Source organism: Variovorax sp. JS1663 (assembly GCF_002157355.1).
GTDB lineage: Bacteria > Pseudomonadota > Gammaproteobacteria > Burkholderiales > Burkholderiaceae_C > Variovorax.
Window position 1 is genome coordinate 55,271 of record NZ_LYMK01000027.1, and the last position, 49,716, is coordinate 104,986.

Here is a 49,716-nt window from a genome sequence, read left to right on the forward strand (position 1 = left end):
TTTGCTCCATCATCATTTGCATCATGTCCATGCGCGTTTCCGTCATTTCCTGGCGCTTCTTCATGTCGCTGTCTTTCATGCTCCCTTTCTTGTCGCCCATCATCATTCCGCCGGACTTGCCTTCGCCCTTCATCATCGGGCCGCCCATGCCGCGCATCGTCTTCATGTTTTCCTGCATGGTCTGCATGTGCTCCTGCATCAGCTTCTGGCGTTCTTTCGGATCGATGGTCGCTCCGATTGTTTCCATCTGCTGCTGCATTTTTTCCATGTTCGCCTGCATCTTGGGCATTTGCTTTTCCATGTCCATGCTCATCGCTGGCGCGGCGGGCGCAGGCTTTTCCTGCGCTGATGCGATTGGTGCCGACAAGGCAAAGGCGACGATTGCGGTGATCAATATTGAGGTTTTCATGGCGGTCTCTCAGGGTTGAGTTCAAGTTTTCAAGAATGAGCTTGCCTTGAGGTGGCGAAGATCAGCGAGCACATCTGTATAGGTGAAGACTTTTTCAGCGTCTGTACGGTCCGAAAGTAGCGCCCACCTCTCAGAATGGTTGTCGCCCCGATAGAACCAAGAATCCGGGGACGGCGATGAAGGACCGCAGCGGCTCGATACGGACAAGCATCCAAGGACCGAGGGGTAGGAAGGTGCTGCCGTCGGAGAGTTCGGCGGTGGAGGTGGTGGCCCCCGAAGTGGGCATTGAGGTGAGGACGCTGGAGCGCTGGCGTGGCCGGCTTGAGGCGGTGATTGCCACCGCCGCGATGCCCGAGTCGGGCAAATGCGCCTGGTGCTGCGAGCATGGCGTGTACCCCGCGGAGCTCGACAAGCGGCGCTCCAGTCCCACCATCGCGCTGGCCGAGCCCGAGGAGGCCCGGGCCAGCCTGCAGGCCACTCCGGCGAGACCACAAGCGCATCAAGCCCGCCATCAATCCGAATTTCACGGCCTTGCCCAGAAACAGGAAGAGAAATTCGCAATTGCCGGCATGCCGACCATGGCGACGAGGAACTGCGAGTTGCTCTTCATGCTTGTCCTTTCCACATTGATCTCGATTCAATGGACCTTCTTCCAGCCCAAGCCCTTGATGTCGTTCCAAACGGTTGTTTGATGACAAAGAAAGCACTGATTCACTTTGGCGTTCGGCTGGCGGGCAAGCGGGGCCGACATCATCGAGAAGTGCATCATGTTGTGGCTGGGCGGCGGCTTATGACACTGCGCACACTCTGTCGAGCGCGTCGACGGGTGAACAAACTCCGCGATGGTCCATTGGGTCGTGGCGTGGCACTGTACGCAGTCGGCGCCGAAGAAACCCTGATGACGATCCTTGGTCGCGTGGCAGCTGGCGCAGTTGAGCATCGACTCGTTGGCACCGAGACGCGGATGGTCGATGGGCAACGTAGGAACGCTCGTCTGCTTCACCTCGGCGTAAGGGGCGTCGGGCGCCCGCGTCTGCGCCTCCTGGCGCGGCAGCCGATCCAATAGGCTGGCTACCGCTTCAACGTCAGGGGTGCTCAGTCCCACGCCCAGCCCGGCGGCTTTCATCTCCCGATGACCAGTCCTGGCAAGCAGTGCATGATCCATCGTTGTCGGCATCCGCGCCGTTCCTTGGTGCTCCACATGGCAGCCGATGCAAATTTGCACGTTCGCGTGGAACGCAGTGGGCTGGCGCTGCAACAGCGCCGTGTTGTCGGCGTGGCATGCGATGCAAAGCTTGGGCTCGACACCTTTCACTGGCGTGTGGCAAGCTGCACAGTTATTCGAGAGAAAGGCATGCGACTGTGACAGCGTTCCCGGGGCTACGGCTTGTTGCCATAACGTGCGTGTTTGTGAGTCGCTCTTGCTCCAGTCAACGCCGATGCCAACTGCGATGACGGCAGTAACGAGCGCCGCGATGATGAGTTTTACCTGGCTCATGCTACGAGAACCACCGGAGTCCATACTGCACCCCGGCCCCGATGTGCAGCGCGAGCAGCACATAGAGGATGACGGAGAGAACGATGTGGAGCTTCAGAGATCGGCCAAACCAGCGTTTGAAGAATTCGTGCATGCGGACCGAGTACTCCAGGTCCGCCACCGATTCGGCGATGCGGGCTGCCTCGCCAGCGGGGCCAGCGGGTCGGACGTCGAGCCCGAGTGATGCCATCGCTGCTGTCAAGACTGGCGCCCTTGGGAGAACTCCCATTTCAGCCGGGGAGTTTTCAAGCTTCCACCAGGCATTGTCGAGATCTCCTCTTGCGGTCTGCAGCAACGCCAACTTGTCCTTCATTTCATGGGCGACAAAGGTGAGCAGATAGCGAACCGCAAAGCCGCTGACGACGACGAGCAGCATCGTTGCCGTCAGCGTAGTTCCCAGCCAGCTGTCGAACTTGTGACCCGTGTGAATGATCGCGAGCAATGGGCCGAGAAGGCCCGCATAGACGTGCAGGGTAAGCAACGTCTTCATCGATACGTGCGGTGTGATTCGGGCGTTGAACCAGGAAACACGCTTTGCGATCGGGTAGGCAAGCGGGACGAGCATGAGCACAGCCCCCGCTATCCCGAATACCGCTCCGAGTCCGCTGCCCGGAAAGCGAGGCGAGCGGTGCAGGAAGAAGCCGAGCCAGGCTAGAAGCAGTACGCTGAGCACGCCGCTGACGACGATGCCTTCACGTTCAGGCCATTTCATGGCTACGCCTCCACAGTGACCGGCCCGGTGGGCTTTGCCTGGCAGGCGAGAATCATGCCGTCGGCCTTGTCTTCGGGATCTAGCCCGTCCTCGACCGCCATCTCGACTTCGCCGGAAGTCATCTTCACCTTGCAGATGCCGCAGGTGCCGACGCGGCATGAGAATTCGATCCCGATGTCGAGCTCTTCGGACAGCTCAAGAACGGTCTGATCAACATGAATTCTGGAGGACTTGTTGTTCTTCGAAAAGGTCACCAGCGGGCCGGTAGCGGGGGCAGTGGATTTGGCGGTGGTCCCGGCTGCGGCAGGGGAGGGTGCGGCTGAGCCAAAACTTTCGGTCTTCACCTGGTCGGGTGGCACCTTCAGCTCAGTGAGGATCGCCTTGACCGCGTCCATCATCACGGGCGGCCCGCAAAGATGGATTCTTCGCGCAGCGATGTCAGGGACAGTCTGCGCGAGTAATGCCTTCGTGAGGCGTCCTCGTAGCCCTTGCCAGTCCGTCCCTTCCGGATGCTCCATTACCACTGCGACCTGCAGCTTTTTGTTGACACGCTGAAGCTCAGCGAGATCTCTTGCAAAGATGAAATCAACTGGGGCCCTGCACGCGTAGACAAAAAAGATGTCTCCGGGCCATGACCGCTCAGTAAGGTAGCGCGTGATGCTCATCATCGGAGTGATTCCCACACCGCCCGCGATGAGGACGACGCTGTCCGCTTCGGTTCCGGTAAAGGTGGACTTTCCGACAGGACCTCCTGCTTCGATCAGGTCGCCAACCTTGAGCACATCGTCGACATGACGCGAGACCGCGCCCCGGGGTTCGCGCTTCACGGTCAGGTCGACATGGTTGCGCTGTGTCGGGGAGGATGAGATGGAGTATGAGCGGTTCATCCTCGCCCCACCCACCGAGAACGCGACATTGAGGAACTGACCGGGCGCAAAGTTGAAAGGCATGGGGCCATCACCGGACGCGGGCTGCAGACGCAAGGTTTTCACGCTTGGTGTTTCCGTGATGACGCTGCCTATGCGGAGTTGGCCCCGCCACTTCGCATTGGGAACTGACGCCACGTTAGTCTGTGGAGCGTCGATCGGCGACTCTGTTTCGGTCGCAGGCTTGGCTGCTGAAGCAGGGGCAGAAGAGTGCGACGGGGGGGCCACAGGCGGGGATGCTTTTGCCGTCGGCGGCGTGTCGCCAGCTGGTGGTGTCCCTCCAGCCGGCGTCGTCGTTCCAGCGGGCGGACCCGCTGGTGAAGACGGGTTGGGAGCTCCGCCGAGGGGGGGCGACGTTCCGGGGGGCGGCGCTCCCGGATTTGGCTCGATGCGTCCGAAGAGGGCAGCAGTTCGGCGCATCTTGAAGAAGTACATGGCGACCATCGCCAGCGCGAACGCGATAAGCAATGCCATCACCAAGAGATGCAATGGCAAGACGCCGAGAACTTTTCGTGAGTCTTCACGCGCAATGGGAGACGCGAGGTTCATCTCGCTCTTGAACCATTGCGAAGCGACATTCTGAGGCGGTGTTCCTTCCTGAAGAAGCCTGTGCACGGCGACGCCGCTGCCCACACGCCCGAGGCCGTCGCGCGACTGTTGCAGCGCGCTCTCGGCTGAGTCGTGATCGCCCGCTGCGATCGCAGTCGACAGGCGTTCCTGCGCCGTCTGCAATAGCATCGTGCCTTCGTAGATGCGCTCCTCGGAGAGGCGGCGCACTTCGGCACGGTTTTCGGGCGTCAGCGTGGGCAGACTCATCAGGAACGGGTAAATCTCTTTTCCCGCGCCACCCCCGCAGCAGCCTTCGCTGCCCATCATCCCTTCCATCATTTTCTGCATGCCCGCCATCATTCCCTGCATGGCGTCCGACTGGGCCGACATTGCAGCGGGAGCTTGCGCTGGCGCGGAGGCACCTGCCATGGGGGCGCCGGCACTTGGAGCGGACGGGGATGGACCGGGATTGGACGGCTGCGCTGCGCCGGGATGATGAGACTCGTGCTCGGTCTCTCTTGACTGAGCTGCAGCGGGCGAGTTGCCGATCAGAGAACCCAGCAATGCCAGACAAGCAAGTCGCTTGATCGGGCCCCTCAATCGGCCCGGTAAGCGCCTCGCAAAGAGTCGATGGACAGGAATAGATGACATCGCGTCGAGAAGCTTACAACCGCTGCGAAAGAACTCATGCGCTGAGATTCCCTGTGCCTCGGTAAGAGTTCTAATCACTCCATCTTCATCGGCGCGGGCATCGCGGGCGCCTGTGCCGGCTTGCCGGTAGCGGGCGACGGCCCACTTGGCTTGGTGCCGAGCAGTGCTTTTTGCTGATCAGAGGTAAGCACCTTTCCCGCCTCACCGACCGCCCTGATGAAGGCGACGCGTTGGTCGCCGCGAAGCTTCTCTATGGCGCGAACCTTCGCTTCGATCTTGGCGGAGTCCGGTGTATCGGCCGCCGTCAGCATCCAGAGCTCCTGTTCGGCGTCCTCGACCCGACGATCCGAGCTCGTCCGATCCAGCAGAGTTTTTTCCTTGATCCGGTTCAGAGCGGTCTGCTGCTCTGTCGAGAGGGTGATGTGCTGAGGATGATCGAGAAAGAAACCGGTCGCGCCAACGTGGTACAGGTGGGAGGCACCAGGAAACCCGGGCAGACTTGCAGAGGGTGCCATATTGCCCATGCCGCGCCGCGCCGGCATGGATCCACGCATGCGACCCATCATGTCTGAACTCGACGGAGCGGCCATAGGGTCTTGCATACTGCCGGAAGAGTCGGTGCTGGGCATAGGGCCATCCGAAGGCATGTTGCTCTTCATCATTCCATCGCCCATCCCACCCTTTTTCTCCATCTTGTCCATGTCATCCATCATCGCAAGACGGAAGCCGGAAGATAAAGCTTTAGGTGAACGCAGGCCGCTCCACGCCCCATCATCATTTGGATTCGCCGCTTGGGCCGTAGGTGATCTAGCCCATAGCGGGGACGAAATGGTAAGCGCAATGGTGACCGCCGTTGCGGCGGTGACCAAGCTAGTCTTCGAATACTTGCTCGACATTTTTAGCACCTTTTCGGTTGACGGTGAAGCCCACTCTGCTTGCCTAGCTCTCGAATTCAAGGCGGCTTTCGGCCCTACGAGTGGGGAGGCGTCCCTATTCGACGCAGCAGGCACCGTTTAGGGTTGGTTCTTGTGAAACTGCGCGTGGTTGTGCGACGGCTTTTTCTTGACCTTTTCACCAGAAGCGGATTCGGCGTTGTCATGGCCGCACGGCGCTCCCGTAGCCTTCGAAGCGCTGCTGATCCCGAAACCCTGTGCGTCAACATGGTCGTGACGCTTCATCGGCGCTTTGCCGCAACCGCTTGGAACAGTCGCCGAGTTCGCCGGTGTCGGCATTGTTGCCGCCGGTTGCTGCGCATACGCGGGAATCGCCGCAATCGTCATCGCGATGCCGATTGCAGATGAGACATAAAGTAGTTGCTTCATGGTAGAAGTCCGGGAAGAGTTGGTGGAACAAGGGATGAAACGTGTAGCCGGCCTGGTGGTTCAGCGGCGAAATCAGTCATGGATGCATCTTGGGGCGCACCTAACGCACGGCCTTTGATACAGATCAAGTTCGAAGCATCATTCCGCCCCTTTCCCACCAACATCTATTGGCGGCAGAGCCCTATCATCAACCTAGGTGCGGCACACAGGTCAAGCGGCTGGCGTGGCGCGGCAGCGCTGGGTATTTCGGCGCCTCGTCGGGTGGGGGCAATTGGACTTTGCGGAATGTGGGAACGCTTCGCGGCACGCCCGTTCAGCGCCTCGACGCCTGGGGATCAACGGCACTCCCACCCTTCACCGTCTTGCTCGGTATACAAACCTCGGGCGAGAAGCCCGCTGCATGGGATCTGGTGAGCGCGGCAGCGTCGATCTTGTCACTTGACGAACTTGACCTCGGCCCAGGCGGTGGCACGTACCTGAACCGGGGTTGCGATCACAACGCGGCGTACCATCGGCGCCAGTAGCCGCTCGATAGCCGCCGTGTCGCTGGTTGACTTGAGCACTACGTCCTCTTGCTTGCCCAGCAACTCGGCAAGTTTGAGCACGGCTTCACGCTCCATCGCGAAGCAGCGAAGCAGCCGCATGCCACGCAGCAGCTGAAGAGAACAGATCCGACCGATCGCACGAGGAAGTTCCAATTGGCTGTCGCCGGTTGCCTTCGCGCGGGCCAACGCTTCGCTCATGAGCCTGATCCCGGGCTCCGCTTGAGGGCCACGAGTCGCATGCCCACTGAAGTACATCCCCGGACTCGATCCCTCGATCCGGCTGACTCAAACTTGTAGTGTCCAATCCGCTGAGATCCCCACCGGCCTCAGTCAGTTTGCCGGCTTCGCCATTTGCCGATGGATCTTCGCAATAAGGAGATTCTCGTTGGCTGTGTGCTCGTAGCTTCGGGCTAGGTTCTCACAGTGCTGAGCCAATGTCTCGTGTACTTCTACACCGCTTGCGGGAGTTCTATTCCTACGGTACGTGATCGCATAGCCAAAATGCCGCTTTGCCGTGGCTGCATCGATGGCCGCTTGCCGCTCGTACTCGGCTGCGATGGCTCCATGATCCAGTTCGCTGACTGCCCTCTCCGAACGGGCCGGCATAAGCACCGAATTTTCCGGCGGGCGCGAAGCGCATCCGGCCGCAATCATCAAGGTTCCGACAGATGCGGCGATGGCAAGTCCTCGTAGCAACGCGATTCGCTTGGTCATCATGATCTCCTTTGAGGTTGAACGCGCGGCCGAAGGGGGTGGCGGATCCTTCAATCCCCGCAAAAATGAACGATGCGCAAACTGTCGTACAAGCGCCGGAAAGAACATTGATAAATATCAATCGATAGCGATGTTGCAGCGCCGTAGCTTCCTTCGAGGCTCAGCAGCACCTGAGTGGGTCCCGGTTGTACCTTCGGCTAATGACGAACGCCGCAATCGCGGCCCCCGGATTCGCGGGAGAATGCGGGGTGATACGCGATGCGGCGGCCGAGCCGCAGCATGCATTCCTCGGGCAAGGGGTGATGAAGCCCGAGCAGGCCGAGCTGGAGCGTTTGAGGAAGGAGAACGCCAACTGCGGATGGAGCGTGACCTATTGAAAAGAGCCGCGGCCTACTTTTCCAAGGAGTCGGGGAAAGCATCGAGGAAGCTGGCTGCTGTCATTGATGTGCGAGGCGCTCGGTGTCTGGGCACGCCCCGAAGCCAACGCAGTCTAGACGACGAGGTGCTCGGCAGCCAGGAGTGTCAGAGTCTCCTGGGCGGCGACCGCACGTATGGTGCTCGACGGGTCTGGCACAACGTGCTGGCGTTGGGTCAGCGGTGCGGATTGCACCGCATCGAACGGCTCATGCGAGAACAGGCGCTGCGCGCGCGGCCACGACGCGAGGCTTGCCGCAGGACCGTGGGGCACGCAGCCCCATCCCCGGCAACGTGCTCCACCGTCACTTCCAGGCCGATGCGCCCAACCAGAAGTGGATGGCCGACCTCATCTACATCTGGACGCCCGAGGGCGGGCTCTACGCAGCCGCTGTGCTGGACCTGTACTCGCCTCGCATCGTCGGCTGGTCGATGCAGGAGAGCATGGCCTCGCAGCTGGTGGCCGACGTTACTAATGATGACCGTGTGGCGCCGCGGTAAGCCGGTTGCGCTGCTGCATCACTCCCGACCAGGGCAGCCAGTACACCAGCGAGCACTTCCAGAAGCTGCTCAAGGAGCAAGGCAGCGCCTGCAGAATGAGTCGCCCGGGCGAGGCTGGGGCAACTCGGCGGTGGAGAGCTTCTTCAGCTCGTTGAAGACCGAGCGGACGGCTAGACTAGGAAGGTGTACAGGTCCGGGAGCAGGCACGCGCTGACGTGCTCGACTACATCGAGTGTTTCCACAATCCGACGCGTCGTCATTCCACGCTCGGCTACGTCAGTCCAATCGAGTTCGAGAAAGCTCTAAAAGCTTAGGTCGGTGTCCACGAAATCGGCAGCAGCCCAGGCCTGCCCGCCCGCCTTCTAACTTGGCTCCATGCCCCCGTTGTGTCGGCCGGGGGCGGACAGGTCAATTTCGCTTGCGAAGTCGGACCACCGTAAGATCCGATCCGGATTTTTCTAGATCGAAGGCGACCTTGTCGCCCTCCTTGAATTTGCCCAAAGTCTGGTTGTTCTTGAGTTTGAATTCATGCTTTGCTGGCGGCATCTTGAGCTTGTCGATGGTTTCGTGTTCCAGCGTAATTTTCTTTCCTTGCGCATCGATGCCGGTGATCACGCCAATGCCGGAACTGCGGACGACTCCGTGCTGGCGGCCGGGTTCGTCGTGGCGTTGAGCGAGCGCGTCGGTCGCGAGGACAGTGCTGAGGGAAAATATGGCCGCAGCCAAGACTGTAGACTTCATTTTGGCTCCTAGACTAACGATTGCACCATGGGATGGCGGTTTGAAAAAGCAAGAACTAGGCCATCTTCGTCGGAAAAATGCGCCTTTGCGCCTGATGTCATGAACACCTTTCGCGAAGTGATGGAGTGGGTGGGGCTGGCGTTCGATGCTACTGGTGTTTTGGTGATTGCGGGAGGTGTCCTGATCGCTGCAGGGCGGCTGGCCGCTGGGGCTTCAGGTGCAAAAGCGATGAGTGTCCGGCGCTTCCGGCAGGACTTCGGCGGCGCGATCGTGCTCGGCCTTGAATTTCTGGTAGCGGGCGACATCATCCGCACTGTCGTCGTGGCGCCGACACTGGAAAACGTTGCCGTGCTGGCGATCGTAGTTCTGATTCGCACTGTTCTGAGTATGGCCCTGCAGGTCGAGATCGAAGGGCGCTGGCCTTGGCAGCTTCATGACCGTGATTCCGCCCCTATCCAAGCGTGTTCGCAGTTCTCGACAGGCGCCGATTCAAAATCGGCTGGCGAGGAACTCAAAGATCGCAACTAGTCTAGTTGGATCCGTGCGCGAGATCGTCACGGAAACCGACAGGGTGCGAAGTAAAGCCCTTGACGTGCCCCGCCAGCGTCGTTTCATCTCAAGGAGCCCGCCTATACCCGACTTGGCCGAGGTTAGGGTCACCAAGTTCCCAATCCACAATGGCTACGCGACGTGGCTCAAGTTGTCTGGCGTCCTCAGGCAGCATTGTTGGAGGACGAATTCTGGGGTGATGCGTTAGGCGCTGCCGTCAGTCCGGCGTTGCACACAGAAGACCAGAAGACCGGCCGGGTGCCCAGTGTGGCGAAGTGCCGCTGGCCGGCGCAGGGAATGGCTGATGGTCGGTTCGAATCTCATCCAAGGTCTTGGACGGTTTGCGATTTCGGCCGGCGTCGATGTTCGACTTCGATCCGATAGCATCGTGCGGTGCGACTTCCACTTCACTCGCGACTGTCGTGGGAGCGGATGCCCCGTATGGAACTACTGCAATGGCCTTAAATATCCCCCTCCGCTATCTTGGATGGCCTCGGATCACTCTTGCGGCTGCGTTGTGGCTGCTGCTGACGATGACAAGCGGCTGCGCAACTGGGCGGCTGGATGTTCCTCGTGTGCCGTCGCGTGCAATCGTCAACGTCGAGCGCACGACGCTCGGACGCGCTTTTGCTGAGCAGGCCGCGCCCTATCCCGGGATGTCCGGCTTCCAAGTCCTTGCCTCCGGCCATGCGGCCTTTGTTGCCAGAGCTGCATTGGCTGACGCAACCGAACGCACGCTGGACCTGCAGTACTACAGCGTTGGTGATGACCTGACAACCGACCTGCTGTTGCTGCGCATCATCGCCGCGGCCGAGCGGGGCGTTAGGGTGAGGATTCTGCTCGACGATATCAACGCGCGGACGCGCTCCTTCGCGCGCCGTGCAATTGCCGCACACTCCGCGATCCAGGTGCGGCTGTTTAATCCCTTCTTTTCGGGTGGCACGTCGAGCCTCGTGCGACTGAGCGAGTTTGTGCTTGATGGCGCACGGCTGAATCGCCGGATGCACAATAAGCTCTGGGTGGCGGACAATGTGGCCGCGGTGGTCGGCAGCCGCAACCTCGGAGACGAGTACTTCGACGCCAACGCTGCGTCCAACTTTGCTGATGTGGACTTGCTGGGCGCCGGGCCGATCGTGAAAGAGCTATCGCACGCTTTCGACGCTTACTGGAACAGCGCGGCGGCAATCCCCATGGAGGCGTTTACCGAACGTCCCGACGCCGCCGAAGGCGAGCAGGTGCGGCAGTCATTGCGCATGCGCGCCGCGAATTGCCACGGTCTCGCGCCTTGCGACTGGCTGGCGCAAGACAGCCTGCTTGACGCCTTGCGGTCTGCAACCGTTCAGCTCTCATGGGGGCGTGCCCAGCTGACCTACGACCAGCCCGACCAAGAAAAGAGGGGCGTGGCCTCCGGAATAGAGCACGGATCGATTGACGACCGTGAAGGTGGTTCTCGCACAGCGGCCGAACTGCTGATGATGTCGCCGTATTTTGTGCCGAGCGAGGATGGAATGCGCCACCTGGCGGAGATGCGCGAGCGCGGCGTGCGCGTAGCCGTCCTGACCAACTCGCTGGCCTCCACAGATTCGCCGGCAGCGCACGCAGGTTACGCGCGTCATCGGATGGCACTCCTGCGCAATGGGGTGGAGTTGTTCGAAATGCGTCCACGGCCGGATGTCCAGCACCGCTTGCCGCATCGTTGGGGACGTGCGTCGGCCGCCAGCTTTCACGCGAAAGTCATCGTGCAGGATCGTATGCGCGCCCTAGTTGGCTCGCTGAACCAGGATCCACGCTCACGACTACACAATACGGAGGCTTGGATCACTGTCGACAGTGTCGAACTGGCGGGCGAATTGGCGGCGTTGTTCGACGAAGGAGCCGATCCTCATCATGCCTTCGAGGTCGCGCGACGCGAGGCTGGCGGCGAAGCAGCGCTCGAGTGGAGAGCTGAGGAGGGTGGGGAGATCGTGACGCACGATGTTGAACCCATGACAGACTTTGGGCTGCGGGTTTGGCGAGGCATTCTGGGTGTACTGCTCCCCGAGCACATGCTTTGAAGCGCCTGCGCAGCGCGCTTCAACGCACCCGCCGCCGCAATGACGGTGCGACAGCCTGAGCAGCGCAGGCGAGCTCGCGAGGCTGGTCTGAGCTTCGCTTCGTCCATCCGTGGAATTGAAACTCAACACTCGTTCTCCCGGTTGGCTGGGTCGAGCTCGACGGCGCCGCCGCTGGACCGACCGTGCACTTCTGAACTCGCTGTTTGCCGTGCTGCCGTGCCACTTGCAGACTTCAAGACGAAGTTCGGAGTTGCGAGGCGCAGAGGCGCATAACCACTCGTGTGATCCATGGCAGAACGGCCATGAATGGGGAAAACCGTCCAGTCGTGTCTCGTTGGCTTGATCTTGATCAAACCATTGAAGACCGCACACTCCTATTCTTTGCTCAGCGTTGGTAATCGAACCGGGTGAGGACCGAAGCCCGACGCTAACCTACGTGTAACCACGTTTTTTCCGGAAGCATTCCCCTTGGAGATTGTCATAAAATTGAATCACATCACCCTTGCTGCAGCCCTCCTGACTGTGCTCGCCGCCCCCGGTGCATCTGCGCAAGGCGCCGACGGCGCCAAGCCGAAGTCGCGCGAAGAGGTAAGGACTGAAGCGATCCGCTCGCATAAGGACGGAACCATGCGACATAGCGAAGCGGAACCGAAATCTGAGCCATTCAGATCGGAGAAAAGCCGGAAGGAAGTGAGCGCCGCAGGAGTCCGCTCCCACAAGGACGGCACCATGCTGCATAGCGAGGCTGAGCCGAAATCCGAGGCGTTCAAACCAGGGAAGAGCCGCAAGGACGTAAAGGCTGAGACGATCCGCTCCCACAAAGACGGAACCATGCTGCATGGCGGGGAGGCGGCTGCGCCGGAGGCGAAGTAAACAAAGTGTGGCGCGCGGTCGAGCGCGGCTCTCGACCAGCTTTCGGGAGCGGGCCGGCCAGTATGTACAGGCTCACGTCAACGTGCCCTCGAAGGGATCGCGATCCTGGCGGGAAAATGTCGACCAAGAAGAACAGCGCGAGGAATGTAGGTCGCCGTCAGGCCCCAAAGTGAATCCCTCCGAGCCCGCGCTCGCGTCCAGATGCACCATAAACGGGAGCTGCAGCGGCAGATCGCCCTGTAGCCCAACGCGCCTGTGAAGTCTGGGCTCGCGAGGAGCGCTGCTGCGCAGTCTCATGCCACGGCACCCGGCAGCCGGCAGCCGGCAGCCGGTGTCGTGGCAGGGATCCTTGCACCGGTGAGATCACGGTCGCGCGCGGCGCGGTGTGGCGTCACCCATCATGACCCCACGTTCAGGCCGGCGGCGACCTCGCCACTGCGTGCCGGCCCCCATGATGCGAGCGCGATGGCGGCCCCCAGCACAAGAATCAGCGCTGCCGCCCAGAATGGCGCTGCCGGCTGCCACGCGAAAAGCGACCCGGCACTCACCGAACCCAGCGCCTGCCCGAGGTTGCCGGCCGCTGCCTGCCGGCCAAGCAGTTCCCCGCGCGCGGCTGCATGGCGCTCGAGCAGCTCGTAGGACAGTACCGGTCCGACCATGCCGACCCCAGTGGACACCACGACGATCAGCAGGCCGAGCGCCGCGGCGTCCGGTACCGCAAAGGCGAAGGTCAACGCGAGCGCCGAGGTGCCGAACGCGGCCGCGACCCAGCGTTCGTTGATGCGGCGGCGCACGCCTTGCAGGAGCAACGTGGACTGCGCTGCCAGCATGGCCAGGCTGCAGGTGACGAACATAACGGCCATCGTGCCGCTGGCTAGGCCCAGCGTCTGCCCGCCGAACAGAGTGAAGCCGACTTCAAAGGTACCCACCGCAAACGAGGCCAGCAGTGCCATGCCCATCGAGGCGCGAACGAACCTCCGGCGGTCTGGCGACAACTGAGGTGGCAGGTTTCGCTCAGGCGTAGCGCGCTTGCGGCCCAGGCCCCACGGGATGAGCACCAGCAATGGGAGCCCGCCCAACACGATGGCAAACGCGGGCCAGTTGACCATTTCAAGCATGCGCCCGACCGGCATGCCCATCACTGGCCCGGCGATCCAGGTTCCGAAGGCCGGGCCGGCGAGAAAGCCGATGAACGACGCGCTGCCGAGCAGCACAAAGCGGCGGCTGCGCACCTCCGGCGTGCTGATGTCGTCGACGTACGCCTGTGCTGTCGGGACAATTGAGGCGGCACCTGCACCGGCCAGGAAGCGAGCGGCATACACGACCATCAGGTTCGGTGCCAACGCGGCTGCAGCGCCGCCGATCAGGAATGCTGCGAAGCCCGCGGCCAGTACGGCGGAGCGGCCATGCCGGTCCGAGAGTCGACCCCACAACGGCGCGAAGAGGAACAGCGCGAAGGTGTAGACGCCGCCCAGCATGCCAACGTGCCACGCGAGCGCGGACGGCGTCGCCCCGTCGAGGTACAGCCTCAGAAACAGCTGCAGCAACGGCAAGCCGGCGCCGTAGCCGAGCGCGACGACGAATACCATCGCTCCGAGCAGCAACATCGCCCGGCCCGCCGCCACAGTTGCGTCGGGCGATGCCGGCGCATTGAGGGCTGCTGTCTTGACCATGCCCGCGCCGCCTTCAGACCGCAGCCGGAGCGGTCTGCCTGGTGTCGCCCGTTGTTCCTGGAGTCGCCCGGACCCGGCGGATGCCGGTCAGCCGAGTGCGTTTGAGCATCAGCGCGTTGATGGCCACCAGCGCGGAGCTTCCCGACATCGCGATGGCGGCCACCTCCGGACTGATGGTGAACGGGTAGAACACGCCGGCGGCTAGCGGGAACGCCACCACGTTGTATGCCACCGCCCACCACAGGTTCTGGTGCATCTTGCGCAGCGTCGCGCGCGACAGCTCGATGGCGCCGACCACATCGAACGGGTCGCTCTTCATGAGCACCACGTCGGCGCTCTCCATCGCTACATCAGTGCCCGCACCGATCGCGAAACCAACATCGGCCTGCGTCAGCGCCGGGGCATCATTGATGCCGTCGCCGACCATGCCGACGTTCTTGCCCTGCGCCTGAAGTTCCTTGACCTTGGCGGCTTTGTCGCCGGGCAGCACATCCGCGAGGACGATGTCGATGCCGAGTTCCTTGGCGATTCGATCGGCGGTGGCCTGGTTGTCGCCCGTCAGCATCGCCACCTGCACCCCTTTGCCATGGAGCGCCTTGACGGTCTCTGCCGAAGAAGGACGCACCGCGTCGGCGATGGCGATCAGACCGATCAGCCGGCCACCATGGGCCACATGGACCACCGTGCGTCCCTGACCTTGCAGGTTGCGCGATTGAGCCTCCAAGCCATTGAGGTCGATGGCGTTCGCGTCCATCAACGGGCGATTGCCGAGCAGTGCTCGTTGGCCGCGAACGACGGCTTCAGTTCCCATGCCATCAATGTTGGTGAACGCGCTCACCTCTTCGAGCGGCAGGCCCCCGGCACGTTGGAGGACAGCCAAGGCCAGAGGATGCTCCGAGAGCTTCTCCACCGAGCCCGCGATGGTCAGCAGCGCATCGACGCTCGTGCCAGGTGCCGCAACGAGGTCGACCACCTCGGGCTGACCGAGCGTCAGCGTGCCGGTCTTGTCGAAGATCACCACATCGAGCTTAGTGGCGTCTTCGAGCGCTGCGGCGTTCTTGAACAGAATGCCGTTCATCGCCCCCAGGCCCGTGCCAACCATCACCGCCATCGGCGTGGCCAGTCCGAGGGCGTCGGGACACGCGATCACGAACACAGTGATGGTCAGCGTGAGGGCCAGCAGCACGGGCTGGCCGAGCACAAAGTACCACACGCCGAAGGTCGCGAGGCCGATCAGGAACGCCACTACCACCAACCACTGCGAGGCTTGGTCGGCCAGCAACTGCGCCGGCGCCTTGGAGTTCTGCGCCTCCTGCACGAGTTTGACGATCTGCGCCAAGGCGGTGTCGGCGCCGACCTTGGTGGCGCGGTAGCGGAAGCTGCCGCTTTTGTTGATGGTGGCGCCGATCACGCTGTCGCCGACCGTCTTCTTGACCGGCATCGACTCGCCGGTGAGCATTGATTCGTCCACCTGTGATCCGCCTTCCAGCACCTCGCCGTCAACGGGTATCTTGTCGCCGGGGCGGATGAGCACGATGTCACCCAGCAGCACGTCGGCCGTCGCGACCGTGGTCTCGACACCATGGCGTACGATCGTGGCTTTCGGCGGTGCCAAGTCCATCAAAGCGCGTATCGCCTCGGAAGCACCGGCACGCGCCCGCATTTCGAGCCAGTGTCCGAGCAGGATGAACACCAACAGCACCGACACGGCCTCATAGAACTGCGCCCCTTCGAAGAGGAAGGTGGCTCCGACGCTGAACAGGTATCCGGTGCCGACGCTCAGCACGACCAGCACCGCCATGTTGAGCACGCCGTTGCGAAGCGCGCGCGTCGCGGCGACGAAGAATGGCCATGCCGGATAGATCACCGCACCTGTGGCGAGCATGAACAGCCACAGTTTCAGGTCGAGGCCGAACGGCGGACTCAGCTTGATGAAGTTCATGCCCATCGGGGCATAGAGGAAAATGGGCACCGTAAACGCGAGGCAGATCCAGAATCGGTTCCTCATGTCGCGTGCCATGCCGCGCGCGTCCATGCCGAGGCCATGCCCCATCTCGTGAGCCACGACATCCATCGTACCGTGGTCCATCGTGTGCCCAACTGCGCCCGGCTTCGCGCCCGGGGCCACATGCCCTGCGTGCTCGTGCTGGTGCGGCTTGCCCGCCTCAGCGTGCGGCACGCAGATATGGCGAGGTGTGGCCTCGCCGCCGCAGTGGTAGCCGCATGCTTCGATGGCGATGCGAATGGCCTCTGGCGTCGTCTGGCGCGGGTCGAAAGCCACGCTGGCCGAGCCGGCCGCGTAGTTGACCTGGGCTGCGGTCACGCCGGGCAGGCGCGACAACTGCTTCTCGACCCCATGGGCCGACATCGACGACACCATGCCGCCGACCTCGAAGTTCAATGTGGTGTTCATGCGGGCTTCATTCTCAAAGGGCAAGGCAACCGCGCCTCCAGGGTGGCCGTTGCGACCGGACATTCATCCCATCAGCGTCTTCAGTGCGTCGAGGGCCACCATGGGCTCGGCGAGGGCGTGGTAGATGGGCGGGATGTCGCGTTTCAGGCCGAGCAGTCCGTAAACACCGTGCATCGCCGAACGCACTGAATACTCGACCGTGAAGACCACGTCCTCCGGGATTTCGACGTACTGGCCCAGCAGCGCATAGTTCTTCGCGCCGTGCGGGATCACCGGCGGCCGGTCGGTCACGTCGCGCCGCGAGAACTCGCTGGTGATGTAGGGCATCATCACCGGGATGACGGTCGTGCTGCGGCGCACCTCGTCGAGGATGTCCTCAAATCCCAGTTGGTGCATCAACTCAGTCAGGATTTCCTGGCCGGTCGCCTGCGCCATCGACTTGTCAATGTAGTCCCCCTTGTTGTCGATGAAGAGTCCATAGCCCCAAAGCGTGAACACATCGTCAGGCTGACCAGCGAAGTGCGGCGGACGCGGCACCACGATGGACATCAGCCAGCTGGAATCCTTGAAGGTCATCAGGCCACCGGTGCCGGGCTTGTTGCCGGTGAATTCCTCGATCCGGCGAATGAGAGCCGGCGTGCGCATCGTCAGCGTGAAAGACTCCCACTTGCTCTCGTCGATGTTGCCGCTGAAGGCGTAGGGTCGACCAAGACCCGGCAGCTTCCGTGCCATCGTCTCCCACAGCCTCCAAGCACCATCGGTCTTGTCGCGCACGAGCTGGGGTGCGTGATCGTTGTCTCCCAGGCGCGAGTCGGCGGTCATTGAGCCGATCGTGATGAACGCATAGTCCCGCAGCCCTACCGCGTACGAAAGCTCCTTGCCTTGGCGCGTGCAATGGATCGCCGTGATTCGCTGGCCGTCGCTCTCGGCGAGGTCAACATCGATCACCTTGGTTCCGTACTCGAACTGCACCCCCTGGTCGGTCAGCCACTTCTCGATCGGACGGACCAGCGAGTCGTACTGGTTGAATGCGCTTCGCCGCACGCCCGCCAGGGTGTGGATCCTTGGAAACTCTTGCATAAACCGCAGCATGTAGCGCCTGAGTTCGATGGCGCTGTGCCAGTTCTGGAAGGCGAAGGTGGTGCGCCACATCGCCCAGAAGTTGGTCGCGAAGAAATGCGACGAGAAGCAGTCCTCGATGCGCTTGGTTCCGATGATTCGCTCGGGCATCGCCAGCAAGCGCATGATCTCGAGGCGATCTTGCAGGTTGAAGCCCAGATCGGTGGCATCGAGGATCGTGTGATCCTTGCCGATGAGGCGCGCATGCGAAGCTGAATGCCAAGCCTTGTTGAACGCCCAGATGTCGTCCTTGACGGATCTTGTCGGATTGGCAAGCGTTGGGATCGAGTCGAGCACGTTCCACAGACAGACGTATGCCTCTTCGGTCCACATGCGGCCCCCGCGGGTGACGTACCCTTTGACCGGGTCGCCCGAGCCGTCCAGGGCGCCGCCGGCCACCTCCAACTCTTCCAGGATGCGGATGTTGGCACCGCAGAATCCTCCATCGCGGATCAGCAGGACGGCCGCGGACAGCGAGGCGATGCCTCCGCCGATTAGGTAGGCCTTGGCCGCGTCGGTTGTGTTCATCAATGTTCTCTCCCATGAGTCAGGTTGAACAAGTTGGCCCGGCCAACCGACCGGACGCGGTGGCGCTGGGCGGATAGGGTGGCAAGGAGCGTCTGGCGCCGCGCCACGCAAAGTGGAGGTAGATGACCGCACTCATCGACACGGCGAACAGGCACCACGCCGAGATGAATCCACCTGGCGTAGAAGTCGTACGCCGCGCCGGACGACAGCAACGCCAGCGTGAGATGTGCCCAGTGAACCACCACGCCCTCGCGCTCCAGGCGAGATCGCGCCAGGGTAAGGGGGCCCCCAGTGCGAGCAGGACCGTCGCGAAGCGACCAGCCAGATTGGAGCGGACGGATGACATGGCAACTCCAGGATCATCTATAGGCATCAGGGCAAAAACGCGCGCACGCCGGCGGCAATGGCCGCAGTGAGCGAGATGCGATTGGACGCGTGGCGGATCGTGTCGCAGCTGACGATGTCGCGCGCGCCGGCCGCGCGCAGTTCCTCGAATGCCGTCTGAGCGAATACCGCGTGGACCGCCACGCACACGGGTGCGACGAGCCCGGCCCGGCGCAGGTGGTCGATCGTTTCGATCATGGTGCGGGCAGTCGAGACGACGTCGTCCACCAGCACGGGCGTGTGCGACCGCCAACGCTCGACGTCCGGTACCGATACTTGGACATCGCGGTCGCCGCGGCGCGTCTTGGTCAGCACGACGAAGGGTGCATCGGACTGCTGTGCCACATCGCTGACCCACTGGGCGCTTTCCTCATCGGGGCCGATCAAGAGGGGATTGCGCACCTGCGCCCGTACCCACTGCGCCACGCTGTCCGCGGCATGGACGACACGTGACGGGACGCTGTAGACCTGAGACAGGTCCGGTATCCTGTGCAGGTGCGGATCGACGGTCACGATCCAGTCGACATAGTGCGAGATCCAAGCTCCGACATGCTGGGCACTGATCGTCTCGCCCGGATTGAACCGACGGTCTTGCCGCATGTAGGCCAGGTAAGGCACGACAAGGCCCGCTGACAACGCGCCCGCCTCACGGACCGCCGCCGACAGCAAGAGTAGCGGCACCAGCTTGTCATCGGGCCGGTCCAGCGTGCAGGCGATGAGAGTGTCTCGTCCTTTGATCGCTGACTCGATGCGCGCGTAAGACTCACCGTCAGGAAAGCGCCGTACCGTGGCCGCGCCGCGTTCCAGCGAAAGGTGAGCGGCCAGCTCGTCGGCGAGCTGCTCGTTGGCCGGCATCGCGACCACGACCGGCTTCATGGCGTCACCTCGTCGCCCAGCGTGACGACAGGATGGGAATCGAGGTAGCTGCGGGCGTAGGCCAGCTCGCCAGGCGCCTGCGCATACAGCGTGAACAGCGGCATGCCGCGCTCGACAGGGTCCCCCAACCGCACATGCAGCACGAGGCCGGCGGCCGGCGCACCCGGGGCGCCGGCGAGCTTGGCGATCCGTGCGAGCCGACGGTTGTCGATGCCGCAGACGTAACCGGTGCGTTCGGCCACGATCGGCTCGCGCAGTGGAGCGACGCCGGGCTCGCGCAGCCCGCCTTGCGCTTCGCAGATGGCCTGGAACTTGTCCCAAGCGGCGCCGCTGTCCAGCAGGTGGCAGGCCTCGGACCTGCCCGTGCCGGGAGTGCTGTGGCCGCAGAACTCGAGCACTTCGCCGGCCAGAACCAACGCGCGCATGCGCAGGTCCACCGGCGCCGCCGCCGCGCCGCGCAGCACGGCAAGAACGTCATGCGCTTCGAGCACGGGGCCTACGCCTCGCCCAACCGGCTGGGCGCCGCGCGTACGTAGCACGCGCAGTTGCAGCCCGTGGGCTACAGCAACTTGCTCTAGCAAGGACTGCAGCCGATTGGCGTCCTCCTCGCTGCGCACCTTGGCAGTCCGACCCACCGGGATGTCGATCAGGGCGTGCGTCGCTCCGGCGGCGATCTTCTTCGACAGCACGGAGGCGACGAGCTGGGCGTCGCTGTCAAGGTCGAGCGGGCGCTCGACGCGGATCAGGATGTCGTCGGCTGGGCTCAGGGTCAGCGCCCCGCCCCAGACAAAGCAGCCGCCCTCGCGATCCACGACACGCCGCATCGCGGTCAGACTGAGGTCGACGCGCGTCAGCGTCTCCATCACGTCGGCCGTCCCCGCGGGCGAGGTGATCGCGCGCGACGAGGTCTTGGGCATCGTCAGCCCGGCAGCCGCCGCAATGGCGACCACAATCGGCGTCGTGCGGTTGCCAGGCAGACCGCCCACACAATGTTTGTCGGCGATCGGCGTACGCCCCCAGTCGATACGGTCGCCGGCCTTGACCATGGCGCTTGTCAGGTCGATGGTTTCCTGCAAGTCCATGCGCCCGCCGGCGCAGGCGCTCAGGAACGCAGCGATGTGCATGTCGGAGTAGCGGCCTGCAGCCACGTCACCGACGATGGCGTCGAGCGCCATGGTGTCGAGCCGGTGGCCGTAGATCTTCGAGCGCATCGCGCTCAGCGAATCGAGCGTCGGCGCGTGCGCCACCTTGACGGGATCGTTCGCTGCGGCGCCTAGAGCCTGCCATGCGCGGGTCGACAGGCTGGCTTCGCCCGGCGCCAGCAGTTCGCTGTCGACCACGTTGAGCGTCGCGATGATGCGGTGCTCCCGCAGCGCTACCTCTACACGCGTCTGGGCTTCGAAACCTTCGGCCCTGCAGACATGACAGTCGCGTCGCATGTAAATCACATGCTCCTGCAGCGTGTCGATGCCAAGCAGCCGCAGGCGCAAGCCGGATGCATCCATCATGCAACCTCCACGCTTTGGCCCAGCCAGGGCACCGTTGCGAGCCATCCCAGTTCACGCTCGATGCGTTGCCGCAATGCGTCGGCCGGACCCGGTTCGCCGTGGTTGAGGTAGATGCCGCGCGGCCGCTGGGGCGCGGTTGCCAGCCACTGCACGAGCTGCTCTGCATCGGCGTGCGCCGACATGCCGGGCAGCGACACCACCTCGGCATTGATGGTCACATCTTCGCCGTGGATGCGGATGCGGCGCTCGCCGGCTACGAGGTGAGCGCCTCGCGTGCCGCCCGCCTGATAGCCGGCGAACACGATGGTATTGCGGCGATCCGGGCCTAGGGCTTTCAGGTGATGCAGCACCCGGCCGCCGGTGGCCATGCCACTGGCCGACACGATAACCGCGGGGTAGCGCAGCGCATTCAATGCACGCGATTCTTCGACAGTGCGCGTCATCTCCGCGACCTGGCACATGCCGCTGCATTCCTCCACCGACAGTCGGTGCTCCGCGCGATGCCGATGATAAATCTCGGTCATGTCGATCGCCATCGGGCTGTTCAGGAAGACCGGTAAGTCAGGGATGGCGGCACGGGTCTTTAGACGATAGATCGCGTAGAGCAGGGCCTGAGCTCGCCCCACCGCAAAGGCAGGGACCACCACGATGCCGCCGCGTGCCGCCGTGCGCCTGATCACCTCGCCCAAAGCGGCCTCGACATCCTGCATATCGTGCAGCCGATCACCGTAGGTTGACTCGATCACCACATGGTCGGCGCGTGCTATCGGCAACGGGGCCCGCATGATGCGATCGTCGGGGCGGCCCAGGTCCCCCGAGAACAGAACCGTCGTGTCGCCCGTGGTCAGCTCGACCGAGCTGGCGCCGAGGATGTGACCAGCCTGCCGCAGGCGCAGTTGCATGCCTCCCGTCACATCCCCTGGCTGCTCTAGCGGCAGCGGCTCGAGACGGCGCAACGCGCGCTGCGCGTCCTCCTCTGAGTACAACGGCAGGGCCGGTTGGTGCTTGGAGAGCTTGTGGCGGTTGGCGTACTCGGCATCCTCTTCCTGGATTCGCGCACTGTCGGGCAACAGGACCCGGCACACGTCGATCGTCGACGGTGTCGCGAAGACCGGCCCGCGAAAGCCCCGCTTGACGAGCAGCGGCAGTGCTCCCGCGTGATCGAGGTGTGCGTGCGTCAACACCACGGCATCGAGCTTCGTCGGGTCGAACGGGAACGGCTCCCAGTTCATGGCGCGCAGGTTCTTGTAGCCCTGGAACAGGCCGCAGTCGACAAGCAACTGCTTCCCTTCGTGCGTGACGAGGGTCTTCGAGCCGGTGACCGTGCCGGCGGCACCCAGGAAATCGAGCTTCATGGTCTGGTCCTCGGGGCGGGTTCTTGGCGCGGTCGACGCTCCCGGCCGGTCGCGTGCGTGCTGGCCCACAGCATCGGGCGGCGCAGGGCCGGCCGGGCCATGAACAACAGCAACGCCCAGGGCAGCGAGAAAGCCACGGACCATCCCAGCCACGTGCAGCGGAATGCGGGGTCAGCCGGTGTCACGTCATGGTCCTTGCTGTTCGCGGGAGGGTCGGCGCGTCGGCGCGATCGTCAAGCACGGGGCTGCGTCGCCCCCTGACGCGCCCAATTTGGGAAAGAACCGCGGCGTCTGACTCGCATAGCGCTCCCATTCAGCTCCGAAGGTCTTGGCTGCATCGCGCTCTTCCGTCAAGGACAAACGGACGTACATCGCACACAGGATCGGGAACATCACGAGGGTCAGGACGGTCGGCCACTGCAGCAGGAAACCGAACATGATGAGCACGAACGCAACGTACTGCGGGTGCCGAACCCGGGCATAGGCGCCGGTCTTCGCCAGCGTCCCGGCACGCTGGCTCGCATACAGCACGGACCATGCGGCGGAGAGCAGCCAAAAGCCTCCGCCGATGAAGACGGCGCTGAGCGCGTGGAACGGTCCGAAGTGCGGATTGGCGCGCCAGCCGAACATCACTTCCAGCAGGTGGCCGGCGTCGTGCGAGAGGAAATCCACGCCAGGAAACTTCGTTCCCAGCCATCCCGACAGGAGGTAGATGGTCAGGGGATAGCCGTACATCTCGGCGAACAGCGCCACCAGGAATCCGGAGAAGGCGCCGAACGAGCGCCAGTCGCGACCGGACTGCGGCTTGGCGAAGCTGAACGCGAAGATGATGAAGACGAGGGAATTGATGACCACCAGGGACCACAGTCCGTAGGCCGGTGCGTTGTCTTGCGTCATGGAATATCCTTTGCGGTTGGCTCAGTGCTGGTGCGGCTGATGCGGGGCCGCCGGAGGGGTGGGTGTGGCACCCGGGCTGCCTTGAAGGCTTGTTTTGTCGTCGGGATCGGCGCTGCCGGATCCTGTCGGGCCGTGCCCCTGATGGCCGCCGGGGCCACCGTGCCCGCCATGGAAGAAATGCATCAACGGGCACAGCGCCAGCAGGAGAAACGGCAGGGCTCCCATCAGGTGTGCACGGTGCTCGATAACAAGGAAGAAGCCGGCCACCGCGAGGAAGCCGAAGAAAACCCACGTCAGGGCGGCCCCGCGTTGCGAACGGCGGCTGGTGGTCGGATCGGGACGGAAAGAATGGTTGGCCATGATTCGCCTTGTCGGTGTTCGGTCTGGGCCGGGTGCCGGCCCTCTTGGAGCAATCGGCCAGGCTCGGGCAGTTGCTCGTGTGGTGGCTGTGCGTGGTTCGGTTGCCCCGGTAGCTTGTGCGGAGGGAGGCTTAAGCTGAATGTGCAACCTGGGTGCGGCACACAGGTCAAGCGCTAGCACTCTCGCTGGACACAGGTGTGGGAAGTGCGGGCCATCCAGGGCTACTAGCGCCGTGGGCGCAGGTCAAATCCGCGTGCACGATCAAGACTGCCCCACTCCCGACACGGGAGGGCTCGTCAAATGCGCAGGCGAGGCGCAATGTCCAGCGGGGCGCGCGGCGGTGGCGGATGCGCCAATTGCGGCGGCGCAACGCTCACCATCGCGACGACTGGCTCCCAGTTCCGCCCCGGTGCATGCGACCAAGCGATCGCATCGACCGTCAGCGACCACTTGATGGCCGAGAGGAAAGTTGGCCCGCCGGTCAGGGGCGCCGGCTCTTCGCAGACGTGACCCTTGCTGTCGTTCGACGGCTGCTCGGTTCGCAAGGCGTGCTTGTGTGCCTGATGGGCCTCCTGCGGCGCATGGATGAACGACGCATCCGGCGAGACGGGTGGCGCTCTGTGCCCGCCATAGATCTCGCACAGGGCCGTGCCTGCGATGGCCCGTACAGCGAACAGCAGCAGGAACGCAGTCCATGCGCTCCTTGCCAGTTTGCTTCGCCATGTCGCCATGTTGCAGTCCCAACGTCGAGTTTCGGGGGATTCACCATGAAATCCTTCAGCACAGCTTATTCGACAGCATTGCCGAGCGGTTGATATGGATCAAGGTCTGAGCATGCCGGCGCTGGGCTCGGGCTCGGTTCATCTCGACGGGCGCAGCCAGGTGAGGATGCGGCCCGAGCATCGTCAGCTTTCGTCATCAGGGAGACTGATCTGCAACCCGGACGGTAGCAAAGCAGCCTGTAGCGATTCAAGGGCTTGTGGCCTGTCGATCAGTGCCACCGAGTTCATCGAGCCGGAGAGTGGACGGGATGGGGGCTGCGAGATGCCTTGGTTGTACATAAACTTGACCGTGAGTCGGCAGCGGTCCGCGCGCCGTCTGGCGGCGGCCCTCACGTTCCGTAGAGGCTTTTGAACACCATCTCTGCGATGCGATCGCGCAAGTGACGCCAGGATTCGATGGATTTACCGATGCCGTCGGCCGCGCTGCGTTCCGCCCGATACCAGGGATTGAAGGCGCGTTCTTCATCGCTGAGGCCCAGCGTTTGAGCTGCCCATGCCAGGATGGGAAACAACGCAGCGGCCGGTGCGACGCGCTCGGACCACATCAGGCGGCTGGTGCGCATCGGATGCAAAGCTTCCAGCCAGCGTGCCGTGGCGGGACTGCCAAGCTGCTGCACGAAGGGTGACAGCCACTGGGTGTAAAGGGCGTCCAGCTGGCGCGACGCTTCGGCGACGCGTTCGAACGCAGCCGGACGGGGCTCGAAGGGCAAGTCCTCGATGCGTCGGGGCTCGAAGGTCGCGCGGGTGGCGTCATCGGTCCGAGCGGCGGACTCGAGCTTCATCTCGTAGAGGCCCGGCGGCAATGCCTGGATGACCGAAGCGTGATGCAGGATGGCGCGGTGCTCGCGGCGTGCCACGTCGGCCGACACGAAGATGCCGAGATGGCCGACATGCTCGTGCAGAAGATAGACGATGCGCTGGCCGGCGCTGACCAACCCTTCGGTCGAGCCGAAAACCGTCTTCAGCCACGCGAGGGCTTGGCTGGGCGGCGTGATGTTGTCGCCATAGGAACAGAAGATGACCAGCGGCGTCCGAATCTGCGACAAGTCGGCGCGGCAGTGGCCGTCGACCACCACGACGCCTTGCTCGACACGGTTGCCGATGAACAGGTCACGAATGATGCTCAGGATCTCTTCGCGACCCAGCTTGTAGAAGCCGTTCCACCAGCGTTCGAATTCAAGAAAGCGCGCCTTCTCGCGCTGCGGCTCTGCGAACACCTGGTCGTACTTTTTCCAGACCCCTTCGGGCCGCAGAGCCTCGAAGTTCTGGACCAGCCACGCTCCATCGAAGTGGCCGTGGCCCAGATCCGCCGCCAGATGTGCCGGCCAGACACCGCCAACCAAACCACCCATCAGGCGCATCGGGTTGATGTCGGCCTCACCCGCCCAGTAAGACAGGGGCGACCCGTTCAATACAGCCAGACCCGCCTCGCGGTTGCAGTGCGACAGTGCCAGAGCGACGGCCCAGCCGCCCTGGCAATTCCCATAGATGATCGGAGCGCGCGCGCGATGGCGTTCGGCAACGATATCGATGAAACGCGCCAGTGCCTCGACGACCGATCCCATGGTCTGGCCCTCGACCGGCTCGGGGTCGAAGACGACAAAATAGACCGGGTGCCCTTCCAGCAGGGCCATGCCGACCTCGGAGTCGCGCCGGAAACCCCCGATGCCAGGGCCATGGCCCGCCCGTGGATCGACCACGATCACCGGCGCGGAGTCTCGACGCACATGACGTTCCAGTCGATCCGTTCCACACCGAGTGATTCGAAGTAGGCGGTAGTTGCAGGGTGAAGCAAAGTCCCGCGCGTTTGCCACCGGCTCGGCATCGAAGTGCAGCAGCGGTGGCATGCCGGCGGCTTCATGATCGAGCATGTTGTCGGCGCGCTGGCGCAGCGTGTCCATCGCGGCGATCCCACGCCACCAGGCGTCGGCGGCATAGCATGTCCAGGCAACCAGGGGCCAAGCCGCAGGCGTGAGCGCAGGCGCGGGCGGGTCGTTAACGATCGGACGTGTGTTCATGGTGTTCTCGCATCAGCCCAAGGAAGGTAGCGCCGCGTCGACAGCCCAGTCGAGGACCACCGCCTCGTCCACGGCCAGCAGTTGCGGGTTCTTGTCGGGTTAGTGCAGGCGCCGCAGCGCGTGCCGCATGGGGTCAGCCGCGCTTGCTCCTTGTCGTCCGCGCGCACCGTCCACGGCGCTGTCGCATGGTGGTGAAGCAGCATCACGCCGCACGCCTTGCCCAGGGCGACGACACGGGGCTCGTGCGGACTCAGGTGTTCGACGATGCGTTTTACCGTGCCGTCCTTGCCCGCAGCGTCGCGCCCCTCGAGCGGCAGCAGGATGCGGTCCCCGCAGCCGATGAAGTGGCGCTGCAACTTCACCAGCTCGATCTGCAGCAGGTGCAGCTGCACGTTGTAGTCGGGCGCGTTGCTCGCCTTGACCTTGCTCTTCTTGTTCACGTCGATGTTCCTGCTTGAAGGCTGCTCAGCCGCAGCAGCAGCCACCCTGCTTATTCGGGCCCCTTGCGTGGCCACAGCCGGTGTGACCCGAGGATGGCGCAGCGTCGACTGCCATGGCCGCTGCAGGACCGGACGGATAGCCGGCCGCCTCCAGAGCCGCTGTCAGGCCCCCGAGGGCCGCGGCAGCGTTCCCGGTCGTGGTGACGCGGGCGCGGCTGAGCGACAGGTTCACATCCACGCCGGCGACGCCCGGTACGCGTTGCAGCACGCGCTTCACGGAGTCGACGCATGAGCCGCAGGTCATGCCTTGCACTTCGAGTTCGATCGTTTCCATGTCATGTCCTTTCGAGGTTGGAACTGAAATCGGGTTCGTCATTCGTGCGGCTCACTGCCAGAACCGCCTGCGATACGGCTCCAGGCGTCGCCGCCGTGGGTGCGACCTTGCGCAATTGCCATTCCTTCACCAGCGCATACAAGGCCGGGATCACCGCGAGCGTGAGCACGGTCGACGAAATCATCCCGCCGACCATCGGCGCGGCGATGCGGCTCATGACCTCGGAGCCGGTGCCCGTGCCCCACATGATCGGTAGCAGGCCGGCCATGATGGCCACCACCGTCATCATCTTCGGCCGCACGCGCTCGACAGCGCCTTCCATCACCGCGGCGTACAGGTCGGCGGCGCCCGGTGCGCGGCCTTCGGCAGCACTGCGCGCCCGGGCCTCGTGCCAGGCGTGGTCGAGGTAGATCAGCATCACCACGCCGGTCTCGGCCGCCACGCCGGCAAGCGCGATGAACCCGACCGCGACCGCCACCGACAGGTTGTAGCCCAGCGCCCACATCAACCACACGCCACCGACCAGCGCGAACGGTACCGACAGCATCACAATCAGCGTCTCCGTAAGCCGACGGAAGTTCAGGTACAGCAGCAGGAAGATCGTCAGCAGCGTGACCGGGACCACGATCTTCATCTTCTCCACCGCACGCTCCATGTATTCGAACTGGCCGCTCCAGGTGATGTAGTAGCCAGGCGGAAACTTCACCTGATCGGCCACGGCCTTGCGCGCATCGGCCACGTACGACCCGATGTCGCGCTCGCGGATGTCGACGAAGATGTAGGCCGACAGCAGCGCGTTCTCGGTCCGGATGCCCGGCGTGCCACGGACGACCCGGACGCTGGCGACCTGGCCAAGTGGCACCATTGCGCCGTCCATCGTCGGCACCAGCACTTCGCGCTCGATCTGCTCCGGATTGCCGCGCAGCTCGCGCGGGTAGCGCACCGTGACGCCGAAGCGCTCACGGCCTTCGACGGTGGTCGTCACCATCTCGCCGCCGAGCGCGGTGCCGATCACTTCCTGCAGGTCGCCGATCGACAGGCCATAGCGGGCGAGCTGCTCGCGGTCCGGCTCGATGTTGAGATACGAGCCGCCGGTGATGCGCTCGGCGAAGGCCGATGTGGTGCCCGGGACCTTCTTCACGACCGCTTCGATCTCCTTCGCCAGCTTCTCCATCTCGGCGAGATCCTTGCCGAACACCTTGATGCCGATGGGCGTGCGGATGCCGGTGGACAGCATGTCGATGCGCGCCTTGATCGGCATCGTCCAGGCGTTGGACACGCCCGGGAACTGCAGGGCCTTGTCCATCTCGGCGATCAGCTTGTCGGTGGTCATGCCCGCACGCCATTCCGACGTCGGCTTCAGGTTGATCACCGTCTCGAACATCTCGACCGGCGCGGGGTCGGTGGCGCTGTTGGCGCGGCCCGCCTTGCCGTAGACCGAGCTCACTTCCGGAAAGCTCTTGATGAGCTTGTCCTGCGTCTGCAGCACCTCGGCCGCCTTGGTGATCGACATGCCGGGCAGCGACGCCGGCATGTACAGCAGCGTGCCTTCATTGAGCGTCGGCATGAATTCGCTGCCGATCCTCGAGGCCGGATACAGCGACACCGCCATCGCCGCGAGCGCAGCGGCGATGGTCGCCCTTTTCCAGCGCATCACGCCGGCGATGATCGGGCGATAAACCCAGATCAGGAAGCGGTTCACCGGGTTTCTCGACTCCGGCATGATCCGCCCGCGAATGAACAACATCATCAACACCGGCACCAGCGTCACCGACAGCAAGGCGGCACCGGCCATCGAGAAGGTCTTGGTATAGGCGAGCGGCGAGAAGAGCCGGCCTTCTTGCGATTCGAGCGTGAACACCGGCAGGAACGACACGGTGATGATGAGCAGTGAGAAGAAGAGCGCGGGGCCCACCTCCTTGCAGGCATCGAGCATCGCATCGGCGCGCTCGCGCACCGTGTGATCGGGCTTCAGGCGTTCGATGTGCTTGTGAGCGTTCTCGATCATCACGATCGCCGCGTCGACCATCGCGCCGATCGCGATAGCGATGCCGCCCAGGCTCATCAGGTTGGAGTTCATGCCCAGCAGGCGCATCGCGATGAAGGCGATCAACACGCCGACGGGCAGCATCAGGATCGCCACCAGCGCGGAGCGCACGTGCAGCAGGAAGATGATGCACACCGCCGCGACGATCAGGCTTTCCTCAATCAGCGTGCGTTTCAGGGTGTCGATGGCGCGGTGAATCAGGTCGGAGCGGTCGTAGACCGCCTCGACCGTTACGCCGGGCGGCAGGCCGGCAGAGATTTCGCTGACCTTGGCCTTCACGTTGTGGATCACCTCGAGAGCGTTCTGCCCGTAGCGCGCCATCACGATGCCCGACACCACCTCGCCTTCGCCATTCAGTTCGGTCAGCCCGCGCCGTTCGTCGGGCGCGAGTTCGACTCGCGCGATGTCGCGGATCATCACTGGCGTTCCGCGCTCGCTCTTGACGACCAGCGTCTCGAGATCGCCCTTGCCACGCAGATACCCCTTGCCTCGCACCATGTACTCGGTCTCGGCCATCTCGACGACACGACCACCGACGTCGCGGTTGGAATCGCGGATCACCTGCGCGACCTTGGAAAGCGGGATGCCGTAGCTGCGCAGCTTCAGTGGGTCCACCGTGACCTGGTAGGTCTGCACGAAGCCGCCGATCGACGCCACCTCCGCAACGCCATGCGCCTTGGTCAGCTGGTAGCGCAGGTACCAGTCCTGGATCGTGCGCAGCTCGGCGAGTGTCTTGTCCTTGGCCAGCAGTGCGTACTGGTAGACCCAGCCCACGCCGGTGGCGTCGGGTCCGAGCGACGGTGTGACGCCCTTGGGCAGCCGGCCCGAAGCGAAGTTTAGATATTCGAGCACCCGCGTGCGGGCCCAGTAGATGTCGGTGCCGTCCTCGAAGATCACATAGACAAAGGAAGCACCGAAGAACGAGAAGCCGCGCACCACCCTCGACTTCGGCACGCCGAGCATCGCCGTGGTCAGCGGATAGGTGACCTGGTCCTCGACCACCTGCGGCGCTTGCCCGGGGTACTCGGTGTAGACGATGACCTGCACGTCCGACAGGTCGGGCAAGGCATCGAGCGGCGTCCTCATCACTGCGAAGGCGCCGCCGATGACGATGAACAAGGTGGCGATGAGGACGAGGAACGGGTTCCTCCCGGACCACTGGATGATCTTGGCGAGCATGGCGCGGTTCTGCTCAGCGGCCGCTGTGGGCGTTGGCCGCCGGCTTGATGGCAGTCACGACCCAATCGCCGGGCTGCCGCTCGACGAACTCGAAGGCAACCGCCGCGCCGGGCTTCAGCCCGTGAAGAAGTCCGGCGTTGGCGACCTTGAAGTCCATCGTCATCGCCGGCCATTTCAGTGATGCGATGGCGCCGTGGTTCAGACTCACGGTGCCTGCTTTCGCGTCGATGCCGTCGACGGTACCCTCGCTTTTGTGGCCGACAGGTGCCGGAGCCGGCGTCGCCGGTGCATCGGTCTTGGCGTGGCTGCCGTGCCCGGCATGCGAGCCCAAGCCGCCGATGGCCGCCTTGAGATTGCTTTCGGCGTCGATCAGGAAGTTGGCCGCGACAACCACCTGTTCGCCCTCGCGAGCGCCGTCCCGCACCTCGATGTAGTTGTCGCTGCGCGCGCCGAGCTTCACTTCGCGCGGCTCGAAGCGACCTTCATTGGCCTGCACGAGGACCAGCTGGCGTGTGCCGCTGTCGATCACGGCCGAGTCGGGCACCACAATCACCTTCGACTGGCCGCCGACCGCGAGACCCATCTGCGCGAACATCGCCGGCTTGAGCAGCTGTCCTGGATTCGGCAGCTCAATTCGCACCGGTACCGTTCGCGTTTCCGGCTTTAGCGTCGGATAGACGTAGGTGATCTTTCCGCTGAACACCTTCCCGGGATAGGCGTCGACCTTCACGGTCGCCTCGGCGCCCGTCTTCACGAGGCCGATGTCATGCTCGAACACGTCGGCCACCACCCAGACCGACGACAGGTCCGTCACCTGGTACAAGGCCTCGCCCGGCATGAAGCGCATGCCTTGCAACGCCTTCTTTTCGGTGACGATGCCCGAGACCGGCGAGCGGAAAGTGACAGTGCGCTGGGCTTCGCCGGTCTTCACCAGCGCGGCAACCTGCTCGGGCGACAGGTCCCAGTTGCGCAGCCGCGCGAGGCTCGCTTCCGCCAGCTGCTTCATGCCGCCAACCGCGTCGCCGCCGGCTTCGTTCATGGCCCGCACGCCTTGCATGGCGATCGCGTACTCGCGCTGCGCCGACACCAGCTCCGGGCTGTAGACATCGAACAGCGCCTGCCCCTTGCTCACCGGCTGGCCGGTGACGTTCACGAACAAGCGCTCGACGTAGCCCTCGAACTTGGGCGAGATGGCATAGACCCGGCGCTCGTCGGGTTCGATGCGGCCGGCCGCACGGACGACCTTGCCGAGGGCGCGCATGGTCGCGGCTTCGGTGCGTACACCGAGCTTCTGGACCTTCTCGGTCCCGATGCGAATCTGATTCGCTCCCGCGGGAGCACGTCGCGCGTCATCGTCCTCACCCTCGTAAACCGGGACGTAGTCCATTCCCATTGGGTCCTTCTTCGGTGTCGGCGAGGTGTCGGCCAGCCCCATCGGATTTCGGTAGTAGAGAAGCTTGCGCGGCTTGGCGGCGCTCGCCGATCCAGCGTCGCCGGTCGCCTGCATCAGCGCGGATGGCGTGCCCTGCGACCGGCCGCCCAACCAGTAGCCACCGGCGCCCACGGCGCCGAGCAGCACGACCGCCAACAACGATATCGAGGTCTTCACAGGTCTTCTCCCAGGATGCGTTCGGTTTCGGCCAGGCGCAGTTGCGCCTCGACCTGGGCCTTGAGCCGGTCCAGGCGCGCCTTGCGGATCTGCCGCTGCGCGTCGAGAAGGGTCGCGAAGTCGACCTTGCCGTTCTCGTAGGCGGCCAGCGCGGAGCGAAAGCTCAGTTCGGCCTGCGGCAGTTGCTGCGTCGCAACCAGCGTTTCGCTGCGCTTCGCTGCTTCGATGCCGGCGAGGCTCTCGCCCAGTTCGCCGAGAAGCTGGTTCGCCACGGCCTCGCTGCGCGAGCGTGCAGCGCCGACCATGGCTTCGGCTTCACGCTCCTGCGCGCGGCGCGAGGACTGCTGCAGCGGGATGTTCATCTCGACCATCACGCCCCAGGTCGTGATGCGCGAACCCACCTGCGTGGGGACGACGCCGACCTGGAGATCCGGATAGCGGTTGCGCCGGGTCAACTCGCGGTTCTTCTCGGCGCCGAGCAGGCGTGCTTCCTCCGCCTGCAGCGACGGATTCGCGTTTCGTGCTCGACTCGCCAGCGCCGATGTGTCGAGCACAGTCAGCGCCGGCAGCGGCCGCAGCGACTGCGGTTCGGCGAGCGGCGCAGCGGCATCGCGGGCGAGCAGCGTGTTCAGTCGCACGCGCAGTTGCCGCTTCTCGTTGTCCAGTGCGATGAGTTCAGAGCGCATCGCGGTCTGCTCGAGCTGGGCGCGAATCGCGTCCTGCTGCGCGGCCAGCCCGCCGGCATAGCGCGCTTGCGCCACCTGCTCCAGCCGTGCCATCAGGTCGAGGATTTCCTGCGTCAGCCGTACGTTGGCGGCGGCGAGGTAGTACTGCGCGTAGGCCGCCTTGATACGTGCTGCGAGTTCACTCCACGTGGCCGCTGCGCGCGCGCCGGCCTGCTGCGCATCGGCCGCGGCCACATCGCGACGCAGGTCCCGCTTGCCCCAGGCAGGCAGCGGTTGAATCACGGTGTACTTCGTGTCGCCGACGCGCGCCGGCAACAGATTCGGGCGGGCGTCGTTGCCGTAGTTGTTGATGTTCTCGAGCTCGACGCGTAGCACGGGATCGGGCAAGGCGCCGGCTGGCTGCACCCGTTGCGTCGCCGCGACCGCTTCCAGGCGCATCGCAGCGAGCTCGGGATTGTGGCCCCGTGCATGATCGAGCAGGCTGTCGACGCTCGCGCCAAGCGCGGCGGGCTGGGCCGATGCGCTCAGCACGGCGCCGATGCCGATCAAGGCGCCGAGTACCAAGCGACGGACCGCGGGATCAATGGTCACGGCAGCATCCCTTAGAACGGCCGGGTCCGTCGCCGTGCGTCAGACCGCCGGCGCAGCGTGATGGACCGATGTCGGCCGGTACCGGGTGAGCCGGCCCGCCGTCGGCCGCGAGCGCCGCCGGACTGCATCCCGGAGACGCGGTCCTCAGGGCGTTGTGGCACTCAGCGCACATGCTTGGCGCCGTCTGTGTTTGAGCCCGTCGTCGGCTTGCGGTCTGTCGAGCTGTCGTCGCCGCCATGCTGGCCGTGGCCGTGGCCGTGGCCGCCATGCCCGCCGCCATGTCCAAAGACATGCATCAGCGGGCACGCCAGCAGAATCAGGAACGGCGCGATCTGCAACAGGTGCGCGCTGTGCCCGAAGAACAGCCACGCCACCGCGGCGGCCAGGCCTAACCACAGCAGCCATTGATTGATTCGGGACCAATTGAGGCCGCCGAAGGATTCGGGGTGTTGGTGATTGGGTGACATGTCATTGCTCCTGATCTGCCCGTTGCGGAAGCCCACGGGCTCGGCTCACTGGTTCTTGTGGGAGTTGGCGTGTTCATGCATGGGCTTTGCCTAGGCTTTCGCGGCGGAGGCCGAAGGCTTGCCGGCACAGGGACCCGACATTGGCCTGGTCATGCCCTTCTCGGCGAGATGGTCATGGCGCGCCATCGGCTGGCGGCAGTCATGAGGCGTCGATTCCGAGATGGTCGGCGCCGAGTCGGAGGCGGCTGGAGGCTGGGCGACGGCGACCGTGCTCAACAGGGTGATGACGTATGCGAGCGAGAGAAGGCGAGGGGGGCGCCTGTGCACCAAGTTGGAAAAAGGATGGCCGTCAATTGCGGCGCGGCTGCGCGCTTGGCCCCCAGAGGCATCGGTGATCATTTCAACGACCGGCGGCGCTTGCCGTCGGCCTCGTGATCGGCGGCGTTCCAAGGCAAGCCCTCTATGAGGCCGCAAACGTGGTGACCTTCCGGGACGCCATCCGGCATCGCCGCCCAGGCCTTCAAAGCCTGCTTCATGCGACGGAACAGCGCCATCTCGTGCTCGACCTGATGCTGCTTCTCGTTCAGCCGATCGGCGAGGATTGTGCGTGCCTTGGGACAAGGCAATTGCCCTTGCTCGCTCATGCCGAGTAGCTCGGCAATGTCGCTCAACCTGAACCCCAAGCCAACTGCGCTGCGGATGAAGCGAACGCGCGCCACCGTGCTTGGCGAGAACTGCTGATATCCGCTTTCCGTCCTGCGTTCAGCCTTGATCAGACCGAGGCGCGCGTAGTGGCGCACTGTGTCAGGGCTGACACCTGCGGCCTGCGCACATTGGATTACTTGCATGCAGATTCCTTCATCGCGCGTTCAGGGCACCCGCCTGGACTGCAGAAATGAAGCGTTCGGGTCTTCAGCGATTTCATGGCTGTGATGATGGTGAGCGTCACGATGTTGCGGCGACACGTACGTGATGGCTTTGACGTGGATCAAAGGAACAACCTTTCACGCGCCTGACCGTTGAGGCCCGGGGCGAAGGGTTGATCGGCGCCGTTGCCTACGAATATGGGTCCGCCACGGGGCGCTCCAGCGGTACACAAACCGTTGTGTACGGCAGGCCTCGTATGTCGGCCGACCTTCGCGCGTTGGCCACCCGGGTGGCCAGGGAGCGGGCGAGGGTTGGGGCAACCGTCGCTTTGTCAGTTCGGGCACTGGGCCTGGTCGGGGCTCGCGGTGGCGAACCTACAAGTGAAGGATGCGCCGGTATGGAAGTACGGCCACATTCCGCGACCGATTCACGTTCCGCATGTGCAAGGACGGTGGACGGTGGACTCGTCCTTAAGCAGCTCGGCACAAGCGGATTCCAACTTCCAACCGCTCCTCGCCTCGAGGGATTGCAACCCTGCCGCGGCGGCGCGCGGCTGCGAGCGCGTTGCTCACCGACGTCGGCGGTCCCCCGCTGATGATTCGGCGGGCGCCTTCGAACACGTCAGCTTTGTTTGGAAGGCGCCTTGACGGACCGATCCGAGAAGTAGAGCCCCGTAAAGCTGGCAAACGAGAGCTCGGGGTGGCCAGGCAAATAGAGTGAGCGCTCGTGGACGGGCCACTCGTCTCTGAGTGTGTAGCCCATGGCCTCAATGTCGCGGATGAAGCGTCCTCTGTTGTAGACATGCATGGGTGCAAAGGATCCTGCGCCGATGTTCTGCGTCGTAATGAAGCTTTCGCGTTCGTGGAGCGGCAGCTTGTTCAGGAGCAAATGCCGTGGTCGGGTCTTGCAGTCTTTGAGAAGGAGTCCTGGTGTCGCGTGCTCGAAGTAATGAATGGCGCCCGCGGACATCCAAACGTCGGCGGTTCCTTCGGTCACTGCACGCTGAAGGTCCTCGGTGAAGTCCAATGTGCTGGAGCCAGTCTCTGAAGCCAACTTTCGGCCGATCGAAACCATGGCAGGCACCTCAACGATGCGCCAGGTCAACGACGCAGGCATGTCGACGTATCGGCGATATGCGTAGTAGTGAACGCCCACCGAACCGCCGATGTCGAGAATGTTCGTGGCACCTTCGCGGAAAGCGCGGTCGAGCCACCACATGACCGGATAGTCATAGGCGAAGATCCTCTTCGTACGGATGTTCACGTACTCCTCAGCCAGCGCGTCCTGATCAAATTCCGGGTTCTTCGGCAGCCAATCGCGAGCTGCTTCGAAACTATCGAACAAACCGAAGTAGAAGCCGTGCCCCTCACGGGAGAGAAACTGCTGGCGCCGCCACAGCAGTAGCGCGGGTCGAGTGAGCGGGCCTTCCAAGAACTCACGTACAACCTGCGAGGCACTTTGGTGAGTCATGGCCGATCTCCTCGCCGGTTCTATTCGATCGACACGGTGTTGTTGACCGGGCGGACCGTGGCGATCAGTTCTGCACCGATGTCGAGGTTCACCGCCACCGGCGGCATCCATCGCAGCTCACGTCGGCGAGTTTCGGGGGGCAGATCCTTGCGAGGCCCGCTCAGAATCGTGTGCCAATGAGCTCGGCGAATGTGAGCAACGAGCCGACGACCGCTTCCTGGGTCGTGGTCATCACGGTTTCGCGGTTGGGAAGCTCGCAGGGCGGCGCCTATACGGTATCCCAGACTCCAGACCGTCGGCGCAGGCGGTGGAAAGATGCGAAGGCCTCGTCGGCGGGTATGCACTGGCACCGGCCGCACCGGGTAGGCGTCGGCGCCATGGCAGGTGATCTCCGCGTTCTGCGCGCAGAGGTACAGCAGGACGGAGATCACGGGGGTGACTGCCGCCTTGAACGATTCCAACTCTGACGCAGCGGTACAGAAGGTCTGGGCGAGCGCTTGAGCGATCGATTCGCCGCTCAACTTGACGCAGAACGGGTACATGGCGCCATCCTCGAGAGATCTCGCGATGTCACGTTCAGTATCGAACAGCATGCCGAGAAAAACAGGCCTGTCGGAATCAAGGTGGGACGGCTCCATGAACACCCAGACCCCTCGCGCCGGCCCGGTCGGCGTCAGGATATTAGGAAGCTCAAGGTAGATGCACCATTCGGGCATCCTCATGAGCACGTCGATGGGAACGTCGTCGTCCAGAGGGGTATCGAGCAACGCATTCAGCAACGTCTGATCGACTCTGTAGATCCCTTGCGTCAGCCGCCAAGAAGCCAGGGCAGTGATCTTGAATGCAAGGTCAGGTCGTCCGCCGCAAAGCGGTTCCGCAACCGCGAGCGGCGCGTAGCACCAATCCGGCCATTGAGCTCTCAGCCGGCCGGTTGAGCGCAGCATTTCGTGTGTGGTCCACACATTGGGAAGCTGACGCCCCATGATCTCGAGCATGGCCCGTGCCGAATGTGGCCGCGCTACGTTTGCCTGCATCCGCTCCTCCAAACGTTCTGTTGTCGGGGATTGAGCGCGAGGTCAGCTGCTCTGGCCGGCGAGGGCACAGGTTGCGCTCCAGCGCGCAACGTGTGTCCCCGTGACGCCAGCTTGGCGGCGCTTCGGGCTACAAGGGATCTACTTGGCCATCTTCCGGCACTCTTCGGCGCACTTTTGACATGCCTTCGCACAGGCTTGGCAGTGCTGCGCGTCGTGCCTTGCGCACTCGTCGGCGCAGACCTGGCAGATGTCGGCGCAAAGGCGGCAGATGGCAGGGGCGGTCTCGCTATCCCGCGCCATTGCAGCCGCCGCGAGCTGACAGATCGCGGCGCAATCGATGTCCAGCGCGATGCACTTCGCCATCATCTTCACCTCGTCCTCACGCAGGCACGATGCGGCGCAGTGATTGCAGGCCGTCGCACAGGCGTTGCAGGCGTCGATGCACTGGGCGTACTTCTTATGTGGCATGTCTGTCTCCTTGAGTCGAGTAACCGGAGGTCCCGGCGGGAAGGACGGACGTGCCGTCCCGACGATGCAGCCCGGCATCAGCCGGGCATGGGCGAGCAGGCTGCGAGCCCCGGTCTAGCGCGCTGCTTCGATCTTGGTCACGGTGAACTTGCCGTCGATCTTGTCTGCCTGGAACCGGACCTTGTCGCCGGCCTGAACCTTGTCCAGCATGGCGTCGTCCTTCACCTGAAAGACCATCGTCATGCCCGGCATGTCGAGGTTCTTCAGCGGCCCATGCTTGAGCGTGAGTTTCTTGTTGTCCTTGTCTACTTTTCGGACCTCCCCATCGGCAAGCTCCGCGGAGGCAGGGGCATCGGTGGAACTCGCGGCCGGCGCCGCGCTGCCGCCGGCCGGTTGAGCATGCGCGAAGCCAGCAACAATGAGAGCGGCCATGGGGGCGATGAACGTCAGACGGATGTCGAGCATCTTGAACTCCTTCGAAAGCAGAAAACTGCGCGACCGCTCAGCCTGGTGTCAGAGGCCGAGGCGGTCGGCTCGTGTTACTTGGCTGCGTGCTTGTCGGAAGACTTGGTCACGTTCACGGCGCCCTTCATCCCGGCGTCGTAGTGGCCGGGCTGCAAGCACGCGAAGTCGACCTTGCCTGCCTTCGTGAACTGCCAGACGACCTCGCCGGTCTTGCCTGGAGCCAGCGTCACCATGTTCGGGTCGGCGTGCTCCATCTCTGGGTTCTTCTTCATCACCTCGTAGTGCTCCTTCAGCTCCTTCTCCGTTCCGAGCACGAGTTCGTGCTTGATCTTTCCGGAGTTGGTCACCACAAAGCGGACGGTCTCGTTCTGCTTCACGTCGATGTTGGCCGGCGTGAAGCGCATGCTGTCGGTCATGTCGACCTTCACCGTGCGCGTCGCCTTGGCCGCCACGCCTGGCTTGCCAATGGCGTCGGCGGCATCGTGGCCGTGACCGCCGGCGTGATTGCCCGCGGCGTAGGCGCCGGCGGCCGCCAATGCGGTGAATGCGGCCAAGGCCGTGTAGCGGAGGGTTTTCATGAGAGTCCTTTCGTTCAGGGTGGTTTGGGAGCGGGAGAAATCAATGGCCGGAGTGGCCGCTGGGTTTGCGTACCTGCACTTCGATGTTCTTGGCCGGCATGTTCTTGGCCGGCATGGCGGAGGCGCCCGCGCCGCGCGTCCGAGGTGGCTCTGCCACGGGCCCGTTCAGCTCGTAGGCCACCGTGCCTTGCGGATGCTTGAACCAGCCGGGGTTCGAGTAGTCGCCGGGCTTCTGCCCCTTGCGCACCTTGACCACGCTGAACATGCCGCCCATCTCGACCGAGCCGAACGGGCCTTCGCCCGTCATCATTCTGGCGGTGTTGTCGGGCAGGGGCATGTCCATCTCGGCCATATCTGCCATCCCGCGCTCGCTCATCACCATGTAATCGGGCACGAGATTCGTGATCTTCTTGGCCACGTCCTTGTGGTCGACACCAATCATGGTCGGAACGTCGTGGCCCATGGCGTTCATCGTGTGGTGGCTTTTGTGGCAGTGGAAGGCCCAATCGCCTTCTTCATCCGCCAGGAACTCGATCTGGCGCATCTGCCCGACCGCCACGTCGGTCGTCACCTCGTACCAGCGCGTGCTCTTCGGGGTCGGGCCGCCATCGGTGCCGGTGACGAGGAACTCGTGGCCATGCAGGTGCATGGGGTGGTTCGTCATCGTCAGGTTGCCGATGCGAATTCGAACCTTGTCGTTCAGTCGGACGTTGAGCGAGTCGATGCCCGGAAAGATGCGGCTGTTCCACGACCACAGGTTGAAGTCCAGCATGGTCATGATCTTGGGTGTTCCACTGCCCGGCTCGATGTCGTAGGCATTGAGCAAGAAGACGAAGTCACGGTCGACCTCGTCGATCAGCGGGTGCTTGCCCTTCGGGTGGGTGACCCAGAATCCCATCATCCCCATCGCCATCTGCGTCATCTCGTCCGCATGCGGGTGGTACATGAAGGTGCCCGGGCGCCGTGCCACGAACTCGTAGACAAAGGTCTTGCCGGGCTCGATCGCCGGCTGCGTCAGTCCTTTCACGCCGTCCATCCCGTTGGGAATGCGCTGGCCGTGCCAGTGGATGCTGGTGTGCTCGGGCAGCTTGTTGGTGACGAAGATGCGCACGCGGTCGCCCTCGACCACCTCGATGGTCGGCCCGGGCGACTGGCCGTTGTAGCCCCAGAGGTTGGCCTTGAAGCCCGGCGCCATCTCACGCACCACGGGCTCCGCGACCAGGTGGAACTCCTTGACGCCGTTGTTCATGCGCCAGGGAAGCGTCCAGCCGTTGAGCGTGACAATGGGGTTGTAGTGGCGCCCCGTCGACGGTGCCAGGGGAGGCATGGTGTCGGGCTTGGTCTGAAGCATCGGCTCGGGCAGGGCGGCCATGGCCACCTTGCTCACGGATGCGGCCGCGATGGCGCCGGTGATGGCGCCCGCTCCGCCTAGAAAATTACGTCTGTTTGTCATTGTGATCAAGGGTTGAGGCGCTCAATGCGCGGCGCCGCCGGACGAGGCTTCCGAGCCCGAACTGGCGATGGGGGCTGCCATGATGGTGGGCTTGCCGATCACCGAGGCCTCGAGCGCGGCGTCGGCGAGCCAGAACTGCTGCTGGGCGTTGATGGCGTTGCTCACGCTTGCGATCTGGTCGCGCGCTTCCGCCAGCAGTTCGAACACACCGATCAGCATCCCGTTGTAGCGAAGCACGTTTTCGTCAGCCATCGTCTGGCGCAGGGGGACGATTTCGTCCCGGTAGTGCTTGGCGATGTCGTAGGAGGTGCGATAGGCGGAATAGCCTTCGCGCAGCTGGGAGGTGGCGCCACGGACCGTCGCGTCATAGCGATTCGCGGCGGCCAATGACTGTGCATTCAACAGGTCGCGCCGGGCAGAGCCCCAGTCGAACAGCGGCAACACGATGTCGAGCTCGAAGCCGCGGCGGGTGCTCTTCGTGCCTTCCGCATTGTCGAAGATGGTGTCTCGCCTTCCGCCCAGTTCCACGTCGATAAATGTAGACAGGAGGTTGATCCCTTGCGACTTTCCGGCAACATCCAGTTGGGCCCTGGCGAGCTGCACGTCCAGGCGCTGCTCGCTGGCAGTCGCGGCTACTTCGCGAGGCTCGCGAGGCGCCTTTGGCAGATCTGGCAGCCGCTCGGGCAGTTTGAGCTTGGTGGCCTGGGCATCCGTAAGACCCAGCGCGCGAACCAACTCCTCACGCGTGGCCGTGACCGCATGGCGCGCAGAAGCTAGCTGAGTCACCGCGTCCGCGTAGAACACCTGCTGGCGCGCGCGCTGGAGCTTGCTGAAGTTGCCGATGAGCTGCATACGGCGCGCCAGTTCCGCGCTGGCCTCCGCCGAATCCTTGACCTGCTCCGCGTACTGAAGTGACTGCTGCGCGGCGACGGCGCGCACCCAGGCCTGCCTCACCTGCGTGACCTGGTCCACCACCGTCCCTGTGAGCTGCACCTTCGCCTGTGCCGCCTGGCTTTTCGAGATGGCCAGCCGCTGAGGCAACAGGATCAGGTCCACAAGGCCGAACGACAACAGCCTTCCGATCTCGAGCTCGTCACCAAGGCGCATGCGCTCGAAGGTGAACACCGGATTGGGAAGTCGGCTGAACTGATTGGCCGCGGAAATATTCGCCCAACTATCTGCGAGCAAGGCTTGGAGCGCCGGGCTGTTTGCAAGCGCAACCTGTACCGCGTCGGCCTGAGACAACGGCTTGGCCAGCAACTCCTCGGTCAGCCCCGAGCGACGATCGCGCTGCTCGTTGGTGCGGCTGATTTCCAGCTTTCCCTGCGTGAACTGCTGTGCGTTGGTGTTCGTTTCCTGCAGCGCGTCGTCAACGCTGACGGTCGCGCAGCCGGCGAGAAAGGCGGCCACGGCAGAGATCGCCGTGAGGCGCAATGCACCCCTCATGGCTTCTCCTTCTTCATGGGCGTCGAGTGGCCGGCATGCGGATCGGCACCGGGCTTGGGCGTTGCGGTTTCTCCCGCACCTTGTTCGGACGCTTCCTTGGCATAGGCGCGCCAGCCTCCGCGTTGGTAAACCGTCTCGTTGGCTTCCTTCCAGGGAATGGCCTTTTCGTCCGCGTAAGAGCGATAGCCCTCGAATGCGGAGCGATAGGGCAATGTCGGTAGATTGGTCGGTGGCGGCTCAGATGGCGCGGGCGCCGTTTGGGCGACAGCTGTCAGGGCCACGATGGCGGGCAATGCGGCCAGCCAACGGGCTGGCGAAGAAAAAGACATGGAATCCTCGGAAGTTCATGGACGGAATGCATCGCGCCAAAAGGGGACGCGACGACAGGCGTTGCATGAGGGCCTGCGAATGGTTCGCAGGCATGCAGACGCGACTAGGCCCGAGGGGGTTTGTCGAGGACGCCGGGCGAGGTGCTCGCTACGGCGATGAATGGCTCTGCCAGATCCGCATCCGGCAGAGGCTGCGGAGAAGTGCTGAACTGGGTGGTGGTCAAAGCGACGGCGTGGCATGCACTGCAGGTGCCACACTTGTGATCATCGGCCGACTTTGAAGAAAGGCCTTCGTGGTCGCCGGAATGATCCTGATCGGGCGCCGCATGGTGATGTTTGCCATGATCGTGCGGTCCAACTTCCACCATTTCCAGGGCGGCACTGCCGTCAGCATGCGCTGGCGCGCACACCATGGACGCCGCCGCGTACCCTTGAAAGAGCACGGCGAACATGGCAGCCCAAACCAGGAAGGCGCGAAAGCGACGCATCGGCGAATTTTACCCGGCTGCCTTGGAGGGCAGGTTACATATTTGTAATCTGCCGTCAAGAACTGAGCGCTCGCCGGGATGATTGAGGAAAACGCACGAATAGGGCGGTTCAGCAGCATGCGCCTGGCCCGCCGACCGCCGCTCGCTGCGGTGCTCATGATTGAATGGGGTCTTCACGGGCAACAACAAATAGACGATGTCAATCGGCCTTGATGTTTTAATTGGTCATTGGAAGACCGACTCCCTCAGCACCTACAACTCCTGGTTTCTGTGGGATGAACGGCTCAAGAACTTTCGATCCATCCGTCGTGGGCTTGCCCAGGTGGTGAAGGATATTGAGGCTGGTACTTTCGGCAATAGTTTCCGAGGCTCTTCGCTCGAGACGGTCGTCGGTTCCGTGGCTGAGCAGCGCCAGATATTCAAGGGAGCAGACCACGCCTTCCTCTGGAAGCCCAAGCTGCGTATCCCCGACATCTACGAGAACGCGTCCAATCAACGCGCCTTTGCCCGCCTGCTGCATGCATGCGATTGCTGCGACAGCGCCGAAGAGATCGTCCAGGCGATCCGCCGGATCGATGCGCTACAAATCAAGGGTTTGGGCCCGGCAGTTGCGAACCTGCTCTACTTCGTGCACCCGACCCTGGTCATGCCATTCAATACTGCCATCGTCAGGGGATACAACGCGGTCACCGGCAGCAACGTCAAGCTGGGGCGCTGGGACCATTATCTTTCGATGCGCGAAGGCTGCATTCGCTTGAATACGCAGCATCGACACGCATTGTCGAACGACATGGGCGCGTTGGCTGGTCTGCTTTTTGACATAGGCAGCGGCCGGTACGCGGCGCCTCCGCGCGCCGACGACGCAAGCGCCATTGAAGCCTGGAAAACCGACCTGCAGAAGGTCCGCGAGGAGTCGGCCGCCGCATACAAGCAATGGATGGCTGAACGAGACAGCGATGCCACACATACCGAAATTCAAGGCTGGCTTCGCGATCTGGGCAAGTCGCTCGGGTTCGGAGTCTGGATTGCCTCCAACGACCAAGCCCGACCCTACGCAGGCGGGCGACTTGCCGACGGATGCCTTGCGCATTTGCCGGATGGAACGAATGGTGGGCTCGACTCGGTGCCGCTGATCGACGTGATGTGGGTAGAAGCCGATGGATCGAGAGTCGCTGCTGCTTTCGAGGTTGAGCACTCCACATCCATCTACTCCGGCATTGTCCGAATGCTCGACCTTGCGCTGGGCAGCAAGCTCGGGGCCACCAGCGCCATGTTTCTTGTTGCACCCGACAACCGGCGCGACGATGTGCAAGCTCAATTGCGGCGGCCGGCCTTTTCTCGGGTCGCGGAACTGGGAATCCGCTATCTGCCTTATAGCGAACTCAAGAGTCACCGCGAAGCGATCGCTCGGTTCGGAACTGGGTTGAAACCGTTGCTTGAGATATCTCGCTCCCTTTGATGCCCGCATGCCCGCAGATCTGGCATTGCTGATTTGGGGGGCGCCACTTGGGTAGCCGTCCGCGGGAAAATCAGGGTTGTCGCCGACTACATCGCCGGCTTTCGCTGGGGCACGATGATGCGCAATGTCTGCGAACGACAGTAGGGTCGAAAATCGCACTCCCATCCGTCGGCCGCTTCGCATCCGCGTGTTCACCGACGCAGCGCGCCGAGGCAGAATCCTCGCATGATCAATCTGCGGCCTGTTGGAGACGTGCATGAACCTAGGGGGACGTTGGATACCGTTGGATCTGGCCAACACCTTCTTAATCACCTGGGTGATTTCGATCGCCGTCTTTGGGGCGGTCGTCTATTGGCTCACCACCCGCAAGCCGCCACCGCCGGATCGCAAGCGCGTCAAGGTTCGTCGCGGCCGAGGGAAGAGGCGCGCTTGGCGCTTCAGGCGCTAAGGCAACGCTGAACAAGGCCCCGGATTGCTCCATCCAGTAGTCACATCGCCCGAGACGCCTGAATTGACGCCCATTTCGGCGCGGCGACGCGAATTCAGAGCCAATTGCGTCGCCCGGTGGCCCGTTGCGGGCCGCGCGACGAGCCATTGGCTCGCATTGCTGCCCTTATGGGCGGACCTGTTCATACAGTGCCCCACGTGCGAGGTAGATGTTGGCCAGCCCCAGCGCGACGAAGGATCGCGTGGCGTTCTTGGCCAAGCCACGGTAGCGCACCTTGTCGAAGCCCCACAGCCGCTTGACGACGGCAAAGACATGTTCAACGCGGGCCCGCACCTTGGACTTGATTCGGTTGACCAAGCGCTCGAGTTCCTCTATCGCGCTTCCTTTGCGCACCCTCTGGTTGGTCCAGTCGGCCGCGTGCGGTGCCTTCGAGCGGATCAGCGCCTGCTGCGAGGAGTAGGCGCTGTCGCCCCAGACCCGCTGTTCCTGGCCGTGCAGCAGATCGGGCAGCGGGTGCTTGTCGTGCACGTTGGCCGCCGTGATCACCGCGCTGTGCGTCAAGCCGGTCTGGCTGTCCACACCGATGTGCATCTTCATGCCAAAAAAATACTGCTTTCCCTTGCGCGTCTGGTGCATCTCTGGGTCGCGCTTGCCGTCCGTGTTCTTCGTGGAGCTGGGTGCGCCGATGATCGTGGCGTCCACGATTGTGCCCACGCCGACCTTCAGTCCTCGGGCCTGCAGTACCTCGCCCACCTTCGCGAACAGGGCCTCGCCCAGCTTGTTCTTCTCCAGCAGGCGGCGAAACTTCAGCAGCGTGGTGGCGTCCGGCACGCGCTCACGACCCAGGTCGATTCCGACAAACCGCCGCAGCGCCGTGCTGTCGAGCAACGCGTCCTCGCACGCGGCATCGGCCAGGTTGAACCACTGCTGCACAAAGTACATGCGCAGCATGCGCTCCAGGCCCACCGGCGGCCGACCGTTGCCGGCCTTCGGGTAGTGAGGCTCGATGACCGCGCACAACTGCGACCACGGCACGATCTCCTCCATGGTCGCCAGGAACGCGTCGCGCCTCGTCGGCCTGCGGTACTGTTCGTACTGCGCGTTCTGATCGGCGGCCATGGCGAGAGTCTGCTGCTTCATACGGGAGTCAACGCACATCACAGGCTGGCGGAGGACTTGGACTTGTTCAGCATTGCCCTAAGAGAGTTGCCCAATCCGCACGGCAAGCGCAGCACTCGCGTCTTCAGACACCTTCATGCTGGCATCCGAACGCCATCCCGCTGGTCCCTGCCGTCAATGCACAAGGGACGGCCTGTCAGCGCCATTTCTTGGTTGCTCTGAAGATTCGGCAGCGGCTCGGTCTACGAAGTACAGGCCCGTGAACCAGGGGAACGAACGCTGCGGATGGCCCGGCAGGTAGAGGCCGCGCTCATGCACCGGCCATTCGTCCTTGAGCACATAGCCCTGGGCCTCCATGTCCCTCACAAGTCGACGCTTGTTGTAGACATGCAGTGGAACGATCGATCCTTCGCCAACGTTCTGGGCGGTGATGAAGTCTTCGCCTCCATAGATGGGCAGCTTGTTGAGAAGGACATGCCGAGGTCGAGAAGCACAGCGTGAGATAAGGTGGTTGGGTCTCGCGTCCTCGAGGTAATGAATGGCGCCCGCAGAAATCCATATGTCGCAGGCTTCTCCGACCACGGCCTCTTGAAGATCTTCGGTGAACGTGAGCGCTCTGGCTTGGGTCTCCGCAGCCATCTTGCGTCCGATCGAAACCATCGACGGGACCTCCACGACGCGCCAACTCAGACCGGCAGGCATCTCGATGTAGCGCCGATAGGCAAAGTAGTGAACGCCGACCGAGCCCCCGATATCGAGCACCTTCGAGGCACCGCCACGGAATGCATGCTCGAGCCACAACATCACCGGGTAGTCATAGGCGAAGACCTTCTTCGCACGAATGCCGACATATTCCGCTGCCAGCGCCTCCTGATCGAACTCCGGGTTCTTTGGCAACCACGCTCGCGCTTGATCAAAGCTTTCATAGACACCGAAATAGGCGCCCGCTCCCTGAAGGGGAGAAAGAAACTGCTGGCGGCGCCAACGCAGGAGCGCAGGCCTCGTGATAGGACCTTCGAGGAGGTCACGCACTGTTTGGGTCAGCCCGGTTGTCATAGCCATTTTTCCCTTGGTTCAGAAGGCACTACGCCAAATCAAAGCAGCAGCCGGCGTAGTAAGGCTTGTCGCCGCCTTCCACGAAGGGCACCTCGATCGGCTTGCCCTCGTTGCGCCAGGCGTCGCGCCGCTTGTAGCCGGATTCGGCCAGCTCGGCCAGCAGCTGGTCGTGGTGCTGGATGCGGTAGGGGCAGACGGCGAATCCGATGCTGTTGAGCGTGTAGAGCGTGCGCTCCGGATGCACGGCCGTGGTGTTCAGCACGATGCGCCGCGGCTTCACCGGCAGCGCTGCGATGATCTCGGAGATGCGCTGCGGCAGGTATTGCAGGCTGCCGGAGGCGTAGAGCACGTCATAGCCGCTGGCATCGCGGAAATCGGTCGTGAAGTCCAGCTGCGAGGTAGCCTCGCGCTTCACAGCGAACTCCCGCCCGGCCTTGACAACAGTGGGCACGTCGCAGACCGTCCAGTGCAGGTCAACGGGGTAGTTCAGCATGCGGCGAAACGCGTAGTACTTGATGCCGATGTGGCCGCCCAGGTCGAAGACGCTGCGCATACCATCGTCCAGTGAGCGGCCGAGCCAGAAGAGGCCTGGGTAGTCGTAGAACGCGACCTGATGGCTGTAGAAGGCCTCCGCGGGGGCGTTGTCGTAGCCGACGGCCTTCGAGGGCGGCGCGCCGGCCTCGGCGGCGGCGAAACTCTCGAAGGAGCCCATGAACAGGTTCTCTTCGCGGTTCTCCAGGAATTTTCTTCGGTATGAACTTTCGCGTATGGTGGTTGGCACCAGATGACTAACAAGCATGTTTCCCTCTTCGACTTGATGATTCATAAAAGATTGACGATTCAAAGCGGATATCCGAAGCCACTTTGAGTTCGCCGTACCGCCGGGGACCACCGAACATCGGCTGACCGGCACGCGACATCCCCTTCATAGCGCCTTATCCTTTGCGGCCCCACCGAAAGACGCGGCCGAGCAGGCTGCCGCGCTTGCCTTCGCTGTCGGTTGGCGCAGCGTTGATCGGTGCGTCGGCGGTCGCGAAAGCGAGTTGCCCGAGGGTCTCGAACACGTAGCGGCGGGGCTCAACGCGGAAGCCCATCACCTCTTCCGCCTGTTGCACTACGCGCATTGCCAGCAACGAGTCGCCACCGAGGTCGAAGAAGTTGTCATTGGTGCGTATGTCGTTGACGTCCGTGCTGAGTGCCCTGGCCCAGATCTGGGCCAGCTTGGCCTGCTCCGGAAGGAGCAGCGCCTGCGGCTGCTGTGATTGCACCGGCCTGCTCCCCGCACTTTGGGCCAGGGTGGGCTCTGGCGCCTCGCCGGCGGCCAGGCGCTGCAGGTAGAGCGCGCTGTCCGAGCCCTCCGCCGTCGAGAGCGCGGCCAGCGTGGCATCGGGCTGCTGGGCTACTCGCTGCAGCAACTCCAGGTAACGCTCCTTGAAGGCGACGCCGGTCTCGCGCTGATAGATGTCGGCGTTGTAGGCGATGGCGCCTTCGATGCCACGCGGCTTGTCCATCAGCCAGATGCCCAGGTCGTCGGTCGCGCCGCGCTGAAGCAGGTGCATCTGCCGATGCTTCAGATCTCCGATGTCCTGCGGCCGCTCGCGGGCATCCTGGAAGGAGAACAGGGCTTGGTAGAGCCCCACGCCCTGGGCACGCTCCACGAACTCGGGCTCGCTCACCAGGCGCTCGAACGGCACTTGTTGGTGGCTCATCACCGCGATCAGCTCCTGCTTGACGTAGCGCATGAATTCGCCGAAACGCAACGAAGGATCGACCTGGAAGGACAGCGGCAGCACGTTGTTGAAGAAGCCCATCACTGATTCGGCTTCCGGTACTTCGCGGCCGCGTACCGGTGTTGCGATGACGATTGAGGCAGTATCAATGATGCTGCTCATCATCAGGATGTAGACGCTCATCGTGAGCATATTGAGCGTAACGTCCTGACTGCGGCCGATCTCGCGCAGGCGCTCCGACAGGACCTTGTCGACTGTGATCCAGTAGGTGCCGCCTTGTCCGCTCATGCCGGCACGACGCGGCATGTCGGTGCGCGGCGCCTTCGGCACGGGCGAGTTGGCGAAGCGATTTTTCCAGTAGCGCAGATGTATGTCGAACTCAGGTTGGGCAAGCCAGTTCGTGTACCAGGCCGCATAGTCACCATGGGTGACGGCCAGCTCGGGCAAGCCGTGCGGCTCGCCGCGCAGCAAGGCGCCGTAGATAACGGCCAGCTCACTTTGCAACACATCGAAGGACCAGCCGTCCCAGATCAGGTGGTGCGGCACGAACACGAAGGCGTGGTCGTCTTCCCCCATCCGATAGAGTGCAGCATGGAAGAGCGGCGCTCGATGAATGTTGATCGGCCGATCGGCAACTTCCTGCATTCGATCGAAGAGCTCCGCCTCTCTTTGATCGACTGGCAGTTCACTAAGGTCGATCATCGGCAGGTCCAACTCAACCTCTTGCGCAGCCACTCGCATGATCTGTGCGCCGGTGGCTGGATCGACGTCGATGAATGAGCGCAGCACAGGCTGTCTGCGGATGATCTCGCGCAGCGCAGCCTTGAACTTGGCCACGTCCAGCGTCCCGCCGAGGCGGTGCGCGGAAGGCGCGTTGTAGGTCGGCCGTCCCGGATGCAGCTCCTCGAGGAAGCGGATGCGCTCCTGCATCGGCGTGAGCGGCGCGCTGCGGCGATCGGCCATGTGCGCGATCGGCGCGCTGCGCGGCGCGTTGCTGCCGTCCAGGGCCTCGATGGCCGCGGCCAGGCGCTCGGCGGTGGGCGCCTCGAACAGCAGGCGCAGCGGCACCGTGAGGCCGAGTTCGCGGCTCAGCAGCGTGGTCAGCCGCGCCGCCAGCAGCGAGTGGCCGCCCAGCGAGAAGAAGTCGTCGCGGATGCCCAGGCCCGGCAGGTTGAGCACCTGCTCCATGGTCCGCAGTACCAGCGCCTCGCGCTCGTTGCGCGGCGCCAGGCGCTCGCTGTCGTCCTTGTGGGTGGCCGTGGGCTTGGGCAGGGCCTTGCGGTCCACCTTGCCGTTGGGCAGCTGCGGGAAGGCGTCCAGCGTCACCACGTGCTGCGGCACCATGTACTGCGGCAGGCGGCTGCGCAGGTGGCGGTCGAGCGCGGCCAGGTCGATCGTGGCGCCCGGCGAGGGTGCCAGGTAGGCCACCAGGCGCACGTCGCCCGGCTGGTCCTCGCGGGTCACGACCAGGCTGCGCGCCACGCCCTCGATCTCGTTGCAGCGCGCCTCGATCTCGCCCAGCTCGATGCGGTAGCCGCGCACC

At 63.6% G+C, this 49,716-nt stretch carries 43 protein-coding genes and 2 pseudogenes (1 of these 45 running past the window's edge); 6 read left to right on the forward strand and 39 right to left on the reverse strand.

The window, feature by feature from the left end:
• On the reverse strand, positions 1-409 hold the 5' portion of the coding sequence (locus A8M77_RS21695; RefSeq protein ID WP_086923587.1) for a hypothetical protein. Its footprint begins 44 nt before the window's first position; the window shows 409 of its 453 coding nt (coding positions 1-409); its start codon is at positions 407-409; its stop codon lies off the left edge, out of view.
• 176 nt (positions 410-585) lie between these two features.
• Here A8M77_RS21695 and A8M77_RS21700 point away from each other — a divergent pair, with 176 nt between their 5' ends.
• A complete protein-coding gene (locus A8M77_RS21700) occupies positions 586-1,101 on the forward strand; it encodes a hypothetical protein (RefSeq protein WP_143694711.1) in 516 nt (171 codons plus the stop codon).
• Here the strand turns inward: A8M77_RS21700 and A8M77_RS21705 are convergent.
• The 7 genes from A8M77_RS21705 to A8M77_RS35410 form a co-directional block, all read right to left on the reverse strand.
• Complete coding sequence (locus A8M77_RS21705; RefSeq protein WP_086923589.1) at positions 1,047-1,907, reverse strand: cytochrome c3 family protein; 861 nt, start codon at positions 1,905-1,907, stop codon at positions 1,047-1,049. The two genes, A8M77_RS21700 and A8M77_RS21705, sit on opposite strands and share 55 nt — an antisense overlap.
• Position 1,908: 1 nt before the next feature.
• Positions 1,909-2,658, reverse strand: coding sequence for a hypothetical protein (locus tag A8M77_RS21710; protein WP_086923590.1), 750 nt, complete (start codon positions 2,656-2,658; stop codon positions 1,909-1,911).
• Positions 2,659-2,660: 2 nt separating this feature from the next.
• The gene (locus A8M77_RS21715; RefSeq protein ID WP_158100965.1) at positions 2,661-4,562 is read right to left on the reverse strand and encodes a 2Fe-2S iron-sulfur cluster-binding protein; all 1,902 of its coding nucleotides are present in this window, start codon (positions 4,560-4,562) and stop codon (positions 2,661-2,663) included.
• A gap of 296 nt (positions 4,563-4,858) precedes the next feature.
• Positions 4,859-5,653, reverse strand: a complete 795-nt coding sequence (locus A8M77_RS21720; RefSeq protein WP_202820645.1) for a Spy/CpxP family protein refolding chaperone — start codon at positions 5,651-5,653, stop codon at positions 4,859-4,861.
• 144 nt (positions 5,654-5,797) lie between these two features.
• The gene (locus A8M77_RS35405) at positions 5,798-6,106 is read right to left on the reverse strand and encodes a hypothetical protein (RefSeq protein ID WP_143694713.1); all 309 of its coding nucleotides are present in this window, start codon (positions 6,104-6,106) and stop codon (positions 5,798-5,800) included.
• A gap of 434 nt (positions 6,107-6,540) precedes the next feature.
• Positions 6,541-6,849, reverse strand: coding sequence for a hypothetical protein (locus tag A8M77_RS21725; protein WP_143694714.1), 309 nt, complete (start codon positions 6,847-6,849; stop codon positions 6,541-6,543).
• A 132-nt stretch (positions 6,850-6,981) separates the two neighbouring features.
• The gene (locus A8M77_RS35410; RefSeq protein ID WP_143694715.1) at positions 6,982-7,368 is read right to left on the reverse strand and encodes a hypothetical protein; all 387 of its coding nucleotides are present in this window, start codon (positions 7,366-7,368) and stop codon (positions 6,982-6,984) included.
• A 248-nt stretch (positions 7,369-7,616) separates the two neighbouring features.
• Here A8M77_RS35410 and A8M77_RS36930 point away from each other — a divergent pair.
• Positions 7,617-8,594, forward strand: a pseudogene (locus A8M77_RS36930) (IS3 family transposase); the annotation flags it as partial.
• Positions 8,595-8,688: 94 nt separating this feature from the next.
• Here the strand turns inward: A8M77_RS36930 and A8M77_RS21740 are convergent.
• A complete protein-coding gene (locus tag A8M77_RS21740) occupies positions 8,689-9,021 on the reverse strand; it encodes a copper-binding protein (protein ID WP_086923596.1) in 333 nt (110 codons plus the stop codon).
• A gap of 99 nt (positions 9,022-9,120) precedes the next feature.
• Between A8M77_RS21740 and A8M77_RS21745 the strand changes: the two genes are divergently transcribed.
• From A8M77_RS21745 to A8M77_RS35415, 3 genes are all read left to right on the forward strand, one after another.
• The gene (locus tag A8M77_RS21745) at positions 9,121-9,549 is read left to right on the forward strand and encodes a DUF1622 domain-containing protein (protein ID WP_086923597.1); all 429 of its coding nucleotides are present in this window, start codon (positions 9,121-9,123) and stop codon (positions 9,547-9,549) included.
• A 383-nt stretch (positions 9,550-9,932) separates the two neighbouring features.
• Positions 9,933-11,624, forward strand: a complete 1,692-nt coding sequence (locus A8M77_RS21750; protein WP_086923598.1) for a phospholipase D family protein — start codon at positions 9,933-9,935, stop codon at positions 11,622-11,624.
• 486 nt (positions 11,625-12,110) lie between these two features.
• The gene (locus A8M77_RS35415) at positions 12,111-12,497 is read left to right on the forward strand and encodes a DUF4148 domain-containing protein (protein ID WP_158100967.1); all 387 of its coding nucleotides are present in this window, start codon (positions 12,111-12,113) and stop codon (positions 12,495-12,497) included.
• 398 nt (positions 12,498-12,895) lie between these two features.
• Here the strand turns inward: A8M77_RS35415 and A8M77_RS21760 are convergent, their stop codons facing one another.
• From A8M77_RS21760 to A8M77_RS21885, 26 genes and pseudogenes are all read right to left on the reverse strand, one after another.
• Positions 12,896-14,170, reverse strand: a complete 1,275-nt coding sequence (locus A8M77_RS21760; protein WP_238136912.1) for an MFS transporter — start codon at positions 14,168-14,170, stop codon at positions 12,896-12,898.
• A gap of 13 nt (positions 14,171-14,183) precedes the next feature.
• Positions 14,184-16,583, reverse strand: coding sequence for a heavy metal translocating P-type ATPase (locus tag A8M77_RS21765; RefSeq protein ID WP_086923600.1), 2,400 nt, complete (start codon positions 16,581-16,583; stop codon positions 14,184-14,186).
• Between the two features lie 63 nt (positions 16,584-16,646).
• Positions 16,647-18,230, reverse strand: coding sequence for an oleate hydratase (locus A8M77_RS21770; RefSeq protein WP_086923601.1), 1,584 nt, complete (start codon positions 18,228-18,230; stop codon positions 16,647-16,649).
• Positions 18,231-18,602: 372 nt separating this feature from the next.
• On the reverse strand, positions 18,603-19,490 hold the full coding sequence (locus A8M77_RS21775; RefSeq protein WP_086923602.1) for a ribose-phosphate pyrophosphokinase: 888 nt from the start codon (positions 19,488-19,490) through the stop codon (positions 18,603-18,605).
• Positions 19,487-20,998 carry a thymidine phosphorylase family protein gene (locus A8M77_RS21780; RefSeq protein WP_086923603.1) on the reverse strand — a complete coding sequence of 504 codons (1,512 nt, stop codon included), beginning with the start codon at positions 20,996-20,998 and terminating at the stop codon, positions 19,487-19,489. Before A8M77_RS21780 ends, A8M77_RS21775 begins: the two co-directional genes overlap by 4 nt.
• Positions 20,995-22,353, reverse strand: coding sequence for an MBL fold metallo-hydrolase (locus A8M77_RS21785; RefSeq protein ID WP_086923604.1), 1,359 nt, complete (start codon positions 22,351-22,353; stop codon positions 20,995-20,997). The genes A8M77_RS21780 and A8M77_RS21785 overlap by 4 nt, the downstream gene beginning before the upstream one ends.
• Before the next feature lie 186 nt (positions 22,354-22,539).
• Positions 22,540-23,250: a methyltransferase family protein gene (locus A8M77_RS21790; protein ID WP_086923605.1), complete on the reverse strand. Its 711-nt coding sequence runs from the start codon at positions 23,248-23,250 to the stop codon at positions 22,540-22,542.
• Positions 23,251-23,271: 21 nt separating this feature from the next.
• Complete coding sequence (locus A8M77_RS21795; protein ID WP_086923606.1) at positions 23,272-23,610, reverse strand: DUF2933 domain-containing protein; 339 nt, start codon at positions 23,608-23,610, stop codon at positions 23,272-23,274.
• Positions 23,611-23,906: 296 nt separating this feature from the next.
• The gene (locus tag A8M77_RS21800; RefSeq protein WP_086923607.1) at positions 23,907-24,341 is read right to left on the reverse strand and encodes a hypothetical protein; all 435 of its coding nucleotides are present in this window, start codon (positions 24,339-24,341) and stop codon (positions 23,907-23,909) included.
• 380 nt (positions 24,342-24,721) lie between these two features.
• Positions 24,722-26,410 carry a DUF3141 domain-containing protein gene (locus A8M77_RS21805; protein WP_086923608.1) on the reverse strand — a complete coding sequence of 563 codons (1,689 nt, stop codon included), beginning with the start codon at positions 26,408-26,410 and terminating at the stop codon, positions 24,722-24,724.
• Between the two features lie 215 nt (positions 26,411-26,625).
• Positions 26,626-26,856 (reverse strand): annotated as a pseudogene (locus A8M77_RS21810) (polyphosphate kinase 2); the annotation flags it as partial.
• A 19-nt stretch (positions 26,857-26,875) separates the two neighbouring features.
• The gene (locus A8M77_RS21815; RefSeq protein WP_086923609.1) at positions 26,876-27,184 is read right to left on the reverse strand and encodes a heavy-metal-associated domain-containing protein; all 309 of its coding nucleotides are present in this window, start codon (positions 27,182-27,184) and stop codon (positions 26,876-26,878) included.
• A gap of 1 nt (position 27,185) precedes the next feature.
• Entirely contained in the window at positions 27,186-30,410 is a 3,225-nt protein-coding gene (locus A8M77_RS21820) for an efflux RND transporter permease subunit (protein ID WP_086923610.1), read from the reverse strand.
• A 13-nt stretch (positions 30,411-30,423) separates the two neighbouring features.
• A complete protein-coding gene (locus A8M77_RS21825) occupies positions 30,424-32,019 on the reverse strand; it encodes an efflux RND transporter periplasmic adaptor subunit (RefSeq protein ID WP_238136913.1) in 1,596 nt (531 codons plus the stop codon).
• On the reverse strand, positions 32,016-33,296 hold the full coding sequence (locus tag A8M77_RS21830) for a TolC family protein (RefSeq protein ID WP_086923611.1): 1,281 nt from the start codon (positions 33,294-33,296) through the stop codon (positions 32,016-32,018). The genes A8M77_RS21825 and A8M77_RS21830 overlap by 4 nt, the downstream gene beginning before the upstream one ends.
• 161 nt (positions 33,297-33,457) lie before the next feature.
• The gene (locus A8M77_RS21835; RefSeq protein WP_086923612.1) at positions 33,458-33,763 is read right to left on the reverse strand and encodes a DUF2933 domain-containing protein; all 306 of its coding nucleotides are present in this window, start codon (positions 33,761-33,763) and stop codon (positions 33,458-33,460) included.
• Between the two features lie 395 nt (positions 33,764-34,158).
• A complete protein-coding gene (locus tag A8M77_RS21840) occupies positions 34,159-34,611 on the reverse strand; it encodes a MerR family transcriptional regulator (protein ID WP_086923613.1) in 453 nt (150 codons plus the stop codon).
• Positions 34,612-35,251: 640 nt separating this feature from the next.
• Positions 35,252-36,100: a methyltransferase, TIGR04325 family gene (locus A8M77_RS21845; protein ID WP_158100968.1), complete on the reverse strand. Its 849-nt coding sequence runs from the start codon at positions 36,098-36,100 to the stop codon at positions 35,252-35,254.
• 20 nt (positions 36,101-36,120) lie between these two features.
• Positions 36,121-37,095, reverse strand: a complete 975-nt coding sequence (locus A8M77_RS21850; RefSeq protein WP_086923615.1) for an AcrVA2 family anti-CRISPR protein — start codon at positions 37,093-37,095, stop codon at positions 36,121-36,123.
• Positions 37,096-37,272: 177 nt separating this feature from the next.
• Positions 37,273-37,602, reverse strand: coding sequence for a four-helix bundle copper-binding protein (locus tag A8M77_RS21855; protein ID WP_086923616.1), 330 nt, complete (start codon positions 37,600-37,602; stop codon positions 37,273-37,275).
• Between the two features lie 114 nt (positions 37,603-37,716).
• Positions 37,717-38,067 carry a copper-binding protein gene (locus tag A8M77_RS21860; RefSeq protein WP_086923617.1) on the reverse strand — a complete coding sequence of 117 codons (351 nt, stop codon included), beginning with the start codon at positions 38,065-38,067 and terminating at the stop codon, positions 37,717-37,719.
• 74 nt (positions 38,068-38,141) lie between these two features.
• The gene (locus A8M77_RS21865) at positions 38,142-38,645 is read right to left on the reverse strand and encodes a cupredoxin domain-containing protein (RefSeq protein WP_086923618.1); all 504 of its coding nucleotides are present in this window, start codon (positions 38,643-38,645) and stop codon (positions 38,142-38,144) included.
• Between the two features lie 40 nt (positions 38,646-38,685).
• Positions 38,686-40,098 carry a multicopper oxidase family protein gene (locus tag A8M77_RS21870; RefSeq protein ID WP_086923619.1) on the reverse strand — a complete coding sequence of 471 codons (1,413 nt, stop codon included), beginning with the start codon at positions 40,096-40,098 and terminating at the stop codon, positions 38,686-38,688.
• A gap of 21 nt (positions 40,099-40,119) precedes the next feature.
• Positions 40,120-41,544: a TolC family protein gene (locus A8M77_RS21875; protein WP_086923620.1), complete on the reverse strand. Its 1,425-nt coding sequence runs from the start codon at positions 41,542-41,544 to the stop codon at positions 40,120-40,122.
• Positions 41,541-41,873: a hypothetical protein gene (locus tag A8M77_RS21880; protein ID WP_086923621.1), complete on the reverse strand. Its 333-nt coding sequence runs from the start codon at positions 41,871-41,873 to the stop codon at positions 41,541-41,543. The genes A8M77_RS21875 and A8M77_RS21880 overlap by 4 nt, the downstream gene beginning before the upstream one ends.
• A 104-nt stretch (positions 41,874-41,977) precedes the next feature.
• Positions 41,978-42,361, reverse strand: a complete 384-nt coding sequence (locus A8M77_RS21885; RefSeq protein WP_086923622.1) for a DUF2946 family protein — start codon at positions 42,359-42,361, stop codon at positions 41,978-41,980.
• 196 nt (positions 42,362-42,557) lie between these two features.
• Between A8M77_RS21885 and A8M77_RS21890 the strand changes: the two genes are divergently transcribed.
• On the forward strand, positions 42,558-43,820 hold the full coding sequence (locus tag A8M77_RS21890; RefSeq protein ID WP_086923623.1) for a type II restriction endonuclease: 1,263 nt from the start codon (positions 42,558-42,560) through the stop codon (positions 43,818-43,820).
• Between the two features lie 613 nt (positions 43,821-44,433).
• Here A8M77_RS21890 and A8M77_RS21895 read toward each other — a convergent pair.
• The 4 genes from A8M77_RS21895 to A8M77_RS21910 form a co-directional block, all read right to left on the reverse strand.
• Positions 44,434-45,408: an IS5 family transposase gene (locus A8M77_RS21895; protein ID WP_086923624.1), complete on the reverse strand. Its 975-nt coding sequence runs from the start codon at positions 45,406-45,408 to the stop codon at positions 44,434-44,436.
• 153 nt (positions 45,409-45,561) lie between these two features.
• Positions 45,562-46,443: a methyltransferase, TIGR04325 family gene (locus A8M77_RS21900; protein WP_158100969.1), complete on the reverse strand. Its 882-nt coding sequence runs from the start codon at positions 46,441-46,443 to the stop codon at positions 45,562-45,564.
• Between the two features lie 28 nt (positions 46,444-46,471).
• Positions 46,472-47,155, reverse strand: a complete 684-nt coding sequence (locus A8M77_RS21905; RefSeq protein ID WP_238136914.1) for a TIGR04325 family methyltransferase — start codon at positions 47,153-47,155, stop codon at positions 46,472-46,474.
• A 223-nt stretch (positions 47,156-47,378) separates the two neighbouring features.
• On the reverse strand, positions 47,379-49,716 hold a 2,338-nt coding region (locus tag A8M77_RS21910; RefSeq protein ID WP_238136915.1), incomplete at its 5' end, for an acyl carrier protein.

Coding starts and splice junctions, on each gene's coding strand:
- A8M77_RS21700 (WP_143694711.1), top strand. CDS start 586: ATGAAGGACCGCAGCGGCTCGATACGGACAAGCATCCAAGGACCGAGG.
- A8M77_RS21705 (WP_086923589.1), bottom strand. CDS start 1,907: ATGAGCCAGGTAAAACTCATCATCGCGGCGCTCGTTACTGCCGTCATC.
- A8M77_RS21710 (WP_086923590.1), bottom strand. CDS start 2,658: ATGAAATGGCCTGAACGTGAAGGCATCGTCGTCAGCGGCGTGCTCAGC.
- A8M77_RS21715 (WP_158100965.1), bottom strand. CDS start 4,562: ATGGCAGGTGCCTCCGCGCCAGCGCAAGCTCCCGCTGCAATGTCGGCC.
- A8M77_RS35405 (WP_143694713.1), bottom strand. CDS start 6,106: ATGAAGCAACTACTTTATGTCTCATCTGCAATCGGCATCGCGATGACG.
- A8M77_RS21725 (WP_143694714.1), bottom strand. CDS start 6,849: ATGAGCGAAGCGTTGGCCCGCGCGAAGGCAACCGGCGACAGCCAATTG.
- A8M77_RS35410 (WP_143694715.1), bottom strand. CDS start 7,368: ATGATGACCAAGCGAATCGCGTTGCTACGAGGACTTGCCATCGCCGCA.
- A8M77_RS21740 (WP_086923596.1), bottom strand. CDS start 9,021: ATGAAGTCTACAGTCTTGGCTGCGGCCATATTTTCCCTCAGCACTGTC.
- A8M77_RS21745 (WP_086923597.1), top strand. CDS start 9,121: ATGAACACCTTTCGCGAAGTGATGGAGTGGGTGGGGCTGGCGTTCGAT.
- A8M77_RS21750 (WP_086923598.1), top strand. CDS start 9,933: ATGTTCGACTTCGATCCGATAGCATCGTGCGGTGCGACTTCCACTTCA.
- A8M77_RS21760 (WP_238136912.1), bottom strand. CDS start 14,170: ATGGTCAAGACAGCAGCCCTCAATGCGCCGGCATCGCCCGACGCAACT.
- A8M77_RS21765 (WP_086923600.1), bottom strand. CDS start 16,583: ATGAACACCACATTGAACTTCGAGGTCGGCGGCATGGTGTCGTCGATG.
- A8M77_RS21770 (WP_086923601.1), bottom strand. CDS start 18,230: ATGAACACAACCGACGCGGCCAAGGCCTACCTAATCGGCGGAGGCATC.
- A8M77_RS21775 (WP_086923602.1), bottom strand. CDS start 19,490: ATGAAGCCGGTCGTGGTCGCGATGCCGGCCAACGAGCAGCTCGCCGAC.
- A8M77_RS21780 (WP_086923603.1), bottom strand. CDS start 20,998: ATGATGGATGCATCCGGCTTGCGCCTGCGGCTGCTTGGCATCGACACG.
- A8M77_RS21785 (WP_086923604.1), bottom strand. CDS start 22,353: ATGAAGCTCGATTTCCTGGGTGCCGCCGGCACGGTCACCGGCTCGAAG.
- A8M77_RS21790 (WP_086923605.1), bottom strand. CDS start 23,250: ATGACGCAAGACAACGCACCGGCCTACGGACTGTGGTCCCTGGTGGTC.
- A8M77_RS21795 (WP_086923606.1), bottom strand. CDS start 23,610: ATGGCCAACCATTCTTTCCGTCCCGATCCGACCACCAGCCGCCGTTCG.
- A8M77_RS21800 (WP_086923607.1), bottom strand. CDS start 24,341: ATGGCGACATGGCGAAGCAAACTGGCAAGGAGCGCATGGACTGCGTTC.
- A8M77_RS21805 (WP_086923608.1), bottom strand. CDS start 26,410: ATGAACACACGTCCGATCGTTAACGACCCGCCCGCGCCTGCGCTCACG.
- A8M77_RS21815 (WP_086923609.1), bottom strand. CDS start 27,184: ATGGAAACGATCGAACTCGAAGTGCAAGGCATGACCTGCGGCTCATGC.
- A8M77_RS21820 (WP_086923610.1), bottom strand. CDS start 30,410: ATGCTCGCCAAGATCATCCAGTGGTCCGGGAGGAACCCGTTCCTCGTC.
- A8M77_RS21835 (WP_086923612.1), bottom strand. CDS start 33,763: ATGTCACCCAATCACCAACACCCCGAATCCTTCGGCGGCCTCAATTGG.
- A8M77_RS21840 (WP_086923613.1), bottom strand. CDS start 34,611: ATGCAAGTAATCCAATGTGCGCAGGCCGCAGGTGTCAGCCCTGACACA.
- A8M77_RS21845 (WP_158100968.1), bottom strand. CDS start 36,100: ATGACTCACCAAAGTGCCTCGCAGGTTGTACGTGAGTTCTTGGAAGGC.
- A8M77_RS21850 (WP_086923615.1), bottom strand. CDS start 37,095: ATGCTCGAGATCATGGGGCGTCAGCTTCCCAATGTGTGGACCACACAC.
- A8M77_RS21855 (WP_086923616.1), bottom strand. CDS start 37,602: ATGCCACATAAGAAGTACGCCCAGTGCATCGACGCCTGCAACGCCTGT.
- A8M77_RS21860 (WP_086923617.1), bottom strand. CDS start 38,067: ATGCTCGACATCCGTCTGACGTTCATCGCCCCCATGGCCGCTCTCATT.
- A8M77_RS21865 (WP_086923618.1), bottom strand. CDS start 38,645: ATGAAAACCCTCCGCTACACGGCCTTGGCCGCATTCACCGCATTGGCG.
- A8M77_RS21870 (WP_086923619.1), bottom strand. CDS start 40,098: ATGACAAACAGACGTAATTTTCTAGGCGGAGCGGGCGCCATCACCGGC.
- A8M77_RS21875 (WP_086923620.1), bottom strand. CDS start 41,544: ATGAGGGGTGCATTGCGCCTCACGGCGATCTCTGCCGTGGCCGCCTTT.
- A8M77_RS21880 (WP_086923621.1), bottom strand. CDS start 41,873: ATGTCTTTTTCTTCGCCAGCCCGTTGGCTGGCCGCATTGCCCGCCATC.
- A8M77_RS21885 (WP_086923622.1), bottom strand. CDS start 42,361: ATGCGTCGCTTTCGCGCCTTCCTGGTTTGGGCTGCCATGTTCGCCGTG.
- A8M77_RS21890 (WP_086923623.1), top strand. CDS start 42,558: ATGTCAATCGGCCTTGATGTTTTAATTGGTCATTGGAAGACCGACTCC.
- A8M77_RS21895 (WP_086923624.1), bottom strand. CDS start 45,408: ATGAAGCAGCAGACTCTCGCCATGGCCGCCGATCAGAACGCGCAGTAC.
- A8M77_RS21900 (WP_158100969.1), bottom strand. CDS start 46,443: ATGACAACCGGGCTGACCCAAACAGTGCGTGACCTCCTCGAAGGTCCT.
- A8M77_RS21905 (WP_238136914.1), bottom strand. CDS start 47,155: ATGGGCTCCTTCGAGAGTTTCGCCGCCGCCGAGGCCGGCGCGCCGCCC.